Genomic DNA, 57,671 nt, shown 5'->3' with positions numbered 1-57,671 from the left:
ATGCTCCGGACCGGCCAGGTCCAGTTCGCCGTGACCATACCCGGCGACTTCACGCGCCGCGTGGCGCGCGGGGACAAGGCCCAGATCCTGGTGGAGGCCGACGCCACCGATCCCTCGGCCACCGGCGGCGCCGTGGCCGCCCTGGCCGCCCTGCCCACCCAGGCGCTGGCCCGTGACCTGACAGGGGCGCTGGCCGCGCGTGGGGCGGCGCCCCAACCGTTCGAGGTGGTGGTCCACCGCCGCTACAATCCCGAAGCCGTGACCGCCTACAACATCGTGCCGGGGCTCCTGGGCATCATCCTGTCGCTGACCCTGGTGATGATGACCGCGCTCAGCGTGACCCGCGAGACCGAGCGCGGGACGATGGAGACCCTGCTGGCCACGCCCCTGGAGCCCCTCGAGGTGATGATCGGCAAGCTCGCGCCCTACGTCCTGATGGGTCTGGTGCAGACGGCGATCATCCTGGCGCTGGCCGCCGTGCTGTTCGACGTGCCGATGGCGTCGGGGTGGATCGGCCTGTCCGTGGGCGTGGCGCTGTTCATCTCGGGCTCGCTGGCCCTGGGCTTCCTCATCTCGACGGTCGCCCGTTCGCAGCTCCAGGCCATGCAGATGAGCTTCTTCTACATCCTGCCGTCGATCCTGCTCTCGGGCTTCATGTTCCCGTTCCGCGGCATGCCCGCGTGGGCGCAGTGGATCGGCGAGGCCATCCCGGTGACCCATTTCCTGCGGGTGGTGCGCGGTTCGCTGCTCAAGGCCCAGCCGCTGGCCGACCAGTGGCGCGAACTGTCGGCGCTGGCCGCCTTCGTGCTGATCGTCACCGCGCTGGCCATGATCCGCTATCGCCGAACCCTGGACTGAACCCGACGCAGGCGCCATCGCGCGCCAATCCCGATCCAGGGGATTCGACAACGCCCGCGGCCCGGCTAGACTTCCGCGTCCCTTCGTCTGCCTGGGGCATCGTCCGCACATGACCGCCGATACCCTGCCGTCCCTCGCGGCCCGGCTGCGCCGGCTCCAGGCGAACAGCCACGCGCCCTATTCGGGATGCCGCGTGTCCGCGGCCGTCGAAGGCGGCAGCGGCGAAATCCACTACGGCGTGAACGTCGAGAACGCCGCCTATCCCCAGGGCGCCTGCGCCGAGACGAGCGCCATCGGCGCGGCGGTGACGCACGGCGAGACGACCATCCGCCGCGTCTGGGTGGCCTCGTCCCTGCCGGGTTTCATCTGGCCCTGCGGCGGCTGCCGCCAGCGCATCTGGGAGTTCGCCGCGCCCGGCTGCGAGGTGATCAGCCTCGCCGCGGACGGGACGGCGCAGAGTCAGGCGATCGAAGCTCTTCTCCCACTGGGCTTCCGGTTGCCGACGCAGGGCGATTGAGGGGCGACGCCGAACCGCTCCGGGGCGCTGGCCCAGGACACGGCGGCCCCCGCCGACCCGGCGCAAAGGGCCGTCGGACCGGCAGGGCGAGGAGGCACATGGCGGAAAGAGCGCCGCCGGGGCCTGCCGGCGCTTGCCCGACTCCCCATGCCGCCCCACGTTGAGGGCATGAGCGATCGCCCGTCGGGCGCAGCGCCGTCGCGTCTGGTGGCGGTCCTGGGGCCCACAAACACCGGCAAGACGCACCTGGCGGTGGAGCGCATGCTGGGTCACGCCTCGGGCATGATCGGCCTGCCGTTGCGGCTGCTGGCGCGCGAGGTCTACGACCGGATCGTCAAGGCCCGCGGGCCGCGCTGCGTGGCGCTGATCACCGGCGAGGAGAAGATCGTCCCGCCCCGGCCGCAGTATTACGTTTGCACCGTCGAGGCGATGCCGCTCAGCGTCGAGGTGGAGTTCCTGGCCGTCGACGAGATCCAGCTCTGCGCCGATCCCGAGCGGGGCCACGTCTTCACCCATCGCCTTCTGCACGCGCGCGGCCGGCACGAGACCATGCTGCTGGGCGCCGGGACGATGGCGCCTCTGGTCCGCCGCCTGCTGCCGCACGCCGAGATTCAGACGCGGGACCGGTTCAGCCAGCTCACCTACGCCGGGCCGAAGAAGCTGACCCGCCTGCCGCGGCGCAGCGCCGTCGTGGCCTTCAGCGCCGACCAGGTCTACGCCATCGCCGAACTGATCCGGCGCCAGCGCGGCGGAGCGGCCGTGGTGATGGGCAGCCTGAGCCCGCGCACCCGCAACGCCCAGGTGGCGCTCTACCAGTCGGGCGAAGTGGACTTCCTGGTGGCCACCGACGCCATCGGCATGGGCCTGAACATGGACGTCGACCACGTGGCCTTCGCCGGGCTGCGCAAGTTCGACGGCAGGCGCACGCGGTTCCTGCATCCGCAGGAGATCGGCCAGATCGCCGGGCGCGCGGGCCGCTACCAGACCAACGGGACCTTCGGCGTCACCGGCGAGGCCGAGGACATGGACCCCGACCTGGTCGAGGCCGTCGAGACCCACAGCTTCGAGCCCGTGGCCGGGGCGGAATGGCGCAACTCGAAGCTGGATTTCGGGTCGCTGCCCGCCCTGTTGAAGAGCCTGGCGCAGCCACCCGCCCGCGAGGGCCTGAAACTTTCGGCCGAGGCGCTGGACGAGACGGCGCTGAAGCGGCTGGCCGAGGACGAGACGGTCCGGACCCGCGCCCGCGACCGCACGAACCTGGCGCGCCTTTGGGACGCCTGCCAGACGCCCGACTTCCGCAAGGCGCCGGCCGACGACCATATCGGCCTGGTGCGGGCGTTCTTCCTCCAGCTCACCGAGCGCCGGCGCCGGATCGGCGACGACTGGATCGCGCGGCAGTACGAACATCTGGACCGCACCGACGGCGAGATCGACGCCCTCGCCGGCCGCCTGGCCAGCGTGCGGACCCTGGCCTATGTGGCCAACCGCCCCGACTGGCTGATCGACCCCGTCGAGTGGCAGGGCCGCACGCGCAGCCTCGAGGACCGCCTCTCCGACACGCTGCACGAGAAGCTGATGGCCCGGTTCGTGGACCGGCGGACCAGCGCCCTCATGCGGGGCCTGCGCGTGCGCGAGGACATGCTGGCCGGCGTCGCCGCCGACGGCGCGGTGACGGTGGAGGGCCACTATGTCGGCCGCCTCTCCGGCGTGAGCTTCGAGGCGGCGCAGGGCGCGACGGTGCTGGAAGCCAAAGCCCTGAGGGCGGCGGCGGCGCATGCGGTGGGCCCTGAGGTGGCGCGCCGGCTGGGCCGGCTGGCGGCGGCGGCCGACGAGGACCTGTCGCTGCAACCGGACGGCGCGCTGCTGTGGGCCGACGCCGTCGTCGGGGCGGTCGCGGGCGGCCAGCCGTTCAACCCTCGCGTCAGGCTGCTGGGCGACCTGGGCGACGAGTCCGCCCGGCAGCGCGCGGCGCGACGGCTCGAGGCCTTCGTCGCCGCCGAAGCCGGTCGGCGGCTGGCGCCCCTGCGCCGGCTCGAGACGGCGGTCGCCGACGGCCGGATCCGGGGCCTGGCCCGCGGGATCGCCTATCGCCTGATCGAGTCCGGAGGAGTCCTCGACCGGGCCGAGGTCCGCGCCGAAACCCGGGCGCTGAGCCAGGTGGAGCGACGGGCGCTTCGCGGCCTGGGTGTCCGGATCGGCGCGCACTCCCTGTTCCTGCCCGGGTTGCTGAAGCCGCAGGCGCGGAGCCTGCTCCAGGCGCTGGCGGGACGCGATGCGCCGGGGTGGCGACCGTCCGCCGATCGCCCGAGCCCCCTGCCCGACCCCGCGCCGCCGCCCCGCGCGCTGGCGGCCTGGGGTTTGCGGGCCGTCCGCCGACTGGCCGTTCCGGTGGAGCAGCTCGAACGCCTCGACGACCTGATGCGCGCCGCACCGCGGGAGAGCGGCGGGATCGTGTTGTCCGACAGCGCGCGCGAAGACCTGGGCTGGAGCGACGTCGAGACGGGCGCCATCCTGCGTGGCCTGGGCTATGCGCCCGCCCGTAAGCCGAGGGACGGCGAACCGCTGGCCTGGCGCCGCCGCAGCGAAACGGCGACCGCCCTGACGCCCACCGCCCGGACCCACTCGCCCTTCGCCGCCCTGGCCGCGCTCCGCGAGCCCGCGCCCGGACCGGCGGAACGGACGAGGTCGCGCCGCCGGCGTCGGAAGGCCGCCTCCAAGTGAACGACGCCGAGTCCTGCCGGGCCGACGTGTGGCTGTGGCGAGCGCGGTTCTTCAAGACCCGTGCGCTGGCGGCCAAGCACCTGGAAGCCGGCCGGATCCGGCTGATCCGCAGCGGCCAGGAGAGCCGGTTGGAAAAGCCCGCCCGCCCCCTGAAGGTGGGCGACCGCCTGGTGTTCGCCCTGGGCGGGCGACTGGTGGCTGTGCAGGTGGACGCCCTGGGCGAACGCCGCGGCCCCGCGGAGGAGGCCCGGACGCTGTACTCGACGCTGGAGAGAAGCTGAACCATAGCCACAGTGGCAGTTGGGGCGCGCACATGACGTCGGTCCTGTCCCTGGCGCTGATCTTCCAGACGATCCGGCGGCTTCACGACCTGGCACGGACCGGTCGGTGGATCGCCCCCGCCATGGTCGTCGAGATGACGCTCGCCCTCCCCGGAACGAGAGACGCCGGCGCGTCCTGGGCCTACGCCACCGCCGCCGTCTTCCCCTGGGCGTGCCTGACGCTGGCCGCCGTCTGGCCTGCAAGCGGCGGCGCGAACCGCTTTGGCCCGCCGGCTACAGCAGGGCCCTGGATTCGGCGCACGCCGACGCCCTGAATCGGCTTCCAGAAATCCTGACCGCCGGTCGCATTGACATCCGGCGCCTGGACCGTGAAAAACCCGCGCCCCGAATAGCCCGCGATCTGGTCGCGGGACGCTCGCCGGAGTTTCAAGTCGCCGCCATGACCTACATCGTGATGGATCCCTGCATCAAATGTAAGTTCATGGACTGCGTGGAGGTGTGCCCGGTCGACTGCTTCTACGAGGGCGAGAACTTCCTGGCGATCAATCCGGACGAGTGTATCGACTGCGGCGTCTGCGAACCCGAATGCCCCGTCGACGCGATCAAGCCCGATACCGAAGACGATGCGGACAGCAAGTGGCTGCGCATCAACACCGAATACTCGAAGGTGTGGCCGAACATCACGGTGAAGGGCGAACCGCCCGCCGACCGGGAAGAGTTTGAGCGCGAGACGGGCAAGTTCGAGAAATACTTCTCCGAGAAGCCGGGACGCGGCTCCTGAGCCGACCTTGACCACGGCCCAGCCGAAGCGGGGCCAACCCTTTCATTCCGCACGTTTTTGTGTTAATGTCGTCCTCGACACGACACGAAGGCTTCGCCCAGGTCGGTCTTCAACAGATGAGCCGGCCGACGGTCTCCCTCTGAAGGGCGGTCGGCACGGGCGAAGGGTGTCTTAAGAGGTCAGCTTCCGTTCCACAGCATTTAGGCCGCCGCGCTCCGTTCCGCGGAAGGGATGGCTTTTTCGTGCTTCCGGAAGCTCTGACGGCAGTTCCGCGGTTCCGCGGACGGTTATGAGAGGTATCTCTATGAGCAAGAGCGGTCATGAATTCCAGGTCGGCGACCACGTGGTCTATCCTGCGCACGGCGTAGGGCAGGTCCAGGGGATCGAGACCCAGGAAGTCGCCGGTCTGAAGCTTGAAGTCTACGTCATCACCTTCGACCACGAGAAGATGACGCTGCGCGTTCCCACCGCCAAGGCCAAGACCGCGGGCCTCCGCTCGCTGGCCGAGACCGGCGTGGTGTCGAAGGCGCTGACCACCCTGAAGGGCCGCGCCCGCGTGAAACGCACCATGTGGTCGCGCCGCGCCCAGGAATATGAAGCCAAGATCAACTCGGGCGACCTGATCTCGATCGCCGAAGTGGTGCGCGATCTGCACCGCGCCGAGAACCAGCCCGAGCAGTCCTATTCCGAGCGCCAGCTCTATGAGAGCGCTCTGGACCGCATGGCCCGCGAGGTCGCCGCCATCGAGCGCATCGACCGGGACGCGGCCATCGCCATGCTGAACAAGTCGCTGGTGAAGACGGTGGTCGCGGCCGCCTGATCCCGACGCGCCAGCCATGGACCATGGAACGCCCGGCCTCGCGCCGGGCGTTTTCGTCTAAGCGTCGGCGCCTGAGGCCGCTCGTCAGGCCGCCGTCAGGCGGTCGCCGTCTCCGGCTCCCACACCACGGAGAGCGGCAGCAGAACCGAGCACTGCGGGCAGACGAACCCCAGTGCGGCGGGAGCCGGCCCTTCCCATCGGCGACTGTCGGGATCGGTGGGGAGGCGCACCGGTCTCACCTTGTAGATCGGCGCTTTGCAGTTGGGGCAGAGGATCGCGTTCACGCGTGTAGTCATCCCTAAGCCGCCGGATTCCGCCCCACGCTCACAGCCCTTGGGGCTGAACGATCCGGACCCGGCCGGCAGACCTGAAAAGTCCCCACCAAGCAACCGCCACCTGCGCCGGAAATTACGGCCGTTCGATGTCGCACAACTCCCGGGCGGCGCTGGCCGCGACGCTCCGAAGGCGTCAGGCCGCCGCCTCCCGCCGACGTCGGTGCGCCAGCAGATACAGCGCGGGCAGAACCAGCAGCGTCAGCGCCGTGGACGACAGCACGCCGCCGATCACGACCGTCGCGAGAGGCCTCTGCACTTCGGCCCCGGGTCCGGTGTTGAAGGCCATCGGCACGAAGCCGAGGCTCGCCACGAGCGCCGTCATCAGCACGGGACGCAGACGCGTGAGCGCCCCCTCGCGGATCGCCTCCCGCAGCGGTCGGCCCTCGGCCAGGAGGCCGCGGATGAAGCTGACCATCACCACGCCGTTCAGCACCGCCACGCCGGAGAGCGCGATGAACCCGACGCCCGCCGAGATCGACAGCGGCAGGCCGCGCAGCAGCAGGGCGGCCACGCCGCCGGTCAACGCCATCGGCACGCCAGAGAAGACGATCGCGGCGTCCCGTCCCGAGCGGAAGAGCATGAACAACAGGCCGAAGATCAGGATCAGGGCGGCCGGAACCACCAGCTGTAGTCGCTGGGCGGCCGAGATGAGCTGCTCGAACGTGCCGCCGTAGCCGATCCAGTAACCGGGCGGCGTCGCCACCTCGGCGTCGACCTTGCGGCGCACCTCGGCGATGAACGAGCCCAGGTCGCGGTCCCGGACGTTGGCGGTCACCACCACCCGGCGCTTGCCGTCCTCGCGGCTGATCTGGTTCGGACCGATCTCGACCTCCACACGGGCCACGTCGGCAAGGGGAACGAAGCGGCGCGGCTCGCTGCCGAGCGCCGGCAGGGGCACGCGCAGGTCTCCGATGCGGTCGACCTGGCCCCGGATATCCTCGGGCAGCCGCACCACCACGTCGAACCGGCGATCACCCTCGAAGACCTGGCCGACGACCGTCCCGCCCAGCGAGGCCGCGACGAGATCCTGAACCTCCCGGACGTTCAGGCCGAGACGGGCCAGAGCCGCCCGATCCGGCGTGATCTGGAGGACCGGAAGCCCCGTCGCCTGTTCGCTGCTGACGTCCTGGGCGCCGTCCACGCCGGCCACCACCCGCTCGATCGCCTGGCCCAGTTCCACCAGCCTGTCCATGTCGTCGCCATAGACCTTGACGGCCACGTCCGCGCGCACGCCCGAAAGCAGTTCGTTGAACCGCATCTCGATAGGCTGGGTGAACTCGTAGTTGTTGCCCGGCGCCGTCTCGACCGCCGCCTGGATCTCGGACACCAGCTGCGCCTTGGGCTTGCGCGGGTTCGGCCACGACTTGCGGTCCTTGAGCATCACCAGGGTGTCGGCGACGTTGGGCGGCATGGGATCGGTCTGGACCTCGGCGGTGCCGATCTTGCTGAACACCCGCTCCACCTCCGGGAAGCTCTTGATGCGCGCCTCGAGGTCGGCCTGCATCTTGACCGCCTGGGTCAGGCTCGTTCCGGGAACGCGCAGGGCGTGCAGGGCGATGTCGCCCTCGTCGAGGGTGGGGATGAACTCCGAGCCCATCCGACTGGCGGCGAAGCCCGACGTCAGCACGAGGACGACGGCTGTGGCCACCACGGGCAGAGGCCGCCTCATGGCCCAGTCCAGCGCCGGCGCATAGCCGCGACGGGCCCCGCGCATGACCCGACTGTCCTTCTCCTCGACCTTGCCGCTCACGAAGAGGGCGACGGCCGCGGGAACGAAGGTGAGCGACAGGACCAGGGCGGCGGTCAACGCCATTACGACGGTGATCGCCATCGGATGGAACATCTTCCCCTCCACGCCGGTGAGGGCGAAGATCGGCACATAGACCAGGGTGATGATCAGCACGCCGAACAGCGAGGGCCGGATCACTTCGCCGGTCGCCTCGGCCGCCAGGCCGAACCGCTCGTCGCGCGTGAGCAGGCGCCCCAGCCTGTGCTGGGTCTCGCCGAACCGGCGCAGACAGTTCTCCACGATGATGACGGCGCCGTCGACGATCAGGCCGAAGTCGAGCGCGCCCAGGCTCATCAGGTTGCCCGACACCTTCGACTGCGCCATGCCGGTGATGGTCAGGAACATCGACAACGGGATGATGGCCGCGGTGATCAGCGCCGCCCGTATGTTCCCGAGCAGCAGGAAGAGCACCACGACCACAAGGAGCGCGCCCTCCAGAAGGTTGGTCTCGACCGTGCGTATGGTGCGGTCGACCAGCTTGGTGCGGTCGTAGACCGGAGTCGCCTCCACGCCCGGCGGCAACGCCCTGGCGGCCTCCTCCAGCTTTTCCGCGGCGGCGCGCGCGACCGTGCGGCTGTTCTCGCCCATCAGCATGAAGGCGGTGCCGAGCACCACCTCGCGCCCGTTCTGGGTGGCGGCCCCGGTGCGCAGCTCCTCGCCAAGGCCCACATCGGCCACGTCGGCCACGCGGATCGGCGCCCCACCCCGGTTGACGATGATGACGGACGCCAGGTCCTGGACGCCGTTCGCCTGGCCGGGCACGCGCACGAGATACTGTTCGCCGTAGCGCTCGACATAGCCCGCGCCCACATTGGCGTTGTTGGCCCTCAGCGCCTCGATCACCTCGGCCATCGTCACGCCGTAGGCCGACAGCCGCTCGGGGCGGGGGGTGACGTGGAACTGGCGCTCGAAGCCCCCGATGGAGTTGACCTCGGTGACGCCGGGCGTGTTGCGGAGCTGCGGCCGTATCACCCAGTCCTGAAGCGTCCGCAGGTCTTCGGGCGTGTAGGCCGACCCGTCGGGCTTGCGCGCGCCGGGCCGGGCCTGGACCGTATAATGGAAGATCTCGCCCAGGCCCGTGGTGATCGGACCCAGCTCGGGCGACAGGCCGTCAGGCAGCTGTTCCCGCGCGGATTGCAGCCGCTCGTTCACCAGTTGGCGCGCGAAGTAGATGTCCGTGCCGTCCCTGAAGACGACCGTCACCTGCGAGAGTCCGTAGCGCGAGATCGAGCGCGTGTAGTCCAGCCTCGGCAGGCCGGCGATCGCCGTCTCCACGGGAAAGGTGACCCGCTGTTCGGCCTCCAGCGGTGAAAAGCCGGGAGCCTCGGTGTTGATCTGCACCTGCACGTTGGTGATGTCGGGCGTGGCGTCGATGGGCAGGCGCTGGAAGCTCCAGACGCCCACGACGGCGCTCAAAAGGGCCAGCGCCAGCACGAGCCAGCGCCAGCGGATGGATGTCGCGATGATCCGCTCCAGCATGGCGCGTCCCTCAGTGGCTGTGCGCCGCGCCGGACTTCTCGATGTCCGCGCGGATCAGGAAGGCGCCGTCGGTGACGTATTCTGCGCCGGGTTTCAGGCCGCCCAAGACCTCGGTCCACTCCGGCGTCCTGCGCCCCAGGTCCAGCAACCGGGCTTCGTAGGTGTCGCCCACCCTGACGAAGACGGCCTCGGCGTCGCGGAAGCGCTGGATCGCCCGGGTCCGCACGGCGAGCGGAACCGCTCGCGACGCCACCTCGAAGGCGCCCTCCACGCCCATTCCGGGCTTGAACGCCTGGGAGGCGCCGGGCGGCAGGTGCACATGGGCGCGCAGCGTCTGGCTGGTGAGGTCGGCCACCGGAACCACGGCCTCCACGGGCGCGCGGACGCGGGTTTCGCCCGAGAGCGTGCGAACCTCGACCTTCTGCCCCTCCCGCACCCGCTCGGCGTCGCGCGGATAGACGAAGAACTCGGCGTGCAGCCGGTCCGGGTCGGCGATGACGTACAGCGGCCGCTCATAGGTGACGTCGCCGACGTTCATGCCCTTCTGGATCACGACGCCGCTGATCGGCGCGGGGATCGAATAGGTCTGGAGGCTGCTGCTCGACTCCACGCGGGCGAGCACCTGGCCCTTGCGGACGGTCTCGCCCAGCTTGGCCGTCATCGACATGACCCGGCCGGGATACCAGGCGCGCACCTCGCCCTGGCCCTCGGGCGTGATCTCCACGCGGCCGGCCATCTCGACGATTTCCGGCATGGTGGTGGGTCCGGCCACCTCGGTCCTGACGCCGCCGGCGGCGGCGGCCTCGGGTGTCAGGGTGGTGCGACCCTCGTACGCCCCGTACGTCCACCGATGTGACCGCCCACCCTCGGACGCCCGCACCTTCACGTCGAAGGAATGCGGCTCCTCGACCGCCCCCAGGCCGCGCAGGAAGTCCCCCTGCGGCGCGAAGGCGACGCGATCGACCTCGCCATCCAGGCGGGTGAGTTCGACCTCGACCTTCACCGCCTCCGGGCTGACCGGCTTACCCTTCCGATAGGCGTAGGCGTGAAACTCGGGCGATGCGCCGGCCTCGTAGATCAGCAGTTCGAGGGCGAAATCACCGCTCCGCAGGAGGCGGCCGCCCTGAGGGCCCTTTTCGGAGTCATGGTCCGCCTCTCCGGCGCCCTCGGCGTGACCATGCGCGTCGGCGCTCGCCTCGCGCGCCCCGTCCCCGCAACCGGCGAGAAGCAGGGCGGCGGCCAGCGCCGCCAGGGTGGGTGTCGTCCTGAGCATCAGCGCCGCTCCTCGAAAGATGTCCTCGCCAGGGCGCGATACCGACCCGTCAGGCGGTCGAGTTCGGCCTGGGCCATGTGGAAGTCACGCAGCACCTCGACGCGGCGCGCGCGGGCGTCGGCCAGCGCACGTTCGGCCTCGGCCACGTCGCGGAATTCGAAGCCGCCCCGATTGAAGCCGGCCGTCACCTGTTCGACCGTCCGGATCGCGTGCGGCACGACCTCGGCGCGGATGCGCTCGGCCTCGATCGCCATCGCCTGCATCCGGGCCACGATCCCGGCGATGCGCCGGCCGCGCAGGATGCGTTCGGCGGCGATCTCCTGTTCGGCGGCGCGTTGCTCGGCGCGCGCGCGGTCGACGCCGGCGCGGGCGCTGGCGCGTACGCCCAGCGGGATCGAACCGCCGATCACCAGCGCCGCCTCGTCGCCTTCGCCGAAATAGCGGACACCCGCGCGCAAGATGGGATCGGCGATCTCGCGGGTCCGCGCCACGCGCAGCCCGGCGGCGGCGACATCGCGTTCGGCTTCCAGAAGCGCCTCGTCCGGCGCCTCTCCGGCCAGGACGCCGCCGGACGGCGGGAGCTGGGGCGGCGTCACGTTGAAGAAGTCGTCCAGCTTCAGGGTGAAGTCCGGCGAACCGTCCCATGTCGCGGAGAGCTGCGCCCTGGCCGTTCGGGCGGCCTCCCGCGCACGGTCGCGTTCGATCTCGGCCTGAGCGGTGAGCGCCTCGGCGCGCGAGGCGGCGAACAGGGGATCTCGGGCGCTCTTCACCCGGCGGACGACGTCGCGCTGGGACGCCTGGACGGCGACCAGTCGGGCGTCGGCGATCAGCAGCTCGGCCTCGGCGGCCAGCGCCTCGGCATAGGCCGTCTGCACGTCGCGCAGGAAATCCAGGCGCAGCACCTCGGCGCGCAGCCGTACGGCGGCGGCCTCGGCGCGCGCCTGGGCGGTGCGAGCTTCGCGCTTGCCCCCGCGCTCCAGGGGGCGTTCGTAGCTCAGCGTCGTCTCGCTGCGACCGACGACCGAATAAGGGCCGCTGCCGGCGAAGTTCTCGACCTGGAGGTCGAGCGATGCATTGGGACGGACGACGGCCTGCCGGACGCCCGCTTCGGCGGCGGCCAGGCGGGCCTCGGCGGCCGCCGCTGAAGGATCGGCTGCGCTCGCACGGGCCAGCGCTTCGGCAAGCCCGAGGGATGTCTGGTTAGGCCCTGCGGGCGTCTGGGCGGCCGCCGGCGCCACGAAGGCGACGGAAGCCAGGAGGCCCGCGATCCGGGCCCCCAGCGATAGGGAAGGCATGGAGAATCCTCTGCATTGACGACGGGGCGCGACAGGCGCGCAGCGGTCGTCAGGCGCGGGGAGGACGCTTCAGGCGGTCGGTCAGGTGGGAGAGCGGCGCGGTGGCGCCGAAGTGTCCACGCCGCTCGGCATGGGCGAAACGCAGGGCCTCGGCCGCAGAGCCGGCCGGCGCGCCGATCGCCGTATGATGCGACTGACAATGTCCGCAGGCGACGCATCCGTCGGGACAGACATCGCCGGCCGGCGCAGCGGACGCCTGGACCGCCGCATCGTCCACGCCAGAGCCGGCCTCGACGGCCGTACGCCCGACGGCTTCCACTCCGGACAGCGTCGTCTGGTGAGCCTGCGCCTTCCCGGCCTCGAACTGGACCAGCGAGACAGGGTCGTCGGGACAGGCGGGCGCCGCGGCCGCCGGAGCCAGGCCCAGCGGCGCAAGCAGGAGCGCGGCCATCAGGCCCGCCATCCACCGCCATCCTGTCCACGACCGCATCATCGCCGCCCCTATAGCGAGGCCGTGGGATTGCGGGAATGCGTTACAAAATTACGCGCCGGGTCCCGGGCCGCCCGAAGCTCGCCGCGAGCCTGGACCACGATCTGCCAGGCCGAGCGCAGGAAGACCGCCGCCAGAAGCACGCCCACGATCAGGTCCGGCCAGCGCGATCCGGTCAGCCAGACCGCCACGCCCGTCAGGGCCACGGCCACGCACTGGACCAGGTCGTTGCGCGTGCAGAGCCACACCGAGCGAACGTTGGCGTCGCCGTCGCGGTAGCGCATCAGCAGCAGCGCCGCCACGAGGTTGGCCGCCGCGCCGAAGAGGCCCAGGCCCGAGATCGCCACCGCTTCCGGCGGGGCGCCGGTGAACGCCCGCCAGACGGCGAAGCCCAGGATGCCCACCGCCATCGCCGCCAGGCTCGCGCCCTTGGCCAGCGCCGCGCCGCTGCGCACCTCCACCGAGCGGCCGATGGCCCAGAAGCTGGTGCCGTAGGTCGCGGCGTCGGCGGCGAAGTCCAGGGTGTTGGCGGCCAGCGACGCGGAGCCGGCGAGCCAGCTCCCGATCGCCACGACGACGAAGGCGACCGCGTTGATCCAGATCACCGCCGTCAGGGCGCGCCGATAGCCGGGCGAAGCGCCGTCGAAGACCGCGTCGTGGCCGCAGCCGCCGGACCCCGCGTGGCTTTCCGAAGAAGAACAGCTCGACATGCCGGCACCCTGCATCCTCTAGCCGCTAGAGGATCAAGCGCCTATTTTTCGGCGGCGCCGCGAAAGGATTCTCATGACGTCGCTCAGCATCGGTCGGCTGGCCCGCGCCACGGACGTGAAGGTCCCCACCATCCGCTTCTACGAACAGATCGGCCTGCTGCCCGAACCCGAGCGCACGCAAAGCGACCGGCGGCTCTACGGCGAGGCCGACGTCCGGCGGCTGGCCTTCATCAAGCACGCCCGTCAGCTCGGGTTCGCGGTCGAGGCCATCCGGTCCCTGCTGGCCCTGGCCGACGACCCCGACCGGCCCTGCGCCGAGGCCAACGCCCTTGCGGCCGAGCAACTCGCGGTCGTCGAGACGAAGATCGAGCGCCTTCAGGCGCTGCGACACGAACTGCGACGGATGGCCCGCGCCGACTGCGACGGTCGCGCCGGCGACTGCCGGGTGATCGAGGCCCTGGGCGACCACAGCCTCTGCGCGGACGACCACGACCGGCCGGCGACTCCGGGAGCCCTGGGCGCCCTGTAGCGCCGGCGCCGCATGTCGCCTCCGGCGCTGGAGGTTCGCGAGGTCTTCGGCTAAGCAGCCCCTCTCGCAAGCGCGGCCCGGTAGCTCAGCCGGATAGAGCAGGGCTTTCCTAAAGCCAAGGTCGGGGGTTCGAGTCCCTCCCGGGCCGCCAGCGCAGTCGCCACCGGCCCTAAGCCAGGCCGGCCAGCCCCTTGAGTCCGGCGGCCAGCGCCGAGACGGCCAGGACCGCCAGCGCCGAGCGGCGGTAAAGCGTCGGCGGGCCGCGCCGGAACAGCCAGGCGCCCAGGGCGGCGCCGGCCAGCAGCGCTGGAAGGCCTGTCGCGGCCAGCGCGGCGTCGGGCCAACCAAGAACGCCCAGGGCGGCGCCGGAGATCGTGGCCAGGACCGCCGTCGCGGCGAAGAAGACGATAAGCGCGGCGCGCGCCGCAGCCTCGCCGACCGGGGCGTTCAGCACATGCGCCACCACCGGCGGCCCGGGCATGGCGGCCAGTCCGTTCAGCAGGCCCGACGCCAGGCCGACACAGCCCGGATGGGCGCGTGGGAGATCCGACCGCGCAGGGCCGCGCCAGACGGCCGCGAGCGCCAGCGCCGCCGCCGACGCGGCGATCAGGCGCGCCGGATCGGCCGGCAGGAGACGCAGGGCGGCCATCCCCGCCGGCGTGCCGACGACCGCGCCGGCGATCAGCCAGGGGAGTGGGGCGCGCCAGGCCTCGCCCCAGGCCTTCGGCGCGTCGATCAGGCCGATGGCGAGCTGGAGCAACACCACCGTCGCGACGGCGGCCCGAGGTTCCAGGACCAGCGAGAGGAGCGGCACGGCGGCGATGGCGAAGCCGAAGCCGGTGAGGCCTCGCAGCACGCCCGACAGGAAGATCGCCGCCAGGATCAGGCCGAGCTGGAACGGCTCCAGCCCGTTCATCCCGCCGACGCCGCCCGCCGTATCACGCCCGCGCGGCCGGGCTGGCGCGCCCCGTGCTCTCGCGCCCCAGCCAGGTGGGCCAGGTCGGCAGCACCTGCTCGCCCGCGCAGCGGAGCAGGGGTTCGGACTCGAGCGCCGCACGCCAGGACTCCAGCGCCATCACCGCCAGGCCGAACAGACCCTGGATCGCCACCACCCGGCCGACCTCCCGCGCGCCGCCCATCATGGGTTCGCCCAGCATCGCTGGGACACCCGGCCCCGAGGGCTCGACCCGGAAAGGCAGCAAGCGGCGGACCGCGGCCGACGGGCCGGCCTCCAGCGTGGGCAGGCCCAGCGACTCGAGCCGCGCGGGATGCAGCGCGCTCAGCCCGTGCAGGCCGGCCTCGAACACGTCCAGCCGCGCGCGCCCGAACGCCTCGCTCCCGGGGACGCCCAGGCGATAGGCGTGCGCCCGCCACTTGCCTTCGTGCCGCCAGGACAGGCTCTCGCGCGCCTCGACCGGCCGCAGCACGCGGCTGCCCAGTTCGTGACGGCGCGGGTCGGCGTAGCGGATGTAGGGCGTGCCGTCGTCGAACACCGACTGGTTGTTCAGCAGCCCGAAGACGCGCCATCGACCGCTCTCGTCGACCACGTCCACACCGTCGCCGCCCCGGGCGCGGAGAAGGTCGATCCAGACCGCCGCCTGACCGCGGTCGCAGTCGATCAGGAGGTCGCCGTCGTCGGGAACCACCAGCATGTCGCCGGCCACCCGACCTTCGGCGTCCACCACCGCCCCGTAGGTCGCCGCCCGGACACCCTCGGGGATCTCGTTGGTGAGAAGACTCTGCAACGCCTCGCGTCCCTTGCGGCCGCGGACCCGCAGGACCCCGCGCGACATCAGGTGGTAGGCGTCGTCCTCCACCAGCAGTTCCGCGAAGCGGTTCGACCCCTCGCTCAAGGAGCGTCCACCTGGTCGTAGTCCGCGACCGGCTGAGCCGGGAAATGGACCTTGGCGACGAGCGGGCCGTCGCCGATCTCGGAGTGATGGGTGGAGTAGCTGCAGACCTTCTGGCAGAGCCCGCAGTTGTCGACCATGTCGCGGTACATCTTGCAGCGCATGCCATCGACCTCGTAGCGCCGGCCCGGGCCGGGCGAGGAGATGGCGCCCACCGGGCAGATCTTCACGCAGTCCAGGCAATGGGTGCAGTCGTCCACCGGATCGATGCGGACGGTGGTCTGCAGCGGCGCCTCGGTGAGCACGCAGGTGAGGCGGACGCGGGTCCCGAACTCGGGCGTGATCAGGAAGCTGTGGGTGCCCACGGTGCCCATGCCGGCCGCCTCGGCGATGTGGCAGTACGACAGCGTGGCCTTCAACTGGCCGGGGCGGAACGGCAGGCCCCGGCTGGGCAGCGCCAGGGTGCGGAACCCCTCCTGCTTCAGCATCCGCGCCAAAGCGGAGCTGGCGTGGTCGAGTTCGGACGTCACCTGGACCACGTGCGGCGAGAGCAGCGCGCCGGTCTTCACCTTGCCCGCGTACTTGGCCGGCGGCTTCACGAGGTTGACCGTCTCCGAGGCCATCTCGTTGGCCAGGAGCACCGCCGCCTTCGCGGTCGGCAGGAAGGCCTGGACGCCGTAGATGAAGTCGGGATGCGACTCGGGCGTGACGGCGAGCACGCCCATCAGGTCGGCTCCGATCTCGCGCCGCACCCGGTCGACCCAGGCGCGGCCGTAGGGCTGGTGCGGCCGGTTCAGGGTGTCGATGACGTTCATGGCCTTCCTCCCCTGCTTCAGGCCGCGCGCTTCGCGGAGAACGAGACGCCCAGCGACTCCAGCTTGCGCTCGTCCACCTCGATGCCGCAGCCAGGGCCCTCGGGCAGGAGCGCGTGCCCGTCCTCGATGGTCATGGGCGACTTCAGGATGTCGTCGGTCAGCTTGTCCGAGCCGATGAACTCGGCGGCCGGCTTCACCGCGGCGTGCGAGCAGGCGAAGTGCAGTTCGGCCAGCGCCTGGAGGCTGGTGCCGATTCCCTGGCCGATCAGCACATCCACGCCCGCCGAGGCGCAGATGGCGGCGATCTGCTGGCTGCGGCGATAGCCGCCGGTCTTGGCGATCTTGATCTTCACCGCGTCGGCCGCGCCGGCCTTCACCACCCGCATGGCGTCCTGGACGCTGTGGACCGACTCGTCGGCCATCAGGGGGGCCCCGATCTTCGAGCGGATCTCGGCCATACCGTCCACGTTCCAGCCCGGCACCGGCTGTTCCACGTGCTCCAGGTCGTAGGGCTCCAGCTTGCGGATCAGACGGATGGCCTCGGGCACGGTGAAGACGCCGTTGCCGTCCAGCCGCAGCTTGATGTCGGGCCCGATCTCCTCCCGCACGGTGCGCACGCGGACGACGTCGAACTCGGGGTCGGTCTTGGCGCCGATCTTCAGCTTGATCGTCCTGAACCCCCGATCGACCAGCTTTTTGGCCGTGGCCGCCATACGGTCGGGCGTGTCGTGCCCCACGCCGCCCGAGAGCGCGAAGCGGTCGCGCACCCGCCCCCCCATCAGGTCGCAGACCGAGCGGCCGATGCTGCGGGCGGCCGCGTCGTGCACGGCCATCTCGACGGCCGACTTGGCGAACAGGTTGCCCAGCTCCCAGGCCTTGTCCATCACCGCCACGACCCGCTCGGTGTCCATGACGCACACGCCCTTGAGCGCAGGCGCGAACGTGCGCTCGACGATCCCGATCATCCCCATCGGCGTGTCGGGGGCGTACCAGCCGGGGGTCAGGAACACCTCGCCGTATCCCTTGACGCCCTGGTCGGTCGTCACGGTGACGATGAGGCCGTAGTACTCGTCCCCGCCGTCCTCCATGGGCCCCATGCGGTAGGGGATCTTGGCGGCGATGCGGACGATGCTGGCGGTGATGTCGGCGATGTTCATTCGGGCGCTCCCTGGGACGCGAAGGTTTTGCGGGTTCGGATCGGGTTCACTGGCTGCGGAGCGCCGCATCCACGATGGCGCGGAACACGGCGTTCTCCTCGGCGTCGGTCGGCGGCTTGTCGCCGTTGGCGGCGAGCTGGGCGACGACCACCCCCCGCTTGCGGTCGACCCACAGGATCTGACCAAAGGCGCCCAGCGCCATCGACTCGTCCTGGTGGCCCTGGGGAACCCAGAACTGCATGGCGTAGCCGCGCGCCTTCTCGCCCGGTTCCTGGAACGGCGCCGAGGGCCGGGTGACGAGGTCGGCCCACCCCTTTGGCGTCAGGGGCTTCCCGCCCACGACGAGGTCGTCGAGGTAGAGCTGGCCCAGATGCGCGAAGTCCTGGAGCGTCGCCTGGAGGCAGCAGTGACCGAAGTTCACGCCCTCGGGTCCGCGCGCGTGCTTCGACCAGGACGCCCCGCTCGAGAAGCCGGCGGGCGTCCACAGCTTCTCCTGGACGATGTCGGCGTAACGCTTCCCGTAAGCGCCGCGCAGAACCGCCGACAGAACGTGGGTGTCGGTCGCAAGGTAGTTGAAGTCGGTCCCCGGCGGAACGCGCGGCCCGCGCTCGGCGGCGAAATCATCCAGGTTCTTGCCGCCCAGCAGGGCGAGGTACATGTCGTTGCGGTTGGGGCGGCCCTGGTCGTGGAAGAACTGGATGCCTGACGACATCATCGCCACGTGCCGGATCGACACGGGACCATAGGTCGTCCCCTTGAACTGCGGCGCGTACGTCTCGACGGGGTCGTCGATGCTCTTGATCTTGCCCTCGCGCACCGCCACGCCGAGCACGGTGATCGTGTAGCTCTTGGACGCCGACCAGAGGGAGTGCTGCGTCGTGGGTCCCACGCCGTTGCGATAGGCCTCGAAGACGACCTTGCCGCCCTTCAGCGCCATCAGGCCGTTGACGTTGGCGCGGGCCATGTAGTCGCCCACCGTCGATTCCCGCCCCTCGAACACATAGGGCGTCGCCTCCAGGGGCTTCACGTCGCGGGCGTAGGCGCGAGGCCGGGGCGAGGGCGTCAGGCGATCCACCGGGAAAATCCGGTCGTAGTGGGTGAACACGTCCACCCGGTCGTCCGGCCGGGCGATCCGGAACCACTGGCTGGGATCGTTCTTGGGCTCCTCTTCCGCCTGCGCGGACCCGGCCGCCACGAACGCCAGAACGATCGCCGCCGTCCGGCCCGCCCCAAAACCTCGCCCCATGGCGCTCCCTCTCAACACGTCCGCACGCTATCGTGCATTTCGACAACTGTCTTCTGTTGACAGTTTTATGCGACAAGGCAATGGTTCGCGCAATAGGAATAAGAGTCCCGGTTCACATTCTCGCGAAGCCGGGCCATGATGGGGGAGGAAAGAACGTGACCCACAGATCGCGGCTGTTTGCTTCGTCGGTCGGCCTGGCGGCCTCAGGGCTGCTCGGCGCCGCCGGGGCGGCCCAAGCTCAACCCGAGTCACGCTCCACCGTGGAGGAAGTGGTGGTGACAGGCTCGTACATCCGGGGAGGCGTGCAGACGAACGCCCTGCCTGTCGATGTGCTCACCGCCGAAGACCTCCAGCGCCGCGGCTCGCCGACGGTCGTCGACCTGCTCAAGAACCTGCCGGCCAGCAGCGGCGTGCTGGGCGACAGCAACCAGTTCGACAACCGGGCCCTGGCCTCTGAAGGCACGGGCAGCGTCAATCTGCGGGGCATCGGCCCCCAACGGACCCTGGTGCTGTTGAACGGCCGCCGGATGCCGATCAATCCGGCCGGACAGGGCGGCACGGGTGTCGTCGACACCAACATGATCCCGGTGGCGGCGATCGGCCGCCTGGAGGTCCTGAAGGACGGCGCGGCCGCCACCTACGGCTCGGACGCCATCGCCGGCGTGGTCAACTTCATCACCCGGCGCGACTTCAAGGGCCTGGAAGTCAACGCGGACTATTCGGCGATCGAGGGCTCCCGCGGGAACTGGGGCCTGTCGGCGACCTACGGCTGGGTGGGCGAACGGGCCAACGTGCTGATCAGCGCGGGCTGGCAGCACCGTTCCGAGTTGTCGGTCCGCGACCGCGACTGGGCGGTGAAGTCCTATGCCGACAACCCGGAAGGGGGCTGGAATCCCATCTCCAGCCCGCACAGCTTCCTGCCGCTGGCGGCCAACGGGCTGAACCCGGCCGGCACGCCTCAACGCGACGTGGCCTGTGCGCTCCTGGGCGGCTTCGCGGGCTTCGCCAACGCCACGACGCCGGCCTGCCTGGCCCAGGCGACGCCCTTCGACAATCTGGTCGAGAAGGAAGAGCACTATCAGGTCTACGCCGAGGTCAATTTCGACTTGCCCGGCGACGTCCTGCTGCACGTCGAGGGGCTCTGGGGGCGCACCGAGGTGCCCCGCTGGGCGACGGCTCCATCCTACCCTGCGCTGGGCGTGCCCACGGCCGAGGCCCAGGCCATCCCGGCCCAGGCGGGCGCCTACTATGTCCCCGCCAGCCACCCGGGCCTCATCGCCTACCCGCCGGCGGCGTGCGCCTGCTGCTGAATCGGCCCTTCGGCCTGGGCGGCAACCCGATCTTCGACGACGGGGGCGCCAAGGGCGTGCGCGAGTACGAGCTGTTCCGGATCTCGGCCGATCTGCGCGGCCGGGCGTTCGGCGACAGGCTGGGCTGGAACCTGGCGGTCACCTACGGCGAGGACGACGCCTACAACACCGCCTACGACACGCTCATCAACCGCTACCAGCTGGCCCTGCGCGGCCTGGGCGGGCCCAACTGCAACCGTGCGCTCAACACGCCCGGCCAGAACGGCTGCCTCTATTACAACCCCTTCTCCAACGCGATCGCCGGCAACCCCAACACCGGCGTCGCCAATCCCGGCTACAACCCGGCCGTCGCGAACAGCGAGGAGGTGACGGCCTGGTTCTTCCAGGAAGGGTCGGCCAGCCTGCTCGCCACCACGCTCGTGCTCGACGCGGTGTTCGACGGCGAGACGGGGATCGACCTGCCGGGCGGCCCCGTGAGCTGGGCGGCCGGCGCGCAGTTCCGCCGCAACACGCATGAGACGGCCTTCAGCGCGTTCCGGGACAACCTGGTTTCGCCTTGCGTGAATACGCCGGACTTCGGAGTCACGACCTGCACCGGCAACGCCCGCGTCGGACCGTTCGCCTTCACCCCCACCGGCCGGCCGCAGGACATCTCCAGCGAGGTGAAGGCGGTGTTCGCCGAGCTGCAGCTGCCGGTCTCCGACCGGCTCCAGGCCCAGCTCGCCGCCCGGTTCGAGGACTACGGCGGCCAGGCGGGGACCACCTTCGACCCGAAGTTCGCCCTCCGCTTCCGCGCCACCGACTGGCTGGCCTTCCGCGGGTCGGCCTCGACCACCTTCCGCGCGCCGCCGCTCACCCAGCGCAACTCCGACATCGCCAGTTCGCTGCAGAGCATCCTGGGGTCGTTCCGGACCATCGACATCCAGGGCGATCCTGCACTGAAGCCCGAGACCGCGACCACCTATTCGGTCGGCGTGATCCTGACCCCCGGCGCCCTGCGGGCCACCGTCGACTTCTGGCGGTTCGACTTCGAGAACCCGATCGCCACCGAACCCGTGGCGGGCCTGGTCTCGGCCGTGTTCCCGAACGGCGCCGCCGGGACCAACAACTGCGCCAATCCCGCCTTTGCGGAACTGGTCGGCCGCTTCACCTTCAACGGCGCGTGCGGCGCGGCCAACATCGGCCGGCTGCTGGTCCGCAACGCCAACGGCGCCGACCAGACGCTGGCCGGCGTGGACGTGGGCGCAGAGTACCGCTGGCGCGACATCTGGGGCGGGGACGTCGCGCTGGGCGCCAGCCTGACCCACGTCTCGAAGTTCAAGGTCGGCAGCACGCGCATCGCCGGCATCGAGGTGGCCCCCGCCTTCGACGGCGCTGGCGCGCTGAACGCCCAGACCAGCATCTATCCGATGCCCGATCTCAAGGGTTCGGCCTTCGCGGAATGGAGCAACGACCGGCTGAGCGTGCGCTGGACGCTCAACTACATCGGCAAGATGGAGGACCGGCGCTCGGGCGTCTTCGATCCTCTGATCTACCGCGACGAGCGCAATCAGCTCTTCACCGTCACGGCCGGCCAGACCGTGAAGGCCTTCGTCACTCACGACATCGCCGTCCGCGCGGAACTGCCCTGGCGGACCCGGGCGTCGCTGTCGGTCAGCAACGTCTTCGACGAGGCGCCGCCGTTCGCGCGCCTCAGCCTCAACTACGACCCCTTCACCGCCTCGGCCGTCGGCCGGGTGGTCAAGTTCGCAATCAGCAAACGCTACTGACGAGGAAAGAGCACCCCATGATGAGCTACGGAACGCCCAATACGGATTACATCCGGGGCTGGCGGCAGCGGACGGATGACACCCGTCCCATGTGGGCGCTCAACCTCATGCGCTACCATCCCGTGGCGCAATATCCCGATGGCCGGCAGACGACGCTGTCCGGCTGGGAGGCCGACGACCTCTATTCGCCTCAGGAAGAACTCGGCCGGGTGGGCGCGTTGGGCGCGCTGCGTGCGCCGGTGGTCCATCAGCTCGTCGGCGACGGCGCCCGCTGGGATCGCGTGGCGATCGCCAAGTATCCGACCCGGGTATCGCAGCTCGACATGCAGCGCCTGCCCGAGTTCCAGGAACGCCACATCCACAAGATCGCCGGCATGGACTTCACCATCGTGCTGGCGACCTTCCGGCCCGACGGCGCCCCGCCCGCCCCGCCCCGGCTCGGCGAAGCCCCGATGCTGCTGGTCCAGGTGGTGGCCGACCGCAACGCGCCCGACTACGCCGAAGGGCTCGACGCCACCCCGGTGGCCGTCTTCGACGTCGAGGACACCATCATCGGCGACTCCCGGAAGTACGCCCAGTCGCGCATCCACATGCTGTCGGCCACGGTCGGCGACCAGCTCAAGAGCCGCCGTCGCGTGGACAGCGCCGACTCCTACGTCCTGCTGGTCGAGATCGAGCGCAACCTGCTGGTCGAGGCGCTGGGGTCATGAGGGCGCGCAAGACCCTGATCACCCTGGGCGCGGTCCTGCTGGTCGTGGTGGCCCTGGGCGCGGTCGCGGCCGCCAACTTCCGTTCGATCATCCTGTTCGTGGTGGGGTCGCGCGGGAAGGAAAATCCGGTCGCCAACATCGAGGTGGCCTGGAACCGCGGTCCGGACGCGCCCGTGGCCGGAGACCGGCCGCCCAATATCGTCTTCATCCTGGCCGACGACCTGGGGATCAACGACCTCTCGACGTTCGGCGGCGGTGTCGCGGGCGGTACGGTCCCCACGCCCAACATCGACGCCCTGGCCGCCAGCGGCGCGATCATGTCCCAGGCCTATTCGGGCACCGCGGCGTGCGCGCCGTCCCGGGCCATGCTGCTGACCGGCCGTTATCCCACCCGGCACGGGTTCGAATTCACGCCCACGCCCGGCGGCATGCAGCGCATCATGACGATGTTCTACAACGACGGCTCGCGGCCCCACGACATGCTCCGCGACGCCAAGGCGGAAGCCGCGCAGCCGCCCATGGCCGAGCAAGGGCTTCCGGGCTCCGAGATCACGGTCGCCGAGGTGCTGAAGGCCCGCGGCTATCACACGGCCCATATCGGCAAATGGCATCTGGGCGGCGGTAAGGAGTTCGGCGCCAACGCCCAGGGCTTCGACGAGAGCCTACTGATGGCGAGCGGGCTGTACCTGCCCGAGGACGACCCTCAGGTGGTGAACGCCAAGCTGCCGTTCGATCCGATCGACAAGTTCATCTGGGCTCGGATGACCCACGCGGCCTCGTTCAACGACGGGCCGGTGTTCTCGCCGCGCGGCTACCTCACCGACTACTACACCGACGAAGCGGTGAAGGTGATCAAGGCCAACAGGAACCGGCCGTTCTTCCTCTACCTGGCCCATTGGGGCGTCCACAGCCCGCTACAGGCGTCCAAGGCCGATTATGACGCCCTGTCGCACATCCAGGATCACCGTCTGAGGGTGTACGCTTCCATGGTGCGCGCCCTGGACCGCAGCGTCGGCCGCGTGATGCAGACGCTCCGCGAGGAGGGCCTGGCGGACAACACCATCGTGGTCTTCACCAGCGACAACGGCGGCGCCGGCTATATCGGCCTGCCCGACGTCAACAAGCCCTACCGCGGCTGGAAGCTGACCTTCTTCGAAGGCGGCATCCGGGTGCCCTACTTCATCTCGTGGCCGGGCAGGATCCAGCCGGGCACGCGGCTGGAGGACCCCGTCAGCCACATCGACTTCCTGCCCACCGTGGCCGCAGCCGCCGGGACCACGCCGCCCACCGACCGACCGATCGACGGCAAGAACCTGCTCCCCTGGCTGATGGGCCCGCGGCCGGCCGCGCCGCCTCACCAGGCCATCTTCTGGCAGGACGGCTTCTACCTCGCGGTGCTCAAGGACGGCTGGAAACTCCAGACCTCGGACAATCCGAAGAAGGACTGGCTGTTCCATGTCGCCGTGGACCCGACCGAGCAGACCAATCTGGCGGCCTCCAACCCCGCCAAGGTCGCCGAACTCAAGGCGGCCATAGCCGAGCACCGCCGCGGCGGACGCTCGGCCCTGTTCCCCGCCACCGGCGCCATGCCGGTGACGATCGACAAGACGCTCGAAGAGAAGGCGACGACAGCCGATGAATATATCTACTGGCCTGGCTGAGGCGCACGCGCCGGCGGATCGGCTCGAAGTGCACGAGACCTACGCCGGCGTCCCCTTCGTCCGCGCGCCCGAGCCCGCGTTCGAGGGGCTGCCCGATTATCCGTGGGCGCCCCGCTACGTCGAGATCGACGGCCTGCGCATGCACTATGTGGAGGCCGGTCCGTCGGACGGCCCGGTCGCCCTGCTGATGCACGGCATGCCGACCTGGAGCTACCTGAACCGCCACCTCGTCGCCGCACTGGCGGCGGCGGGGTACCGGTGCGTGGCGCCCGACCACATCGGCTTCGGCCGGTCGGACAAGGTGATCCTGGACAGCTGGTACTCGATCGCGCGCCACGTGCGCGCCATGGCCCAGCTCGTCGCCGAACTGGACCTGCGCGACATCACTCTCTTCTGCCAGGATTGGGGCGGCCCGATCGGGCTGGCCCAGGCCGCCGAGTTCCCGGAGCGCTTCGCCCGCCTGGTGGTCATGAACACCTGGCTGCACCACGACGCCTTCGACTACACGCCGGCGGTCCGGCGCTGGAACGCCGGCTGGCATCCCGGAGGCTTCTACGCCGGCAATGTGCCCGAGCGCCTGACCATCGGCTGGCTGATGATGGCCGCCACCGGGCGCACGACCCGCGAGGCGCTCGCGGCGATGGCGGGGGGCCAGCCGGCCCCGGCGCTCTCGCCCTCCGACGACGCCGTCCGCCGGGCCTATGACGCCCCCTTCGAGGGCCTGGGCCACGCCGGGCACGCCGGCGCCCGCCGGTTCCCCCTCTCGATTCCGTTCGACAACCCGGAGGGCGGCGCGGCGGCCGATCAGGCCCGCCACTTCGAAACCCTGCTCGGCTGGACCCGGCCGATCCACTTCATCTGGGGCGCCGAGGACGAGGTGTTTCCCGAGGCCTGGGGCCGCGCCTGGGCCGGACGCTACCCGCACGCCACCTTCGACCTGCTGCCCGACGCCGGCCACTTCCTCCAGGACACCCACGGCGCCCGCATCGCCGAACTCGTCCTGAAGCACGCCCGCGCCTAGCTCGCCCCGCCCACACTCCCCGCAAGAAGACGGATCCCATGGACATCGTACGCACGCCCGACAGCCGGTTCGAGAACCTGCCGGACTTCCCCTACGCCGCGCACTACACCGAGATCGACGCCGGCGACGGGACACCCCTGCGCATCGCCTGTGTGGACGAAGGGCCACGCGACGCCGCGCCCGTCCTGCTGATGCACGGCAACCCCTCCTGGAGCTTTCTCTATCGCAAGATGATCCCCGGCCTTGTGGCCGCCGGCCACCGGGTGATCGCGGTGGATCTGGTGGGCTGCGGGCGTTCGGACAAGCCGGCGCACAAGGCGGACTACACCCTGGCCCGCCACTATCAGTGGATGGCCGACTGGCTGATGGCGATGGACCTGAAGGACATCACCCTCTTCTGCCAGGACTGGGGCGGCACCATCGGCCTCTACCTGGTCTCCCAGCACCCCGAGCGATTCGCCCGCGTGATCGCCGCCAACACCGGCCTTCCGCGGGGCGAGGGCGAGAGCGAGTTCATGAAGATGTGGGTGGGCGTCATGCGCAACGCCACCGCCTTCCCATGGGACCGGTTCGGCCCCGCCAAGGCGCACGCCATGTCCGACGCCGAGGCCGCCGCCTACCAGGCCCCGTTCCCCGACCCGAGCTACGAGGCGGGCGTCACCCAGTTCCCGGTGCTGATCGCGGTCCAGCCCGACAACCCCGGCGCGCCTCTGAACCAGGCGGCGTGGCCGAAGCTTTGCGCCTACGACCGCCCCTTTCTGACCCTCTGGGGCGGCATGGATCCCGTCGCCCGCGGGGGGAACGTGAAGCTGCAGAACAGCATCGCCGGCGCCAAGGGCCAGCCGCACCACGTGTTCCCCACCGCCGGCCATTTCCTGCAGGAGGACGTGCCCAACGAACTGGTCGAGCACATCAACGCCTTCATCGCGAGGACGGCATGAATCCCCTCCTGCCGCGGCTGGAAGGCGAAGGCTACGACGGCCGGGCGGCCCGGATCTTCCTGGGACTCATGGCGCTGCTCACCATCGTGCCGGGCCTGATCCACAGCTACCTGCCGGACGGGGGCGCGGGCGTGATCGCGGGCCTGGAAATGGGCGCCCGCCGGGAGTCTGTGGTGGGCCTCTTCGCCTGGAAAGGCGCCACCCAGATCCCCTTCGGCATCGTCCTGCTGGTCGTGGCCCTGCGCTATCCGGCGCTGACGCCGCTGTTCCTGCTGATGCTCCTGATGGAGCGCGGGATGCTGATCGCCCGGTGGTGGGTCTATGCGCCCCCGTCGTCCGGACACCACCCGCCCGAGCACTACACCAGCCTGGTCGTCTTCCCGCTGACCGCGCTGTTCCTCGCCCTCTCGCTGCGCCGGAAGGCCTGACCATGCCCGACCCGACCCTTAAGCAGATCGAGGTCGTCCGCGACGACTTCGCCCGCAGCCGGATCACCGAACACGCCTTGCCCGACCTGGCGCCGGGCCAGGTGCTGGCGCGGATCGACACGTTCGCCCTGACCGCCAACAACGTCAGCTACGCCGTCTCGGGCGACATGTTGGGCTACTGGCGGTTCTTCCCCTGCCCCGAGCCGTGGGGTGTGCTGCCGGTCTGGGGGTTCGCCACCGTGGTCCGCTCCCGTTGCGAGGCCCTGGCCGAGGGCGAGCGCATCTGGGGCTTCCTGCCCATGGCCTCGCACGCGGTGCTCGAACCCGGCGAGGTGAGCGAGCGGGGCTTCGCCGACGTCGCCGCGCACCGCCAGGGACTGGCCGACGTCTACAATCGCTATCAGCGCACCCGCGCCGACCCGCCGGAACTGGCCGGCCTGGAGGCCGAGCGCTCGGCCCTGGTCCCCCTGTTCACCACCAGCTTCATGATCGACGACTTCCTGGCCGACAACGACTGGTTCGGGGCGCGTCAGCTCCTGGTGCTCAGCGCTTCGTCCAAGACGGGCTTCGGCCTGGCCGACCTCGCCGGCCGGCGCGACGGCAAGCCCGTGCGCGTGGTCGGCGCGACCTCGGCTGGCAACCGGGACTTCGTGGGATCTCTGGACGTCTGCGACCAGGTGGTGAGCTACGACGAGATCGAGACGCTGGACCCGCAGGTTCCCACCGTCGTGGTCGATATGGCCGGGTCGGCCGAGGTCCGGGCCCGGGTCCACGGCCACTTCCGCGACCGGCTGACCCACAGCTGCGTCGTGGGCGTCACGCACTGGGACAAGCGGGGCCAGAGAGCCGATCTGCCGGGCCCCAAGCCGACGTTCTTCTTCGGTCCCGGTCAGGCCGCCAAGCGCGATGCGGAATGGGGTCCCGGCGTGATGCGTCAGCGGGCTCAGGTCGAGGCCCTGCGCATCGCGCGCGCCACCGCCCACCTCCGGACCGTCGAGGCGGTCGGAGGCGCCGAAGCGTGCCGGCGGGCGTGGACAGACTTGTTGGCGGGGCGCGTCGGGCCCGAGCGCGTGCTGATGCTCAACTTACACGACGACAACGGCTGACCGCGCGAACGCGCGGCGGCAGGGGAGGAATCATCATGACGGAATCCGTGGCCGCAGACGCGGCGCCTGTCACCATGCCTGAAACCCAGCGTCCTGCGCCCACCCACGACCCCGGCTTCCTGCGCCAGCGGCGCACGGCGCTGGTCCTGCTGTTCCTGGCCTTCACCTTCAGCATCATGGATCGCCAGATCGTCTCGATCCTGGCCGAGCCCATCAAGCTGGAGTTCGGCCTTTCGGACACCCAGCTCGGCTTCCTGGGCGGATTGGCCTTCGCCGCCTTCTACGTCACCCTCGGCCTGCCGCTGGCCATGATGGCCGACCGCGGCGGCCGCAAGACCATCATCACCTTCTCGCTGGCGACGTTCTCGGCCATGACCGCGATCTGCGGCCTGGCCCAGAACTTCTGGCACCTGCTGCTGGCGCGCTTCGGCGTCGGCATCGGCGAGGCGGGCGTGAATCCCTCCAGCCACTCGATCCTGGCCGACTACTACCCGCCCGAGAAACGTTCGGGCGTGATGTCGATCATCGCGCTGGGCGCCAACGTCGGGATGCTGCTGGGTCTCGTCCTGGGCGGGTTCGTCGCGCACCAGTACGGATGGCGCGCCGCGTTCTTCGTGGTGGGCCTGCCCGGCGTTCTGCTGGCCCTGGCGGTGCATTTTTTCCTGAAGGAGGCGCCGCGCGGCTTCTCCGAGGGCCGCGCCTCGGCCGCGGTCGAGCCGCCGCCCCTGCGCGAATCGGTCGCCTACTTCTGGTCCAACCGGGCCATGCGCCACCTGATCGCCGCCTCGATGGTGGCCGCCACCATCTCGTACGGCATGGGCCAGTGGCAGCCGGCCTTCTTCATGCGCTCGTTCGGGCTGACGCCGGCCCAGGTCGGCGTGATGCTGGCCGGCGTCTTCGGGGTCATGGGCGGCCTCGGCGCCGTCACCGGCGGGTGGCTGACCGACAGGCTCCAGCAGCGGCGCGTGCCGTGGGGCGTCTGGATGATCGCGGTGAGCCAGCTCGTCATGATCCCGTTCCAGATCGCGGCCTTCCTCTCGTCCTCGCCCTATGTGGCCCTGGCGCTGTTCGCCCTGCCGGCGTTTCTGAGCGGCTTCTACCTCGGCCCATCCCTCGCCCTGGTCCAGAGCCTGGCCCGGCTGCGGATGCGCTCGGTCGCGGCAGCGGTCAAGATGCTCTGCGTGAACCTCTTCGGTCTCGGGATCGGTCCCATGCTGATCGGCGTCTTCAGCGACATGCTACGGCCATCGCTGGGCCAGGAATCCCTGCGCTACTCCCTCATCATTTTTGCGGGAGCGCACCTCTGGGCGGCGGTCCATTTCTATCTGTGCGGCCGCAACCTCGAGGCCGGCCTGGCCGAGGCCCGGCGCGACTAGGATGCTTGCCCTCAGGATGGCGAGCGATGGGTCCCGCTCGGGTCCACGTGACGCGACCCGGCGAGTCGAGATAGCTTCAGGTCTCGAAACGCCGGGCCGTCCGGTCCGCAGAGCGCCGCTCAGGGTCGAATTTTGAGCCAGGATCGCTTTTGAGCCAGGATCTCCTCAGCGACGAATCCCTGCCCGAACAGATCGCGCGGCGGCTCACCCATGCGATCCTGGGCGGCGACTACCAGCCCGGCGCGCGTCTGCCCGAGCCCGAGATCGCGGCGCGTTTCGGCGTCAGCCGGGGGCCCGTGCGCGAGGCGTTTCACCTGCTGGCCCGCGAGGGGCTGGTGCAGTTCCGCCCCCGGCGCGGTGTGATCGTCACCGACCTCTCGGTCGACGAGACGCAAGAGATCTACGAGTTGCGAGGCCTTCTCTTCGGCCATGCCTGCCGCCTGGCCGCGACGCGCGCGACCGCCGACGAACTGTCCATTGTCCGAACCGCCTTCGACGCCCTGTCGGCCGCAGTCGCCCGCGACGCCGAGCAGCCCGACTTCATGGAGGCGCGGAACACCCTCGTCGCCAGCGTCTACATGGCGGCGCGCAACCGCACCCTGATCGCCGAGACCGAGCGCCTGAATCGCCGCGCCCTGCTCCACTTCGCCGTTTTCAACCGACCCGAACGCCGCCGCGAGTCGGTCGGCCTGTGGAAAGCCGTCGTCGGCGCGATCGAGACGCGCGACGGCGAGGGGGCGGCCGCCGCGGCCGTCACCATGGTCCGGGCCGCCGAGCGCGAGGTGATCCGCCTGATGGCCGAGCGCGAAGCCGCCCAGGCGGCGACTCAGCCCACATCGGGGATCGTAGTCCCCCGCTGAAAGTCCGCAGACGCCTCCGCCCCTGCGGAATCCTCGCCCCGCGTTTCTCCACCTCTCCAGCTCTTGCGGTTTTCGTCTCCAGCCGCGCCAAGGAATTCTCGGGAAGCCCCGCATTTCCGCCTTGACCGAAATAGGAATTTCGGTTCGCATAAGGAGAGGGAGAAACGCCGAATGGCCACCGAACTTTATGCGGATTTCGTGCGCGAGCAGGCGCGCATCCGCCCCGACGCCATCGCCTGCCGCTTCGAGGGCGCAGACCTTTCCTATGGCGCGCTGGACCGCCGGGCGAACCAGGTGGCGCTGGGCCTGATCGGCGCCGGCTGCCGGCCGGGATCCCGCGTGGCGGTGATGTCGAAGAACTCCGCCGCCTATGTCGAAATCCTCGGCGGGACTTTGAAGTCGTCCACCGTCCTGCTGGCCGTCAACTGGCGCCTGGCCCCGCCCGAGATCGCCTACATCCTCGAACACGGCGATGCGGAGATGCTCTTCGTAGAGGCCGAGTTCGCGCACGTCGCCGCCCAGGTCCGCGACAAGCTGCGCGGCCCGGCGCAGGTCATCGTGATCGACGGCGAGTCCCAGCAATCCTACGCGGCGTGGCGCGATGCGCAGATCGCCGACGACCCCCTTCTCCCCGCTCATCGGGACGATGTCTTCGTCCAGATGTACACCAGCGGGACCACGGGCCTCCCCAAGGGCGTGCAACTGACGCACGCGAACTACGCGGCCAGCTTCGGCGCCCTCGAGCGTCTGGCCTGGAACGCGGTGGGGCCGGACGACATCGTGTTCGCGCCGGCCCCGTTCTTTCATGTCAACGGTCTGAACGCCGTCCTCAGGTCGCTCATGGCGGGCAGCATGATGCTCACCTGCGACCAGTTCCGGCCGCCCCAAATCGTGGAGATGTTCGAGCGCGAACGCGTGACCCGCGCCGCGCTGGCGCCCGCCATGATCCAGATGTGCCTCGAAGTCCCTGGCGTCGAAGAGCGCGACTTCTCTGCGCTCACGCTCATCACCTATGGCGGCTCGCCGATCAGCGAGACGGTGCTCCGGCGCGCCCGCGATGTGTTCCGTTGCGATTTCGCCCAGGGCTACGGCATGACCGAAGCCTCGAGCGCCGTGGCGATGCTCTCGCCCGAGGACCATCGCGACGACAGCCGCCTGCTCGCCTGCGGCAAGCCCTTGCCCGGCATCGACGTGAAGGTGGTGCGGCCCGACGGAACCGAATGCGCGCCCCGTGAGGTCGGCGAGGTGCTGACCCGCTCGGCGGCCCTGACGCCGGGTTACTGGAAAGACCCCGAGGCCACCGCGCGCACCATCGTGAACGGCTGGCTCCACACGGGCGACGCCGGCTATTTCGACGAGGATGGCTATCTCTACATCCACGACCGGGTGAAGGAGATGATCGTCTCGGGGGGCGAGAACATCTATCCGGCCGAGGTCGAGAACGCGCTGGCCAAGAATCCCGACATCGCCGACGCAGCCGTGATCGGCGTGCCCGACCCGAGGTGGGGCGAAGCGGTGAAGGCCATCGTCGTAATCCGCCCCGGCGCCGCCCGGGACGAAGCGGCCGTTATCGCGGGGGTGCGGCAGCACCTCGCCGGTTACAAGGCCCCCAAGAGCGTGGACTTCGTCGAAACCATTCCCCGCAACCCGGCCGGGAAGATCCTTCGCCGTGACCTTCGGAAACCCTACTGGGCCGGCCAGGCCCGGGCCGTGAGCTGAAACGAGGCCCATGATGACCGACACCACCACCGACCTCGTGACCCTGAACGGGGTCCCGGGCTCGCCCTACACCCGCAAGATGCTGGCGCTGCTGCGCTATCGCCGCATCCCCTATCGGCTGATCCTCGCTTCGCACGGAGCGGCCGCCGGGCTCCCCACCACCAAGGTGAGCCTGCTGCCGACCTTCTACTTCAAGGACCAGACCGGCGCCCTCCAGCCCGCGACCGATTCCACGCCGATCCTCAGACGCCTGGAAGGCGAGCACGCCGGCCGTGAGGCGCGACCGTCGAACCCGGCGCTGGCCTTCCTCGACGCCCTCATCGAGGACTACGGCGACGAGTGGCTAACCAAGGCCATGTTCCATTTCCGCTGGGCCTACGCCCCCGACATCGCCCGCGCCTCGGCGATCCTGCCGGCCTGGACCCGCGGTCGCACGTCGGACGACAAGCTCAAGGTCATGGGCGACGAGATCGCCGGCCGGCAGATCCCGCGCCTGCGCTATGTGGGCTCGAACGAGGTGACCGGCCCGATCATCGAAGCCAGCTACGCCCGCTTCCTCGACGCCTTCGAAGCCCACCTGCGCAGTCATTCCTTCATGCTGGGCGCGCGGCCGGGCGCCGGCGATTTCGGCTGCTACGGCCAGCTCACCCAGCTCGCCCTTTTCGATCCCACCTCGATGGCCGTGACCGAGGCGCGGGCGCCGCGCGTCTTCGCCTGGACCGGCGCGGTGGAGGATCTCTCCGGCCTGGAGCCCACCGAGGCCGACTGGTTCGCGCCCGACGCCCTGCCCGAGACGACGAAGGCGATCCTGACCGAGATCGGCCGGGTCTACGCGCCCCTGCTGCTGGCCAACGCCAAGGCGCTGCGCGACGGCGCTCAGCAGGTCGAGACGGTGATCGACGGCGGCCGCTGGGTGCAGCAGCCCTTCACCTACCAGGGCAAGTGCCTGCAATGGCTGCGCGAGGAGTACGCCGCGCTGGCGCCTGCCGACCGTAAGGCCGCCGACGCCGCCCTCGCCGGCACCGGCTGCGAGGTGCTGTTCCAGGGTCTCTGAGACGCGCCGGACCCCGGGGTCCGGCCGGAAATGCAAAGGACGGAGCGGCGCGGGCCGCTCCGTCCTTTCGCGTTCCGGACCTCGCGCCTGCCTATCCGGCGAGCCAGCGGCGGCAGTCGGCCGCCTCGAGGATGGCGTCCAGCGTAGGCGTCCGGGCGCCGGCGTAGCGGGCCTTGAGCGCCGCCAGCGACTTCGCATGGTACTTCTGCGGCGGCTGAACGTAGGCGCGTCCGGCCAGGTCGACCGAGAACTCCGCCTGCCCCGACGCCAGGGCGTCGGAATTGGCCTGCGACCAAGGCAGGAAGTAACGGCCCACATAAGCCAGGACAGGCGCCAACGTCGGCGCCAGCGATTCCCAGCTCTCGAACGGGCCGTCGTCGCGCGGCTCCATCATCCGGTGGCACCAGGCCAGCACGCGAGGGCCGCGCGCCAGGATGCCGGCGCCGCAGGTGGGATCGACCGAAGCCTCGTAGATCTGGGCCGACAGGCCGAAGTCGCCGAACGACGGCCGCCCGCCGAACAGGTACTTCCGGTCGGCGAAATGCGGCTCCAGCAGGTCCAGCAGTTCGAACCAGTAGTCGCTGATCAGGTGCGCCGTCGCCTCGGAGGAGCCGACGAAATGGCCGCGGCCGGTCATCCGCTCCTGGATCATCTTCTGCCGCATCGCCACCTCGGCCGCTTCGGCCCGGGGCGCCGAGAGGCGGGCCAGGGTCAGCGCTGAGGCCTCCTGATCCACCTTGTCCCACCAGCGATGGTGGAACATCAGCTTGTTTCCCCACTCGTCCCCGAACTCCTCGAACAGCGCCGAGAGGAACGCCAGGTCGGGGTCCGAAGGGTGGATGGACGGCTCGGGATGCAGGGCGTCAACCTGCTCGATGATCGGCGTGGAATCCTGCAACCCCTCGCCCGACGGCGTGGCCACCGTGGGCACGATCGGGATCCGCGCGATGGCCTTGTACTCGGCCTCGTTGTCGCCGTTGCGTGCGATCCAGAGATGGGGAACGCCCTTGTAGCGGAAGTAGGACCGCACCTTCACAGAGTAGGGCGACATCTCCGACCCATAGATGCGGTAAACGCCTTCGCTCACGGACTTCCTCCTGATTTGCGCTCCGGTGGTCTTCGCGCTTTAACGTGAACCGGAGTTCCGATTATCATGGCGGGCGCTTCGACCCGCTGCAAGCCGCTTCGGGACCGTGGCGTAAAAACAATCCCGGCGACGGGAAATGGGAGGCGAGGACGATGGACAGGCGGCAGGTGATGGCGGCGATCGCCGCGACCATGGTCAGCCCCGTGACGGCGCACGCCCAAGGTCCGAATCCGGACCCCGGCCAAGGACGGGCGCAGGCTCCAGGCCGGGGAGGTCCCGACGGACTCCGAGTGGTGATGGTCGGCACTTCGGGGCCTCTGCCCGTCCGCGACCGCGCCAAGCCCTGCATCGCCATCCTGGCCGGCGAAGGCCTCTACCTGGTCGACATCGGCTCCGAGGCGACCGAGAACATGATGATGTGGCGGCTCCCGCTCAGTTCGGCCCGGGCTGTGTTCCTCACCCACATGCACTCGGACCACATCGGCGACCTGGGCGAGTTCAACATGCAGAGCTGGGTCCAGGGCCGGGCTCAACCGCTACCGCTGGTCGGGCCACGAGGGGTCGACAAGGTCGCCCGCGGCTTCAACCTGGCCTACGAGGACGACCACGCCTTCCGCCGCGCCCACCATGAGCGAGGCGAGTTCAGATTTCCGCTGGCCGCGGGGAAGCTGACGCCCAAGACGATCGCCATTCCGGCGAAGGCGACGACGGCCCAGGCGTGGCGAGACGGCGAGCTGACCGTCACCGCCATCCGCGTGGCCCACGAGCCGGCCGAGCCGGCGCTGGGCTACCGGTTCGACTACAGGGGCCGCTCGGTCTCGATCAGCGGCGACACCCGCAAGTGGCCGCCGTTCGCCGAAGCGTCGAGAGGCGTGGACGTCATGCTTCACGAGGCTCAGCACGACGGCATGACCCGACAGGTCTCCCAGGTCCTGAACAACACGGGCGCCGCTCGGACCAGCGCCCTGATGGCCGATACGCTCACCTATCACGCGACGCCGGTCGAGGCGGCCGAGATCGCCCGCGCGGCCGGGGCGAAACGGCTGGTGCTGTACCATCTCACCCAAGCCGGCCTGCCGATGTTCAATCCCGAGACGTTCGGACGAGGCATGGACGCCGGCGGGCCGCTCGACTGGCGGTTGGCTCGCGACGGCATGACCATCGACCTGCCCGCGGGCAGCGATGAGATCCGGTTCGGCCAGCTCTGAGCGCGGTCAGCGGGCCTCGTTCTCGAGGCCGAGGTAGCGGAGAAGAAGCAGGCCCAGTTCGTCGGCAAGGCGCGGATCGCTGATCTCGAAAGGTCCCGGTCCGTGCAGGAGTTGCGTGATGATCTGGCCGTGCATCATCCGGATCGCGAGTTGGGCCCGTTCGTCGAAGCCGGGCTCGGCCTGAATGCCCCGGCGCTCCAGGAGGCTGAGGAGCTGTTCGGCCTCGAAGATCTCGAGCCGGCGCATGGACGGCCAGACGCCCTTGCCGCGCAGGCTGAGTTCGAACAGCGCCCGGAAGTAGCCTTCGATGCGGCCCATCGAACGCGCAGAGTTCGCCACCAGCCGGCGGAACATGACGTCGAGCGGATCGGTCTCGCACGCCGGATCTCGGAAGAAGGTGGCGATGTTCTCCTCGGACCTCTCCGCCATGTAGTTCTGCAGGGCGAAGAAGAACGCCTCCTTGTCCTGAAAGCGGCGGTAGAAGCTTCCGACGGAACAGCCCGCCCGGCGCGCGATGTCGGCCACGTGGGCCTGCCAGAACCCATGCTCCGCGAAGACACGTTCCCCCGCCTTGAGCAGCCTGTCGCGCTGCTCCCGGCTGCGGGTCTGGTAGGCGGGCAGCGCCCAGGCCGGATCGGCGGATGGCGTGTCTTCTGGATTGTCTTTGGCCATCAGGGACGGGGTCTTCTCGATTCGAAACTCTGTTATCCTCTACCGCCTGCGCGTGCAGATTGCACAGGCTGAGGCGACGTCGCCTCAGTGGGCGGCCGGCGCTGCGGAATTCCTCGGCAGACGGCGCGCCGCCATCAGGAAGAAGATCACGGAGACCACTTCGCCGATCGCCGCCAGCGCAATGGCGTAGCCCAGGCTTCGGTTCCCGAACGTCGGGGCCAGGGCGTCGCTGGCGACACCGATCACCAGCGGCCCCAGGCCGAAGCCCACGAGCGCGATGATGAAGAGGGTCCAGGCCGAGGCGAACGCCCTGACCCGGGCCGGCGCGATGGTCTGGATCGTGCCGAAAACGGGTCCGGTGAAGCTGTTGCCGAGGAAGCCCGGGAGGATCAGCAGCACGATGGCCAGCGCCGGCGTCGGCGCCATGTAGGCGCTGATGAACAGAGGCGCGCGGACACCGATCATCAGGGCCGGCAGCCACGCGTACCAGCGATTGTCCCTTCGCCCCAGGAGATCGGCGAACCAACCACCGGCCAGGGTGCCGATGACGCCCGTGACGCCCGAGATCAGGCCCAGGGCGAGGCCGGCCTCGGCCGTCGAGAGGCCGTGGAAGCGGATCATGAAGGCGGGGTTCCACTGCAACGCGCCGTAGGACGTGAACGCGTGAAGCGCCGCGCCCGCCACCAGGTAGTTGAAGGCCGGGATGCGCATGAGCGTCCGCAGCGTTTCGGACGTCGATAGCGGGGCTTCGGTCGCGGCTACCCCCGAGCGCGGCGGCTCCTTCAATGTCAAGGCCACCACCACCGCCACGAGCACGCCAGGCAGACCGACGATGACGAAGGCCGTCCGCCAGTTGAACATCTCGTTCAGCCAGCCGCCCGCCAGCAGGCCGACGAGGATGCCGATCGGCACGCCGCAGGAGAAGATCGCCAGCGCCGTGGCCCGCTTCCCATGCGGGAAGATGTCGGCCAGCATCGAGTGTCCGGCCGGCCCCGCGCCCGCCTCGCCGATCGCCACCGCCGCTCGCGCCACCAGCAACTGTGGGAAGTTCATCGCCAGTCCACAGACGGCCGTGGCCCCGCTCCATAGCGCCAGGCAGCCCGCGATGATGCCCTTTCGGGACGTACGGTCGGCCAGGCGCGCGATCGGCAGACCCGCCGCCGCGTAGAACAGCGCGAAGCCGAGACCGGAAAGAAGACCGATCTGAGTGTCGGTAAGGCCAAGTTCCTCGCGGATCGGTTCGATCAGGATCGAAAGAACCTGCCGGTCGACGTAGTTGATCACGTACACGAGGAGCAGGAGGCCGAGCGCGTATCGCGCATAGCCGCGCGAGACACCGGTCGCGGCCGGTGGGGTCGTAGCCGTCATTGCTTCCTCCATTCTCGCCCAAAACGGAACAAGAATTCCTGTTCAATTTAGCCGAGCCCCGGGGGGTGTCAATTCGGGGTTAGACGACGGCCAGTCGCCCTTCGGCGCGCATAAGCCGCCGCGTCAGCCGGATATTCATGACGTCGCCCGCGCCCAGGGCGTCGGCGAACGCCAGCGCGGCGTTGCGCGCCGCACCGTCCAGGCCGGCCACATGGTCCAGCGCCCGCTGAAGCAGCCAGAGTGAATGGCCCAGCGCCTGCTGCTGGACGGTCACGCCGTGGTAGTCGAACGTGATCGGGCCTAGCGTCGGCTGATCCGCCCCCTCGTGCGAGACGAAGCCCCCCGCAGGGATATCCGGCAGGGTCGCCAGCAGCGCGTTGAACCGCTCGGCGCTCAGCACCAGTTCGTCGGCGTATCCGCGGAGCAGGTGGCGCATGAAGGCGACAAGTGTCGGCGGTATCCGGTCTTCGTCGGGCAGGGCGCGCGGACGACCCGGAAACTCGGGGGTCTCGGCCTCGGCTCCGTTGATGCGCTCGGTCCACCGATAGACCAGGGGGGCGGTGCGCTGCATCATGTGCAGCGGCTTCGGATCCCGGCCCAGATGTCCGTAGAGGGGCCCCATCAGGGCGTAGTCGCCGCGACTGGGTGCGTCCCCCAGGAGATAGGGGTGCAGGGAAAAATGGTCGTTCAGAAGCGCCAGCGTTTCCCCATAGACCCGCTCGATGACGGGGACCGTCCGGGGCTCGATCCCCAGCATCGGCAGATAGCCCGACATCTTGGACGCCACCCGCAGGCCCAGGCGCTCGACATCCTCCGCCGGGGCCGGAAACCGAAGCGAGCGGCCGAACTCGCCGACCAGGAAGGCCTGGTTCTCCTCCAGGAAGTTCCAGCGGAAGTGCATGGCGGGCTTGGCGAGGCCGCGGTCCGCGATCACCTCCAGAAGATGGGTCGCCAGCGCCTGACGCGGCCCCATCCCCAGGGTGATGGGGTCGGGGTAGCGACGCTCGAGTTCGTCGAGGATGGCTGCGGAGTCCTGGATAATCAGCCCGTCGGCGAACTCGACCGCAGGAATCCGGTGGGACCGCACGGTCGGCTTGACCACCTCGCGATAGCGCGGATGCGACGGAAACCGCTCGACATGCGAAACACCTCGCACGCGCAAGAACGCCCGAACCTTGGCCGTGTAGAGCGAGGCCGGCGCGCCGTAGAGGAAGACCTCGGGCGCAGGCGAGGTCATGGCAGGGCCCGACGCTTCAGGCCCTTCTGCTCCATCCGCCATTTCAGTTGATCGAACCGATCCTGGCCGAAGAAGGGCTCGCCGTCGAAGACCATCATCGGCACCCCGTAATGCCCCCCGGCCCGCTGGGCGGCTTGGCTTTCTTCGACGATGGCGCGGTAACGCCCCGGGTCGGCTTCCACCGCGGACATGAGTTCGCCGTAGTCGAGCCCCGCCCTCTCGGTCGCCAGGCGGAGATGATCGCCCTCGTGCCAGTCGGTGGTCTCACCGCTCCAGATCAGGCGGCTCACCTCGTCCAGGAACGGCAGGCCCCGCCCCCGTTCCGCCGCGGCCACGCCCAGATAGGTGAGGCGATGAATGTGGGGCTGTTCCTTGGGATAGCTTCCGTCCGGCGCCCGATAGACAGGGTCGGGACGCGGCCATTGCAGGGGGAGGCCCAGGAACTCGGCCTCACGCCGGATGTCGGCCATGAAGTAGCTGAACCACAGCGGATCGCGGCTCTCGAAGAACTCGGGGGTCCGCACGGCGATCGGGAAGATCGGCCGCACGTTGCACTGCAACTCGAACGTTTCCTCTAGCGCGCGCAACCGGCCCGCGATGAAGTAGGAGTACGGCGACCGGAAGGACCAGTAGAGATCGTACGTCAGCATCACGGCCTCGCGCTACCTGCTCGTCTCATCGAACTGGAGGTCGCGGGCCGGGGGCGCCACACGCTCATCCCCGGCCCGCCGCCCCGCGGCTCCTTAGAACCTGACCGTGGCCTCGACGCCGTAGGTGCGCGGCGGAGCGTACCAGCCGACGAAGCCCTGGGCCTGCGCCGAACCGCCCGCCGAGATGAAGGCGTTGAGCGGTTGCAGCGTGCTCTGGACGAAGTAGCTGCGGTCGAAGAGGTTCCTGGCGTAGGCCGAGATCCGCCACTTGCCGTTCTCCGGCGCGATCCCCGCCCGCAGACCGACGAGCGTCACCGAGTCCTGGAAGCCACGCGGATCGAGCAGCGGCTCCAGCATCTTCCCGCTCGTGTAGCTGATGTCCCCGTTGAGGAAGACCTCCAGGCCGGTGCCGGCGAGGGGCGCCTGGTACTGGGCCGCCAGGCTCCACGTCCACTTGGGGCTGTGCGACGGCGTCAGGCCGTTGAAGTTGCAGGTGCCGGGCTGGGTCCCGTTCGCCGCGCGGCCCGGATAGCATTGGCCCGCCGTGTAGTCGGTGAACTCGGCGTCCATGTAGCCGAGCGAACCCTTGATGGTCAGTTCGCGGATCGGCCGGAATTCCGCGTCGGCCTCGAAGCCCTGCACCTTCCGGTCGCCGGCGTTGGCCACGATGAAGCCCGAGCCCGTCAGCGGATTCAGGATCGAATCCTGGAAGTCCGTGAGCTTCATCCGGTAGACGTCGGCGTTCAGGACCAGACGATTGCCCAGCAGCATCGACTTGATCCCGAGTTCGATGGTCTCCGAGTTCTCGGCGTCGAACTCCACCGGGACGCCCACCGCCGCCGTCCGGGCGTTGAAGCCGCCGGTCTTGTAGCCCGTCGCGGCGAGCGCGTAGACCATGACGCCCGGCGCCACGTCGTACTGGGCCGTGGCCGACCAGGTGATCTTGTCCTCGCTCCGACGCACCTTGCCCAGGTGGTTGACGGAGAACACCGCCCGGGCCGCCAGCGAAGCCGTCGGGTTCAGGTCGGCGTCGATGTAGCCGTTCTTCTTGTCGTACGAGTAGCGCAGGCCCCCGACGAGGCGGAAGCTGTCGGTGACATTGAAGGTGGCCTGGCCGAACAGCGCCCAGCTCTTGGTGTCCTGGGTGTAGTAGAAGGTGCTCGTGTCGCCCGGCGTGAAGGCGCGGCCGTTCGGCAGCACCCGGTTGGCGTGCACGCCCAGACGCGTCTGCGAGGTGTAGGTCACCGTTTCTGAGAACAGGTAGGCGCCCGCGAGATACGACAGGCGCTGATCGACCGGCGACGCGATCCGCAGCTCCTCGGAGTAGCCTTCGCGCCGAAGCCGCTGCGAGCCCGTGGCGGTGTTCTGCGGCAGGCCGTCGGCGGCCAGCGACTTGATCTTGTCCTCGTAGCCGTTGAACGCGGTGATCGACGTCAGGGTATGGCCGCCCGGCAGCTCGATATCGAAGGTGGCCGAAACGCCGTAGACGTCGGTCACGTTGTCACCCACGACATCGTCGTCGACCACGTGGTCGCGGTCGTCGAAGTTGCGGAACGGCCGCCCCACGGCGTTCGCGGCCGCCAGGAAGCCCGGCGTGGCGATGCCCGTCGCCGTGCTGGGCGCCAGGGTTTCGGGCGTGCAGCACTGCGAATCGATGTTCGCGTAGTAGCCGATGAAGTTACCGGTGACGTTGTCGGTGGGCGTCCACTTCAGGCGGCCACGGAAGCCGTACTGCTTGGAGCCGTTGACGTCCTTGCCCGTGAACAGGTTGTGCTCGTAGCCGTCGCGGTCCGTCGCCCAGAACGAGAGGCGGCCGGCCAGGGTTTCCGAGATGCCGCCGCCCACGAAGCCGCTGAGCGCGCGGTCCTCATAGTTGCCGACCCGCGCCGTGAGCATGCCTTCGGCTTTCTGCGAGGGCTCGCGCGACGTGATGTTGATGGCGCCCACCGGCGTGTTGCGGCCATACAGCGTGCCCTGGGGGCCACGCAGCATTTCCACCGTCGAAATGTCCTGAAGGTTCCCTTGGATGGGGCCGGCGGCGAGGATGTAGACGCCGTCGATGAAGATGCCGACGCTCGCCTCGATGCCGGGGTTGGTGCCCGACGTGCCGATGCCGCGAACGAAGACGGTGGTGTTGCGGTTGTTGTTCGACTGCGAGATCGAGACCGACGGGATGAAGCGCGACAGCTCCGTCACGTTGCTGATGCCGGTCTTCTCGAGGAAGTCGCCGCTGACGGCGGTCACCGACATCGGGACGTCCTGAATGTTCTCGGCCCGCTTGTTCGCGGTGACGATGAGTGTCTCGATCTCAGCCACGTCGCCTTGAGCCATCACCGGCGTGGCGGTGGCGGCCACCGCGAGCGCGGTGGAGGCGAGCAGAGTCCGAGCAAGATTGCGCCCTGGCATGGTCGTTAACTCCCCTGGATGCGTGCGTTGTTCTTGTTGTGCGTAAGTGAATGTGAATTCCGGTTCAACCTACGCCGCGGCCCGAAATTGTCAATCCGCCCCCACCCAATTCGGGTCAGCCCGGAGGGTTCGCACCCCTCAGTTCGCGCTGGCGTTGAGCAAAGTCGTCCTTGCCGATGTTGGCGCCCTTCAGGACCGCCTCCCGGGCTCCCACGCGCTTGAACCAGGCCTGGAGGTTGGGGAAGTCCCCGAGATCGATGCCCAGCGCCTTGTAGCCCCGAGTCCACGGCCACGTGGCCATGTCGGCGATGGAATAGTCGCCTCCCAGATAGTCCGCCTCGCCCAGCCGCCGATCCATGACGCCGTAGAGCCGTTTCGCCTCATTGGTGTAGCGCTGGATCGCGTAGGGAATCTTCTCCTTCTGATAGTTGAAGTGCGCCGCCTGGCCGACCATCGGCCCCAGCCCGGCGCACTGCCAGAACAGCCACTGCTCGACCGTCGACCGCGCCCGCCGTTCGGCCGGATAGAAGCGTCCCGCCTTGTCCCCAAGGTACTGGAGGATCGCACCCGTCTCGAAGATGGCGATCGGCTCTCCGCCCGGTCCGTCGGGATCGTGGATGGCCGGCATCCGGCCGTTCGGAGACAACGCCAGAAAGGCGGGCTCGAGCTGGGCCCCGGCGCTTATATCGACGGGGACCAGCCGGTAGGGGAGGCCTGTCTCCTCCAGCATGATGGTGATCTTCCAGCCGTTCGGCGTCGGCCAGAAATGCAGGTCGATCATTCACCGCTCCTCGTCTCAGGGTTCTTTTATGAATCGGAACTACTGTTCCGTAAAGGGCGACGCGGAGAGATCCCGTCAATCGGGCGGCGTCACGCCGACACCGGCGGCCAGCATGCGCGTCAACATGTCGACGACCAGCGGCGGCGCCACCGTATCGCCGGTGATCTGGCGGCGCAGGACGCGATTGATGAGGACAGCGTCCACCGTCCGGAGCGCCAGGATGCAGGTTTCGTCCAGGTCCTCGCCGACCCCCTCGCCGCGTTCTCGCAGGAACGCCGCCAGAAGCCGGCCCGATTCGTTGTCGGCCACACGCAGCGCCAGGATGTAGGACGAGCCCGCACCCGCCAGGGTCCGCTGGAACAGCGCCCGGAAGAAGCCGTGATGCCGCTCGATCACCCGCGCGGAGTTCCCGATCAGCGTGCGGAGGATCTCGTAGGTCGGCTTGTCGGACCATTCCGGCATGGCCAGGAACCGGGCCATGTTCCGGCCGATCCGCAGGATGAACTGCATATGGAGGGCGCGGAACAACGCCTCCTTGTCCCGGAAACGCCGATAGAAACTGCCGACCGAGCAGTTGGCGGCCGCGGCGATGTCGCTGACGTGGGCCTCGTCGTAACCCTTCTCGGCGAACACCCGCTCACCGGCGGCCAGCAGGCGGGCCTGGGCCTCACGACTACGGGCCTGGTTGGCGGGGAAGACGCCATCGAGTTCGGTCAGGATCGAGTTATCTACCGCCAAACGTCCAGCTCCCGCGCCCGCCGGCCGACGAATCGGCCGGCGCTTCCCCAGCTTCAGAGCCGATGCGCCGCGGAGCGGCAGCCGGACTCAGTTGCCCCAGTACACGTACTCTTCGCCCTCCTCCTGCGGGAGGATCAGCGAATGATCCAGCATCACCGGCGATTGGCCAAGCTCGGGCCACAGAGGCTTCACCTGCTGGGCGTCGTGCGTGGCCAGCAGGCGCTTCAGCTCAGCCACCTTCTCGGGCATGGCCTCGGCCAGGTTCACGCGTTCCGTGGGGTCGGCCGACAGATCGTACAGCCAGTCCTTCTGCGGCCGCTCGGTCACCTGGAGCTTCCAGTCGCCGGCCCGCACGACGCGATAGGGACCGGTGCGCCAGAAGAGGACCTCGTGAGGCCGTCCCAGCTTCTTGCCGGTCACGTAGGGCATCAGGTCCACGCCATCCATGGCGCGATCCCTGGGCATCGCGCCGCGCGCGGCCGCCACGCTGGTGGCGAAGATGTCGAAGTGCGAAACCGGCGCGTGATAGACACTGCCCGGACGGATCGCCGCCGGCCACTTCATCATCAGCGGAACGCGAATCCCACCCTCGAAGAACGTCTGCTTCCAGCCGCGGAACGGCCGGTTGATGTCCTCGAGGCCCAGGTAGTAGGCGCCGCCGTTGTCGCTGGTGAAGATCACCAGCGTGTCGTCCTCCAGGCCGCGCTCCTGCAGCGCCTGGGTCAACCGTCCGACGTTGCGGTCGAGTTGACGGATCATCGCGGCGTACACGCGCAGCTTGTGATCCTGGATATACGAGAGCGACTCATAGTCCTCGCGCGTCGCCTGCAGCGGCGTGTGCGGGGCGTTGTAGGCCAGGTACATGAAGAACGGCCGGTTCTTGTTCGCCTCGACCGCGGCGATCGCCTCGTCGGTCAGGTAGTCGGTCATGTGCCGCTTGGGCTCGAACGGCTCGCCGCCATCCTTGCGAACATAGAACTGGAGCGTCGACCAGAGCTGCATGTCGATGGGATCGAAGCCCTGGATCGAATTGACGACCCGCGGATCCTCCTTCTTCAGGAACATCGAGCCGCCGCCCGTGAAGCCCAGCGTCTCGGAGAAGCCGCGGACCTGGGGCTGGAACTTGGGCGCCTCGCCCAGGTGCCATTTGCCGAGCTGGATCGTGTGGTAGCCCGCATTCTGCAGAACCTGCCCCAGCATGATCTGGTCGGTGGGCACGCCCATCTCGACCATCGGGATCACGTCCTTCTCGCGGTCGGCGAAATAGACCGGGTTCAGCTTGCCGTAGTGGTGGGCCCGGACCTGGCGGGCGAAGCGAAGCGGCGTCGGCGTGAACTCGAAGCCGAAGCGCGTGGGGTAGCGTCCGGTCAGAAGCGCCGCGCGCGAGGGGGCGCAGGTGCCGTGACCGGAATAGGCCTGCTCGAACTGCACGCCCTGACGGCCAATGGCGTCGATGTTGGGAGTCGGCACAGCCCCCCCGGCCACGCCGCCGCCGTTGAAGCTGAGGTCGTTGTAGCCGAGATCGTCCACCAGGATGACGATGACGTTGGGCGCGCGTCGGCCGGACGGGGGCCGCACCGGGCCAGGCTGCCAGGTGACGTCGCGCGGCGGGCCGGCGTTGATCACCGGACGGTCCACGGGGACATGGGCCGGAGCCTGGGCCACAGCCTGGGGCGCCAGGCCGGCCAGCATGGCCGTCGCCGTGAGAAGAGCCAGTTTCGAACGCATACGCCGCCTCCCGTTGCGCGGGCCGCCGCCGTGCGGACGCCCGTCGTTCTTACCTGCGGTCACATCGCCGCTCGACCTTGATACCGGAACCGGTATTCTCATTCAATATTTGTCACGACCCCACGGTCTGTGACAGGGCTAGAGGAACACGAACGGGAGGAAGGGCGCCATGGCCCAGTTGGTGAAGGTCGTCGACGACGGCCACGTGCGGACGATCACGCTGAACCGCCCCGAGCGGAAGAACGCGCTCAGCGACGAGCTGGCCTGGGGCGTCATCGAGGCCGTCGAGGCGGCGGCGCGCGACGACAATGTCTGGGTTGTCGCCATCACCGGAAGCGGCGACTCCTTCTGCGCCGGCCTGGATCTCACGGGCCCCGAGCGGTACTCGCCGCTGACGCCGCAGTCGGCGCAACTGGACGACGTCCACTGGGTCGGCCGCTTCCTGCTGTCGATCCGCAAGGTCTGCGACAAGCCGGTGGTGGGCGGGATCAACGGCGTCGCCGTCGGCGCCGGCCTGGGCCTCGCCATGGCCACCGACGTACGCCTCGTGACGCGCAGCGCGCGGCTGATGGCCGGCTACACCCGTATCGGCGGTTCGCCCGACGCGGGACTGACCATCACCCTGCCCCAGGCCATGGGCTACGAGCAGGCCATGCGCTTCATGATGGAGAACCGCACCGCCACCGGCGACGAGGCCGTGGCGCTCGGCATGGCCGGCGAGGTGGTGGACGACAGCGAATTCGCCGCCCGCCTGTCGGCCTACTGCCAGCAGCTCTGCGCGTGGTCGCCGATCACCCTACGGCTGCTGAAGCGGGGCATGGTGCGAGCCCTGGAGACCAGCGACCTCGAGCAGCAGCTTCGCTACGAGGTCTCCAATATCCGCATCGCCTTCTCCAGCGAAGACGCCAAGGAGGCCCGTCAGGCCTTCTTCGAGAAGCGCGCGCCGGTGTTCAACGGCCGCTGACCATCGGCGGCCCCGAAAAGATACAGCCACGACCAGAGATCCAACAGGAAACGTCAGACATGAAGACCCGCATCACCGAACTCTTCGGCATCGAACATCCCATCATCCAGGGCGGCATGCACATGGTGGGCTACGCCGAGATGGCGGCCGCCGTCTCCAACGCCGGCGGTCTCGGCATCATCACCGGCCTGACCCAGGGCACGCCCGAGAAGCTGGCCAACGAGATCGCGCGCTGCCGCGAGATGACCGACAAGCCGTTCGGCGTGAACCTCACGTTCCTGCCCGCCGTGACGCCCCCCGACTATCCGGGCCTCGTGAAGACCATCATCGACAGCGGCGTGAAGGCGGTCGAGACCGCCGGCAACAATCCGCAGAAGTGGCTGCCTGCGCTGAAGGAAGCCGGGATCAAGGTGATCCACAAATGCACCTCGGTCCGCCACTCGCTGAAGGCCGAGGCCATCGGCTGCGACGCGGTCAGCGTCGACGGCTTCGAGTGCGGCGGCCATCCGGGCGAGGACGACGTGCCGAACTTCATCCTGCTGCCGCGGGCGGCCGAGGAACTGAAGATCCCGTTCGTCGCGTCGGGCGGCATGGCCGACGGCCGCAGCCTCGTGGCCGCCCTGGCGCTCGGCGCCGAAGGCATGAACATGGGCACCCGCTTCATGGCCACGAAGGAAGCGCCGGTCCACCAGAACGTGAAGGACGCCCTGATCGCGGCCAGCGAGCTGGACACGCGACTGATCATGCGCCCGCTGCGCAACACCGAACGCGTGCTGGTCAACGCCGGCGTCGAGCGCCTGCTGGAGAAGGAGCGCACGCTGGGGGACAAGCTGACCTTCGCCGACATCGCGCCCGAGGTGGCGGGCGTCTATCCCGCGATCATGAAGGACGGGAAGATGGACGCCGGCGGCTGGAGCTGCGGCATGGTCGCGGGCCTGATCCACGACGTGCCCACGGTCAAGGAACTGGTCGACCGGATCATGTCCGAGGCCGAGGGCATCATCAAAGACCGCCTGGCCAAGCTGGTCTGATCGCCTAACCGGCGCCGGCCGCGGGAGCGGCTGGCGCCGACCGGCCGTTCCGGGCCATGCTGGCGCTCCCGGGCTTGGGAGGGCCCCCGCATGATCCGTCGCCATCACCTGGCCGCCGCGCTGTTCGCGGTCGCGCTGAGCTGTCCTGCGCCCGCCGCCTGGAGCCAGCCGAAGCCCACGGTCGCCGACGCCGCTTCGCCGACCTGGGCGCCGGTGCAGTCGGCCCTGCATCCCTTCGTCGACCAGGGCCAGCTTCCGGGCATGATCACCCTGGCGTTCAAGGACGGCCGGATGGTCCATGCCGAGGCCTATGGCGTCCGCGACCTGGCGACGGGCGCGCCGATGGAGATGGACACCATCGTCCGCGCCTTCTCCATGACCAAGCCGGTGACGGCCGTCGCCATGATGATCCTGCGCGACGAGGGCCGCTGGAAACCCGACGACCCGATCTCGAAGCACCTGCCCGAACTGGCCGACCTCAAGGTCTGGAAGGGCAAGGACGCCGACGGACGGCCGATCCTCGAGGCGCCGGCCACGCCGCCGACCGTCGGCCAGCTCATGACCCACACGGCCGGCTTCCTCTACGGTTTCGAGGCGAGCGATGTCGATGCGATCTATCGCAGCGACAACGGGCCGATGCGCGCCACGTCCACCGAAGATTTCCTGCGGCGGGTGGCCGACCTTCCGCTCGCCTACGAGCCGGGGACGAAGTGGAAGTACTCCATCGCCATGGACATCCAGGGCGTGATCGTGGAGCGCCTGAGCGGCCGGTCGCTGGCGCAGTTCATGGACGCCCGCATCTTCCGCCCGCTGAAGATGACCGACACCGGATTCCATGTGCCCGCGGAGAAGCGCGGCCGCTTCGCCGCCCTCTACGAGTGGCGTGACGGCAAGCTCCAGGCGCCCGCGGCCGGCAGCCCCTTCCTGTCGGACTACGCCAATGCTCCCGGCTTTGCATCGGGCGGCGGCGGGCTGGTCACCACGGCTCACGACTACGCCCGCTTCGCGCGGATGCTGCTGGGCGGCGGGACCCTGGACGGCCGCCGCATCATCAGCCGCAAGGCCGCGGCCGAGATGATGAGCAACCACCTGTCGCCTGAACTGCTCGGCGGGAGGTACGGCATCGGCATGCAGCAGATCCGGCCGGGATATGAGTTCGGCTACAACGGCGTCGTCGTCACCGATCCGGCCAAGGCGGGCGTGGCGATGGGCAAGGGCAGCTACCTCTGGGATGGCGCGGCCGGCACCTGGTTCTGGGTCGATCCCGAGAACCGGCTGGTGTTCGTGGGCCTGGTCCAGCGGCTGATGGGACCGGGCTTCCCGCCCCTTCAGCCGACCAGCCAGAAGGCGGTGCGAGCGGCGCTGGACGGGACGCGCTGAGCATCGCCACCGCCCAGTAAGCGGGCGCCGAGGTCGGCTGAATCCACCCGCAGACTTTCGGGCGCCGCACGAACCCGACGACTGCGGTAGCCATTGGCGGCCGCCCGGAACGAAAGGCGGTGACGACGGCGGGCAGCAGATGACGCAGGCGGCGGGGTCCCGTTTCGTGAGCGGGTTCGGGCTTCAGGTGCTGGCCGCGATGGTGGTCGGGGTGCTCCTGGGGCTAGCGGCGCGGCGATTGGGCGTGGCCGAGGGCGAGGCAGGGTTCGCCCTGGCCGAGACGCTGAGGATCCTGGGCTCCAGCTTCGTCCAGCTCCTCCGCGCCCTGGTGCCGCCGCTGGTGTTCACCGCGGTGGTGGCCAGCATCGCCAATCTGGCCGAACTCCAGAACGCCGCGCGGCTCGTCTGGCGCACGCTGCTTTGGTTTGCGGTCACGGCCCTGATCGCGGTGGCCATCGGCATCGCCCTGGGGGTCGTCCTCCAACCCGGTCTCCACACCGCGGTGACCGCCGAGACGGCCAAGGCGCCGTCCACCACCGGCTCATGGCTCGACTTCCTGACCGGCCTGATCCCGGGGAACTTCCTGGGGCTGACGGCGTCCACGCGGCTCGCGGACGGCGCGGCCACGACGAGCGTCTCGTTCAACGTCCTCCAGATCCTCGTCATCGCCCTCGTGGCCGGCGTCGCCGCCCTGAAGGCGGGCGAGGCGGGCCGTACGTTCCTCGCCTTCAACGCCTCGGCCCTGGCGGTCGTGCGCAAGATCCTGTGGTGGGTGATCCGGCTGACCCCGCTCGGCACCGTGGGCCTCCTGGGCTCGGCGGTCGCGCGGTACGGCTGGGACGCGCTGGGCCAGCTCGGCCAGTTCGCCTTCGCGGTCTATCTCGGCCTGGCCCTGGTGCTGTTCGTGGTCTACCCGGCGCTGCTGGGCGCCCACGGCCTCAACCCGATCCGGTTCTTCCGCGCCGCATGGCCCGCGATCCAGCTCGGCTTCGTCACCCGATCGTCCATCGGCACGCTGCCGGTGACGGAGGCCGTGACCGAGACCGGACTGGGCGTGCCCCGCGCCTACGCCGCCTTCGCCGTGCCCCTGGGCGCGACCACCAAGATGGACGGATGCGCGGCCATCTATCCGGCGATCTCGGCGATCTTCGTGGCCCAGTTCTACGGCCTCACCCTCGCGCCGACGGACTATCTGCTGATCGTCTTCGTCTCGGTCATCGGATCGGCGGCGACCGCGGGCCTGACGGGCGCCGTCGTCATGCTCACCCTGACCCTGTCGACACTGGGCCTGCCGCTGGAAGGCGTAGGCCTGCTTCTGGCCATCGACCCGATCCTGGACATGGGCCGCACCGCCGTGAACGTCGCCGGCCAGGCCCTCGTGCCGACCCTGGTCTCCAGGGAACTCGGCGTCCTCGATCAGGCGGTCTACGACGGTCGCATCACGCCGGCCGACGACACCGGTCCCGCCGCCCGGGCCGGATGACGCGGATATCAGCTTTCCCCTCGCCGCCGCCGCGTCACCCGCGCTAGAGAGAAAGGGAAGGACCGGACGACAAGACGCCGGAGGGGATGGAACGATGCATTATGCCGAACTGAACGAAGCCTGGGCCGAGCTGACGGCCCCGGGCGCGCCTTTCGAGATCGCCGTGCAGGAGGTGCGCGGCGCGCCCATCCGCACCTTCAGGAACGCACCGCCGAACGTGCGGGCGCTCTGGCTGTCCACGGCGCAGTTCGCCGACCGCGACTATCTCGTCTACGGCGACGAGCGCATCACCTACGCCCAGGCGCACGCGCAGGTGGCCTCGGTGGCCAACTGGCTCCTGAGCCAGGGGGTCAAGCCTGGCGACCGGGTGGCCATCGCGATGCGGAACTATCCCGAGTGGATGCTGCTGTACTGGACCTGCGCGGCGCTCGGCGTGGCGGCGGTGGGCATGAACGCGTGGTGGACGGCCACCGAGATGGCCTACGGCCTGAAGGACGCCCAGCCCAAGGTCCTCTTCGCCGACGCCGAGCGCATCGCCCGCATCGCCGAACAGCCCGACATGCTGGGCGAGACGCTGCTGGTCGCCGTCCGCGCGGACCCGCCGACGGGGGCCAAACCCTGGTCCGAGGCGCTCGCACACGGGGGCGCACTGCCGGATGTAGCCATCGATCCCGACGACGACCTCTGCATCTTCTACACGTCGGGCACCACGGGCTTCCCGAAGGGCGCCCAGCTCACGCACCGAAGCTGCGTCAGCAACCTGATGAACATGATGTTCGCCGGTCAGGTCAGCGGCCTGGCGACCCAGCGCGCGACCGGCGTCACGCCCCCGGCCACGCCGCCGATCCCGGTTTCGCTCATCACCACGCCGCTCTTCCACGTCACGGCCAACAACTGCGGCGCCTACGCCACCACCGCGGCGGGCGGGAAGATGGTGCTGATGTACCGCTGGGACGCCGGCGAGGCGTTGAAGCTGATCGAACGCGAGCGCTGCACCTCGGCCAGCGGCGTGCCGGTGATGGCGCGCGAGATCATCACCCACCCCGACTTCGACAAGTACGACACCTCCAGCCTGCTCACCCTGGGCGGCGGCGGGGCCCAGCTCCAGCCCGACCTCGTGGCCAAGATCGACAAGGCGGTGGCCACCGCACGCCCCAACACCGGCTACGGCATGACCGAGACCTCCGGGATCATCACCTCGATCGCCGGCGACTTCTTCGTGGACAAGCCCGCGAGCTGCGGCCGGGCCATGCCGACCTTCGAGGTGAAGGTGGTGGGCGACGACGGGCAACCGCTGCCCCCCGGCCAGCCCGGCGAGCTGTGGGTGCGCGGATCGTCGGTCATCAAGGGCTACATCAACCGTCCCGAGGCCACGGCCGAGTCCATCACCGACGGCTGGCTCCACACCGGGGACGTGGCCTATCTCGACGAGGACCAGTTCATCTATCTGGTGGACCGCAAGAAGGACATGGTCCTGCGAGGCGGCGAGAACATCTACTGCGCCGAAGTCGAATCAACGATCCATCAGCATCCCGGCGTCGCCGAGTGCTCGGTGTTCGGCGTGCCCGATCCCCGGCTGGGCGAGGAAGTCGCCGCGGCCGTGGTGCTCCGGCCGGGCCAGGCGGTGGATGCGGAGGCGCTGCGGGCGCACTGCGCCACCCTGATCGCGAAGCACAAGATTCCTCGATACATCTGGCTCCTGGATCAGTCCCTGCCGCGCAACGCCAACGGCAAGTTCCTGAAGCGCGAACTCCGCGAGACGCTGAAGCTGGAAGACGCGGCCTGACGCCTGGCGTGACGCCCGCCACCCCAACGGTGGCGGGACGCCAGGTCCGGGATCAACGCGGCAGGCGCGTGGACCCCATCAGGTGCTCGTCGACGGCGCGGGCGCACTGACGGCCTTCACGGATCGCCCAAACCACCAGGGACTGCCCCCGGCGGGCGTCGCCGCACGCGAAGATCTTGGGGTCCGACGTCTGATAGCTCAGGGTGTCGGCCCGAACGTTGCCGCGCGGATCGAGGTCGACGCCGCTCTGCTCCACCACGCCGGCCTTGACCGGCCCGACGAACCCCATGGCCAGGAACACGAGGTCTGCCTTCAGCTCGAAGACCGAGCCCTCGACCTCCTGCATCTGCATCCGGCCGTCGTCGCCGACCACCCATTCGACGCGGGCGCACTCCAGGCCGGTGACCTTGCCGTCCTTGCCCAGGAAGCGCCGGGTCACCACCGCGAAGTCGCGCTCGACGCCTTCCTGGTGCGACGACGACGTCCGCAGCTTCAGCGGCCATTCGGGCCAGGTCAGCGCCTTGTTCTCGCGCTCGGGCGGCATCGGCATGATTTCGAGCTGGGTCACCGACGCGGCGCCCTGACGGTTGGACGTGCCGATGCAGTCGCTGCCGGTGTCGCCGCCGCCGATCACCACCACGTGCTTGCCCTTGGCGTTGATCGTGCCGGTCGGGGCGGCGCGAACCTCGTCGTCGCCGGCGTTGCGCTTGTTCTGCTGGGTCAGGAACTCCATGGCGAAGTGGACCCCCGACAGTTCCCGGCCGGGGACGGGCAGGTCGCGCGGATCCTCGGCGCCGTTGGCCAGCACGAGGACGTCGTAGTCGTCCAGAAGCCGCGGGACCGACACGATGCCCCCGCCCACCTCGAAGCCGGTGCGGAAGATGACGCCCTCGCCCTCCATCTGCCGGACACGCCGGTCGATGAGGTGCTTCTCCATCTTGAAGTCGGGAATGCCGTAGCGCAGCAGGCCGCCGATCCTGTCGTTCTTCTCGAAAACGGTCACGGCATGGCCCGCGCGGGCGAGCTGCTGGGCGCAGGCCAGGCCCGCAGGCCCCGACCCCACGACGCCCACCCGCTTGCCGGTGCCGCGCGGCGACGGCTGCGGCGCGATCCAGCCCTCGGACCAGCCACGGTCGATGATCTGGCATTCGATCGACTTGATGGTGACGGGCGTGTCCGGGATGTTGAGGGTGCACGACGCCTCGCACGGGGCGGGGCAGATGCGGCCCGTGAACTCCGGGAAATTGTTCGTGGACTGGAGGTTGTCCAGCGCCTCGCGCCAGTGGTCGCGGTACACGAGGTCGTTGAAGTCCGGGATCTGGTTGTTCACCGGGCAGCCCTGGTGACAGAACGGAATCCCGCAGCTCATGCAGCGTGACGCCTGGGCCTGGAGTTCAGGCTTCGGCAACGGCAGAACGAATTCGTTCCAGTGCTTCAGGCGTTCGGCGACCGGCGCATAGCCGCGGTCGTGACGCTCGACTTCCAGAAAGCCGGTCGGCTTACCCATGACGCAATCCCCTGGCGATCTGGACTATTCGGCGGCGACGGCGGCCGCAGCGCGGCGCTCGTCGGCCATGTCGGTCAACGCACGACGGTAGTCGCGCGGCATCACCTTCACGAACGACGGCAGGGCCTGATCCCAGTTCTCCAGGATCTCGGCCGCCCGCCGGCTGCCCGTGTGCAGGTGGTGGCGCTCGATCAGGATGCGCAGCCGCTCGGCGTCGTGGCCCAGGATATCGCCCATGCCGTTGTTCTCGACCGAGATCGAGCGCTGGCTAGGCTTCAGGGCGTCGTCGCCGCTTCCGTCGGCCGTGACCGGTTCGAGATCGACCATCGCCTTGTTGCAGAGGTCTGCGAACCGCGCGGCGGGGTCGTAGACATAGGCGACGCCGCCGCTCATGCCGGCCGCAAAGTTCCGCCCCGTGTCGCCCAGGACGACCACCACGCCGCCGGTCATGTATTCGCAGCCGTGGTCGCCCACGCCTTCGACCACCGCGACGGCGCCCGAGTTGCGCACGGCGAATCGCTCGCCGGCCACGCCCTCGAAATAGGCTTCGCCCGCGATGGCCCCATAGAGCACGGTGTTGCCGACGATGATGTTTCGGGTCGGGTCGCGCCGCGAACCGTTCGGCTGGCGCACCACAACGCGGCCGCCGGAGAGCCCCTTGCCCACATAGTCGTTGCCGTCGCCGACGAGGGTCAGGCTGACGCCACGGGCCAGGAACGCCCCGAAGCTCTGGCCGGCCGTGCCCTTCAGGGTGAGCGCGATGGTGTCTTCCGGCAGTCCGGCGTGGCCGTGACGCTTGGCCACCTCGCCCGACAGCATGGCGCCGACGGTGCGGTTGATGTTGCGGATCGCATACTCGCCGCGCACCGGCTCGCCCTTTTCCAGCGCGACCTTCGCGTCGGCGATGAGCTGGTGATCCAGGGCCTTCTCCAGGCCGTGGTCCTGCCGGTCACGGTTCCACAGGCAATCCTGGCCCTTGGCCGCATCGGCGTAGAGCAGGCGGGACAGGTCCACGCCCTGAGCCTTCCAGTGCTCCACCGCCGGCTGCATGTCGAGCCGATCGACCCGGCCGATCATCTCGTTCAGGGTGCGGAAGCCCATCTCGGCCATGATCTCGCGCAGCTCTTCGGCCACGAAGAAGAAGTAGTTGATCACATGCTCGGGCTGGCCGGTGAAGCGCGCGCGCAGCACCGGGTCCTGGGTGGCCACCCCCACCGGGCAGGTGTTGAGGTGGCACTTGCGCATCATGATGCAGCCGGCCGCGATCAGCGGCGCCGTGGCGAAGCCGAACTCGTCCGCGCCGAGGAGCGCGCCGATGGCCACGTCGCGTCCCGTGCGCAGGCCGCCGTCCACCTGGACCGCGATCCGCGTACGCAGGCCGTTCAGCAGCAGGGTCTGCTGGGTCTCGGCCAGGCCGATCTCCCACGGCGACCCCGCATGGGTCAGCGACGTGAGCGGCGAAGCCCCCGTGCCGCCCTCGAAGCCGGAGATGGTCACATGGTCGGCGCGCGCCTTGGCGACGCCCGCAGCCACGGTGCCCACCCCCACTTCCGACACCAGCTTCACCGAGATCCGGGCCCCGGAGTTGGCGTTCTTCAGGTCGTGGATGAGCTGCGCCAGGTCCTCGATCGAATAGATGTCGTGGTGCGGCGGCGGACTGATCAGGCCCAGCGATGTTCTTGTCCACCTTGTGGCCGGGAAGCTGGCCGCCCTCGCCGGGCTTGGCGCCCTGGGCCATCTTGATCTGGATGTCGTCGGCGTTGACCAGGTACTCGGCCGTCACGCCGAACCGCCCCGAGGCCACCTGCTTGATGGCCGAGCGCATGGAGTCGCCGTTCGGCAGCGGCTTGAAGCGATCGGGCTCCTCGCCGCCCTCGCCCGTGTTCGAGCGGCCGCCGATGCGGTTCATGGCGATGGCCAGCGTGGTGTGGGCCTCGCGGCTGATCGAGCCGAACGACATGGCGCCGGTGGCGAAGCGCTTCACGATCTCCGCGGCGGACTCCACCTCCTCGAGCGGAACGGGGGTCTCGGCCGGCTTCAGCCGCATCAGGCCGCGCAGGGTGAGCAGACGCTCGCTCTGTTCGTTGATGGCTCGGGCGAAGCGCTTGTACTCGTCCGGCAGGTTCCCGCGGACGGCGTGCTGCAGGCCTGAGATGGACTCGGGCGTCCAGGCGTGCGCTTCGCCACGCAGGCGCCAGGCGTACTGACCGCCGACGTCCAGCATGGTCCGGTAGATGGGATTGTCGCCATAGGCGTCGCGGTGGCGGCGCACCGCCTCCTCGGCGATCTCGGCCAGCCCCACGCCTTCGATGGTGGTGGCTGTGCCCGTGAAATAGGTGTCCACCAGCTCGGACGACAGGCCCACGGCGTCGAAGATCTGCGCGCCGCAGTATGACTGGTAGGTCGAGATGCCCATCTTGGACATCACCTTCATGATGCCCTTGCCCACGGCCTTGATGTAGTTCTTCCGCACCTCGTAGGCCGAGAGCGAGAGGCCGCTCTTCACCCGGATCTGCTCCAGGGTCTGGAACGCCACGTAGGGGTTCACGGCCTCGGCGCCATAGCCGGCCAGGACGCAGAAGTGGTGCACCTCCCGCGCTTCGCCGGTCTCCACGACCAGGCCGGTCTGCATACGCAGGCCCTGGCGGATCAGGTGATGGTGCACCGCCGCCGTGGCCAGCGCCGCCGGGATCGGCACACGCTCGGCCGAGACCCCGCGGTCCGACAGGATGAGGATGTTGTTGTCGGCCAGCACGCTGTCCGTGGCTTCGCGGCACACCCGGTCCAGCGCCGCCGCCAGGCCGCCCGCGCCCTCGGCGGCCGACCAGGTGATGTCGATGGTCGCCGTGCGGAACGCGCCGTCCAGAAGTTCGTGCACCGCGCGGATCTTGGCCAGATCCTCGTCGGTGAGGATGGGCTGAGCCACCTCCAGGCGCTTGTGCGTCCCCGCCTCGCGGCCCAGCAGGTTCGGCCGCGGGCCGATCATCGACACCAGGCTCATCACAAGCTCCTCGCGGATCGGGTCGATCGGCGGGTTCGTGACCTGGGCGAAGTTCTGCTTGAAGTACTCGTAGATCAGCTTCGGACGGGCCGAGAGCACGGCGATGGGCGTATCGTGGCCCATCGAGCCGATGGGATCGTCCCCATCCCGGCCCATCGGCTCCAGGAAGGCCTGGACGTCCTCCTGCGTGTAGCCGAAGGCCTGCTGGCGATCGAGCAGGGTCTCGGGGTCGTTCGGCTGGGGCTCGGCCGTCACGTCGTCCAGCGACAGCTCCTCGAGCTTGAACTGCGTGTCCGCCAGCCACTCTTCGTAGGGCGCCGCCTCGGCGAGGGTGCGCTTGATCTCCTCGTCCTCGATGATGCGGCCCTGCTCCATGTCGATGAGCAGCATCCGGCCCGGCTGGAGCCGCCACTTGCGGACGATCCGCTCCTCGGGGATGTCGAGCACGCCGACCTCGGAGGCCATGATCACATGGTCTTCGTCGGTGATCACGAAGCGCGCGGGGCGCAGGCCGTTGCGGTCGAGCGTGGCGCCGATCTGGCGCCCGTCGGTGAATGCCACCGCCGCCGGGCCGTCCCACGGCTCCATCAGCGCCGCATGGTACTCGTAGAAGGCCTTGCGCTTGGCGTCCATCAGCGGGTTGCCGGCCCAGGCCTCGGGGATGAGCATCATCATCGCCTGGACCAGCGGGATGCCGCCGGCGACCAGGAGTTCCAACGCGTTGTCCAGGCACGCGGTGTCCGACTGCCCGTGGGGGATCAGCGGCCACATCTTGTTCAGGTCGGGCCCGAGCAGGTCGCTTTCCAGCGAACGCCGGCGGGCGTTCATCCAGTTCACGTTGCCGCGGACCGTGTTGATCTCGCCGTTGTGGGCGATGAACCGGTAGGGGTGCGCCAGTCTCCAGGACGGGAAGGTGTTGGTCGAGAAGCGCTGGTGGACCAGGGCCAGGGCGGACTCGCAGCGCTCGTCCTTCAGGTCCTCGTAGAAGGTCCCCACCTGACCGGCCAGCAGCAGGCCCTTGTAGACCACCGTCCGCGTCGACAGCGACGGCAGGTACACGTCGGACAGCGCCGGCATGTTCCGCTTCACCGCCAGTTCGGCCAGCGGGTTCTGGAACTGCTTGCGAACGGCCAGCAGCTTCCGCTCGTGGCCGTCCTGGTCCTTCACGTTGGGCCCGCGGCCGATGAAGGCCTGGCGGATCACCGGCATCGAGGCCAGCACGGCCTCGCCGAGGCCCGCCGTGTCGACCGGCACGTCGCGCCAGCCCAGCAGCGGCTGCTTCTCGACCTTGAGATAGTGCTCGAACTGCTCCAGCGCCGCCGCGCGGGCCAGCGCGTCCTGCGGCAGGAAGCACATGGCCACCGCGTAGTGCCCCGGCGGCGGCAGGTCGACGCCCTCGGCGGCGGCCCATTCGCGATAGAGCCCGTCCGGGATCTGGATCAGGATTCCGGCGCCGTCGCCCACGAGGGGGTCCGCGCCCACCGCGCCGCGATGGTCGATGTTCAGCAGGATCTGCAGGCCCGCCTGGATCACTTCGTGCGATTTGCGGCCTTTGATATTCGCCACAAAGCCCACGCCGCACGCATCGTGCTCGTTCCGGGGATCGTACAGTCCTTGCCGTTCAGGCGGTCGCATCGTCGTCGTCATCATTTCTCACGCGAGCACGCTGAAACACGGCCCCAAGCCAGTGTCGTGGGGTCGCGCGTGCATTTCGCGGGCATTTACCCGGCATGATCATGCCTT

At 69.5% G+C, this 57,671-nt stretch carries 48 protein-coding genes, 1 tRNA gene and 1 pseudogene (1 of these 50 running past the window's edge); 27 read left to right on the top strand and 23 right to left on the bottom strand.

Annotated features, from left to right (window positions below; all coding sequences use genetic code 11):
• From ABS78_RS04490 to ABS78_RS04460, 7 genes are all read left to right on the top strand, one after another.
• Nucleotides 1-858 carry the 3' portion of an ABC transporter permease gene (locus tag ABS78_RS04490; RefSeq protein ID WP_293375429.1) on the top strand. Its footprint begins 294 nt before the window's first position, so 858 of the gene's 1,152 nt are visible here — the last part of the coding sequence; its start codon lies beyond the left edge, outside the window; its stop codon occupies nt 856-858.
• A 109-nt stretch (nt 859-967) separates the two neighbouring features.
• The gene (gene cdd / locus ABS78_RS04485) at nt 968-1,375 is read left to right on the top strand and encodes a cytidine deaminase (RefSeq protein WP_293375427.1); all 408 of its coding nucleotides are present in this window, start codon (nt 968-970) and stop codon (nt 1,373-1,375) included.
• Between the two features lie 168 nt (nt 1,376-1,543).
• On the top strand, nt 1,544-4,096 hold the full coding sequence (locus ABS78_RS04480) for a helicase-related protein (protein WP_293375425.1): 2,553 nt from the start codon (nt 1,544-1,546) through the stop codon (nt 4,094-4,096).
• Nucleotides 4,093-4,377: an RNA-binding S4 domain-containing protein gene (locus tag ABS78_RS04475; RefSeq protein ID WP_293375423.1), complete on the top strand. Its 285-nt coding sequence runs from the start codon at nt 4,093-4,095 to the stop codon at nt 4,375-4,377. Before ABS78_RS04480 ends, ABS78_RS04475 begins: the two co-directional genes overlap by 4 nt.
• A gap of 32 nt (nt 4,378-4,409) precedes the next feature.
• Nucleotides 4,410-4,691 (top strand): DUF805 domain-containing protein, encoded by a 282-nt coding sequence (locus ABS78_RS04470; RefSeq protein ID WP_293375421.1) that lies wholly within the window; start codon nt 4,410-4,412, stop codon nt 4,689-4,691.
• Nucleotides 4,692-4,816: 125 nt separating this feature from the next.
• Complete coding sequence (gene fdxA / locus ABS78_RS04465) at nt 4,817-5,158, top strand: ferredoxin FdxA (protein WP_293375419.1); 342 nt, start codon at nt 4,817-4,819, stop codon at nt 5,156-5,158.
• 304 nt (nt 5,159-5,462) lie between these two features.
• Nucleotides 5,463-5,978, top strand: coding sequence for a CarD family transcriptional regulator (locus ABS78_RS04460; protein WP_293375417.1), 516 nt, complete (start codon nt 5,463-5,465; stop codon nt 5,976-5,978).
• 95 nt (nt 5,979-6,073) lie between these two features.
• Here ABS78_RS04460 and ABS78_RS04455 read toward each other — a convergent pair whose 3' ends face one another.
• The 6 genes from ABS78_RS04455 to ABS78_RS04430 all read right to left on the bottom strand — a co-directional run bounded on the left by ABS78_RS04455 (nt 6,074) and on the right by ABS78_RS04430 (nt 13,349).
• Nucleotides 6,074-6,262 carry a hypothetical protein gene (locus ABS78_RS04455; protein WP_293375415.1) on the bottom strand — a complete coding sequence of 63 codons (189 nt, stop codon included), beginning with the start codon at nt 6,260-6,262 and terminating at the stop codon, nt 6,074-6,076.
• Nucleotides 6,263-6,446: 184 nt separating this feature from the next.
• On the bottom strand, nt 6,447-9,581 hold the full coding sequence (locus ABS78_RS04450; protein ID WP_293375413.1) for a CusA/CzcA family heavy metal efflux RND transporter: 3,135 nt from the start codon (nt 9,579-9,581) through the stop codon (nt 6,447-6,449).
• A 10-nt stretch (nt 9,582-9,591) separates the two neighbouring features.
• Nucleotides 9,592-10,854, bottom strand: coding sequence for an HlyD family efflux transporter periplasmic adaptor subunit (locus tag ABS78_RS04445; RefSeq protein ID WP_293375411.1), 1,263 nt, complete (start codon nt 10,852-10,854; stop codon nt 9,592-9,594).
• Nucleotides 10,854-12,149 (bottom strand): TolC family protein, encoded by a 1,296-nt coding sequence (locus ABS78_RS04440; RefSeq protein WP_293375409.1) that lies wholly within the window; start codon nt 12,147-12,149, stop codon nt 10,854-10,856. Before ABS78_RS04440 ends, ABS78_RS04445 begins: the two co-directional genes overlap by 1 nt.
• A 49-nt stretch (nt 12,150-12,198) precedes the next feature.
• Nucleotides 12,199-12,612: a hypothetical protein gene (locus ABS78_RS04435; RefSeq protein ID WP_293375407.1), complete on the bottom strand. Its 414-nt coding sequence runs from the start codon at nt 12,610-12,612 to the stop codon at nt 12,199-12,201.
• A gap of 38 nt (nt 12,613-12,650) precedes the next feature.
• On the bottom strand, nt 12,651-13,349 hold the full coding sequence (locus ABS78_RS04430) for a cation transporter (RefSeq protein ID WP_293375405.1): 699 nt from the start codon (nt 13,347-13,349) through the stop codon (nt 12,651-12,653).
• Nucleotides 13,350-13,422: 73 nt separating this feature from the next.
• Between ABS78_RS04430 and ABS78_RS04425 the strand changes: the two genes are divergently transcribed.
• Complete coding sequence (locus ABS78_RS04425; RefSeq protein WP_293375403.1) at nt 13,423-13,878, top strand: helix-turn-helix domain-containing protein; 456 nt, start codon at nt 13,423-13,425, stop codon at nt 13,876-13,878.
• Between the two features lie 74 nt (nt 13,879-13,952).
• A tRNA-Arg gene (locus tag ABS78_RS04420) sits at nt 13,953-14,029 on the top strand.
• Between the two features lie 18 nt (nt 14,030-14,047).
• Here the strand turns inward: ABS78_RS04420 and ABS78_RS04415 are convergent.
• The 5 genes from ABS78_RS04415 to ABS78_RS04395 are packed head-to-tail and all read right to left on the bottom strand — an operon-like array spanning nt 14,048 to nt 18,946.
• Complete coding sequence (locus ABS78_RS04415) at nt 14,048-14,794, bottom strand: sulfite exporter TauE/SafE family protein (protein WP_293375401.1); 747 nt, start codon at nt 14,792-14,794, stop codon at nt 14,048-14,050.
• A 22-nt stretch (nt 14,795-14,816) separates the two neighbouring features.
• Nucleotides 14,817-15,731, bottom strand: coding sequence for a hypothetical protein (locus tag ABS78_RS04410; RefSeq protein ID WP_293375399.1), 915 nt, complete (start codon nt 15,729-15,731; stop codon nt 14,817-14,819).
• Nucleotides 15,728-16,543: a 4Fe-4S dicluster domain-containing protein gene (locus ABS78_RS04405; protein WP_293375397.1), complete on the bottom strand. Its 816-nt coding sequence runs from the start codon at nt 16,541-16,543 to the stop codon at nt 15,728-15,730. Before ABS78_RS04405 ends, ABS78_RS04410 begins: the two co-directional genes overlap by 4 nt.
• Nucleotides 16,544-16,560: 17 nt before the next feature.
• A complete protein-coding gene (locus tag ABS78_RS04400; RefSeq protein WP_293375395.1) occupies nt 16,561-17,700 on the bottom strand; it encodes an enolase C-terminal domain-like protein in 1,140 nt (379 codons plus the stop codon).
• A 46-nt stretch (nt 17,701-17,746) separates the two neighbouring features.
• Nucleotides 17,747-18,946, bottom strand: coding sequence for a serine hydrolase (locus tag ABS78_RS04395; protein WP_293375393.1), 1,200 nt, complete (start codon nt 18,944-18,946; stop codon nt 17,747-17,749).
• Between the two features lie 155 nt (nt 18,947-19,101).
• Here ABS78_RS04395 and ABS78_RS04390 point away from each other — a divergent pair, with 155 nt between their 5' ends.
• The 12 genes from ABS78_RS04390 to ABS78_RS04335 all read left to right on the top strand — a co-directional run bounded on the left by ABS78_RS04390 (nt 19,102) and on the right by ABS78_RS04335 (nt 32,901).
• Nucleotides 19,102-20,256 (top strand): TonB-dependent receptor plug domain-containing protein, encoded by a 1,155-nt coding sequence (locus ABS78_RS04390; RefSeq protein ID WP_293375391.1) that lies wholly within the window; start codon nt 19,102-19,104, stop codon nt 20,254-20,256.
• Nucleotides 20,241-22,025: a TonB-dependent receptor gene (locus ABS78_RS04385; RefSeq protein ID WP_293375389.1), complete on the top strand. Its 1,785-nt coding sequence runs from the start codon at nt 20,241-20,243 to the stop codon at nt 22,023-22,025. Before ABS78_RS04390 ends, ABS78_RS04385 begins: the two co-directional genes overlap by 16 nt.
• A 17-nt stretch (nt 22,026-22,042) precedes the next feature.
• Nucleotides 22,043-22,735 (top strand): hypothetical protein, encoded by a 693-nt coding sequence (locus ABS78_RS04380; protein WP_293375387.1) that lies wholly within the window; start codon nt 22,043-22,045, stop codon nt 22,733-22,735.
• Complete coding sequence (locus ABS78_RS04375) at nt 22,732-24,396, top strand: sulfatase-like hydrolase/transferase (protein ID WP_293375385.1); 1,665 nt, start codon at nt 22,732-22,734, stop codon at nt 24,394-24,396. The genes ABS78_RS04380 and ABS78_RS04375 overlap by 4 nt, the downstream gene beginning before the upstream one ends.
• Nucleotides 24,371-25,417 (top strand): alpha/beta fold hydrolase, encoded by a 1,047-nt coding sequence (locus ABS78_RS04370; protein WP_293375383.1) that lies wholly within the window; start codon nt 24,371-24,373, stop codon nt 25,415-25,417. Before ABS78_RS04375 ends, ABS78_RS04370 begins: the two co-directional genes overlap by 26 nt.
• A gap of 38 nt (nt 25,418-25,455) precedes the next feature.
• The gene (locus tag ABS78_RS04365) at nt 25,456-26,358 is read left to right on the top strand and encodes a haloalkane dehalogenase (RefSeq protein WP_293375381.1); all 903 of its coding nucleotides are present in this window, start codon (nt 25,456-25,458) and stop codon (nt 26,356-26,358) included.
• Nucleotides 26,355-26,786 (top strand): hypothetical protein, encoded by a 432-nt coding sequence (locus ABS78_RS04360; protein WP_293375379.1) that lies wholly within the window; start codon nt 26,355-26,357, stop codon nt 26,784-26,786. The genes ABS78_RS04365 and ABS78_RS04360 overlap by 4 nt, the downstream gene beginning before the upstream one ends.
• Before the next feature lie 2 nt (nt 26,787-26,788).
• Nucleotides 26,789-27,892, top strand: coding sequence for a DUF2855 family protein (locus ABS78_RS04355; protein WP_293375377.1), 1,104 nt, complete (start codon nt 26,789-26,791; stop codon nt 27,890-27,892).
• 35 nt (nt 27,893-27,927) lie between these two features.
• On the top strand, nt 27,928-29,268 hold the full coding sequence (locus tag ABS78_RS04350) for an MFS transporter (protein WP_293375375.1): 1,341 nt from the start codon (nt 27,928-27,930) through the stop codon (nt 29,266-29,268).
• 149 nt (nt 29,269-29,417) lie between these two features.
• Nucleotides 29,418-30,128 (top strand): GntR family transcriptional regulator, encoded by a 711-nt coding sequence (locus tag ABS78_RS04345; protein WP_293375373.1) that lies wholly within the window; start codon nt 29,418-29,420, stop codon nt 30,126-30,128.
• Nucleotides 30,129-30,299: 171 nt separating this feature from the next.
• Entirely contained in the window at nt 30,300-31,847 is a 1,548-nt protein-coding gene (locus tag ABS78_RS04340) for a long-chain-fatty-acid--CoA ligase (RefSeq protein ID WP_293375371.1), read from the top strand.
• Between the two features lie 13 nt (nt 31,848-31,860).
• On the top strand, nt 31,861-32,901 hold the full coding sequence (locus ABS78_RS04335; protein WP_293375369.1) for a glutathione S-transferase N-terminal domain-containing protein: 1,041 nt from the start codon (nt 31,861-31,863) through the stop codon (nt 32,899-32,901).
• A gap of 91 nt (nt 32,902-32,992) precedes the next feature.
• On the opposite strand, the gene ABS78_RS04330 is transcribed toward ABS78_RS04335, so the two are convergent.
• Nucleotides 32,993-33,988: a glutathione S-transferase family protein gene (locus ABS78_RS04330; protein WP_293375367.1), complete on the bottom strand. Its 996-nt coding sequence runs from the start codon at nt 33,986-33,988 to the stop codon at nt 32,993-32,995.
• A 152-nt stretch (nt 33,989-34,140) separates the two neighbouring features.
• On the opposite strand from ABS78_RS04330, the gene ABS78_RS04325 reads away from it, so the two are divergent.
• Nucleotides 34,141-35,196, top strand: coding sequence for an MBL fold metallo-hydrolase (locus ABS78_RS04325; RefSeq protein ID WP_293375365.1), 1,056 nt, complete (start codon nt 34,141-34,143; stop codon nt 35,194-35,196).
• Between the two features lie 6 nt (nt 35,197-35,202).
• On the opposite strand, the gene ABS78_RS04320 is transcribed toward ABS78_RS04325, so the two are convergent.
• The 8 genes from ABS78_RS04320 to ABS78_RS04285 all read right to left on the bottom strand — a co-directional run bounded on the left by ABS78_RS04320 (nt 35,203) and on the right by ABS78_RS04285 (nt 44,776).
• The gene (locus tag ABS78_RS04320) at nt 35,203-35,868 is read right to left on the bottom strand and encodes a TetR/AcrR family transcriptional regulator (RefSeq protein ID WP_293375363.1); all 666 of its coding nucleotides are present in this window, start codon (nt 35,866-35,868) and stop codon (nt 35,203-35,205) included.
• 84 nt (nt 35,869-35,952) lie between these two features.
• Nucleotides 35,953-37,236 carry an MFS transporter gene (locus tag ABS78_RS04315; protein ID WP_293375361.1) on the bottom strand — a complete coding sequence of 428 codons (1,284 nt, stop codon included), beginning with the start codon at nt 37,234-37,236 and terminating at the stop codon, nt 35,953-35,955.
• A 79-nt stretch (nt 37,237-37,315) separates the two neighbouring features.
• Entirely contained in the window at nt 37,316-38,473 is a 1,158-nt protein-coding gene (locus ABS78_RS04310) for a glutathione S-transferase family protein (RefSeq protein WP_293375359.1), read from the bottom strand.
• A complete protein-coding gene (locus ABS78_RS04305; RefSeq protein ID WP_293375357.1) occupies nt 38,470-39,123 on the bottom strand; it encodes a DsbA family protein in 654 nt (217 codons plus the stop codon). The genes ABS78_RS04310 and ABS78_RS04305 overlap by 4 nt, the downstream gene beginning before the upstream one ends.
• 93 nt (nt 39,124-39,216) lie before the next feature.
• Nucleotides 39,217-41,529 carry a TonB-dependent receptor gene (locus ABS78_RS04300; RefSeq protein ID WP_293375355.1) on the bottom strand — a complete coding sequence of 771 codons (2,313 nt, stop codon included), beginning with the start codon at nt 41,527-41,529 and terminating at the stop codon, nt 39,217-39,219.
• Nucleotides 41,530-41,644: 115 nt separating this feature from the next.
• On the bottom strand, nt 41,645-42,310 hold the full coding sequence (locus ABS78_RS04295; protein WP_293375353.1) for a glutathione S-transferase N-terminal domain-containing protein: 666 nt from the start codon (nt 42,308-42,310) through the stop codon (nt 41,645-41,647).
• A 75-nt stretch (nt 42,311-42,385) separates the two neighbouring features.
• Entirely contained in the window at nt 42,386-43,048 is a 663-nt protein-coding gene (locus ABS78_RS04290; protein ID WP_293375351.1) for a TetR/AcrR family transcriptional regulator, read from the bottom strand.
• An 87-nt stretch (nt 43,049-43,135) separates the two neighbouring features.
• Entirely contained in the window at nt 43,136-44,776 is a 1,641-nt protein-coding gene (locus ABS78_RS04285; RefSeq protein WP_293375349.1) for a sulfatase-like hydrolase/transferase, read from the bottom strand.
• Between the two features lie 169 nt (nt 44,777-44,945).
• Between ABS78_RS04285 and ABS78_RS04280 the strand changes: the two genes are divergently transcribed.
• The 5 genes from ABS78_RS04280 (at nt 44,946) to ABS78_RS04260 (ending at nt 51,420) form a co-directional block, all read left to right on the top strand.
• Nucleotides 44,946-45,740 (top strand): enoyl-CoA hydratase/isomerase family protein, encoded by a 795-nt coding sequence (locus ABS78_RS04280; RefSeq protein ID WP_293375347.1) that lies wholly within the window; start codon nt 44,946-44,948, stop codon nt 45,738-45,740.
• 59 nt (nt 45,741-45,799) lie between these two features.
• Complete coding sequence (locus ABS78_RS04275) at nt 45,800-46,771, top strand: nitronate monooxygenase family protein (RefSeq protein WP_293375345.1); 972 nt, start codon at nt 45,800-45,802, stop codon at nt 46,769-46,771.
• A gap of 90 nt (nt 46,772-46,861) precedes the next feature.
• Nucleotides 46,862-48,151: a serine hydrolase domain-containing protein gene (locus ABS78_RS04270; protein WP_293375343.1), complete on the top strand. Its 1,290-nt coding sequence runs from the start codon at nt 46,862-46,864 to the stop codon at nt 48,149-48,151.
• A gap of 139 nt (nt 48,152-48,290) precedes the next feature.
• On the top strand, nt 48,291-49,634 hold the full coding sequence (locus ABS78_RS04265) for a dicarboxylate/amino acid:cation symporter (RefSeq protein WP_293375341.1): 1,344 nt from the start codon (nt 48,291-48,293) through the stop codon (nt 49,632-49,634).
• Nucleotides 49,635-49,728: 94 nt separating this feature from the next.
• Nucleotides 49,729-51,420 (top strand): class I adenylate-forming enzyme family protein, encoded by a 1,692-nt coding sequence (locus ABS78_RS04260; RefSeq protein WP_293375339.1) that lies wholly within the window; start codon nt 49,729-49,731, stop codon nt 51,418-51,420.
• A gap of 52 nt (nt 51,421-51,472) precedes the next feature.
• On the opposite strand, the gene ABS78_RS04255 is transcribed toward ABS78_RS04260, so the two are convergent.
• The 3 genes and pseudogenes from ABS78_RS04255 to gltB form a co-directional block, all read right to left on the bottom strand.
• Nucleotides 51,473-52,927 (bottom strand): glutamate synthase subunit beta, encoded by a 1,455-nt coding sequence (locus ABS78_RS04255; protein WP_293375337.1) that lies wholly within the window; start codon nt 52,925-52,927, stop codon nt 51,473-51,475.
• A gap of 24 nt (nt 52,928-52,951) precedes the next feature.
• On the bottom strand, nt 52,952-53,746 hold the full coding sequence (locus tag ABS78_RS04250; protein WP_363082660.1) for a hypothetical protein: 795 nt from the start codon (nt 53,744-53,746) through the stop codon (nt 52,952-52,954).
• A 330-nt stretch (nt 53,747-54,076) separates the two neighbouring features.
• Nucleotides 54,077-57,563: pseudogene (gltB, locus tag ABS78_RS04245) on the bottom strand (glutamate synthase large subunit); the annotation flags it as partial.
• Nucleotides 57,564-57,671: the final 108 nt, after the last annotated feature.

It is taken from the genome of Phenylobacterium sp. SCN 70-31 (assembly GCF_001724605.1).
In the GTDB taxonomy this organism is placed as follows: Bacteria; Pseudomonadota; Alphaproteobacteria; order Caulobacterales; family Caulobacteraceae; genus Phenylobacterium.
Note: the sequence above shows the minus strand (reverse complement) of the source record. Positions and strands in the feature narration are given on the sequence as shown.

Bases quoted from the DNA above. Each gene is read 5' to 3' on its own strand.
- cdd (WP_293375427.1), top strand. From the start codon at position 968: ATGACCGCCGATACCCTGCCGTCCCTCGCGGCCCGGCTGCGCCGGCTC.
- ABS78_RS04480 (WP_293375425.1), top strand. From the start codon at position 1,544: ATGAGCGATCGCCCGTCGGGCGCAGCGCCGTCGCGTCTGGTGGCGGTC.
- ABS78_RS04470 (WP_293375421.1), top strand. From the start codon at position 4,410: ATGACGTCGGTCCTGTCCCTGGCGCTGATCTTCCAGACGATCCGGCGG.
- fdxA (WP_293375419.1), top strand. From the start codon at position 4,817: ATGACCTACATCGTGATGGATCCCTGCATCAAATGTAAGTTCATGGAC.
- ABS78_RS04460 (WP_293375417.1), top strand. From the start codon at position 5,463: ATGAGCAAGAGCGGTCATGAATTCCAGGTCGGCGACCACGTGGTCTAT.
- ABS78_RS04450 (WP_293375413.1), bottom strand. From the start codon at position 9,581: ATGCTGGAGCGGATCATCGCGACATCCATCCGCTGGCGCTGGCTCGTG.
- ABS78_RS04445 (WP_293375411.1), bottom strand. From the start codon at position 10,854: ATGCTCAGGACGACACCCACCCTGGCGGCGCTGGCCGCCGCCCTGCTT.
- ABS78_RS04440 (WP_293375409.1), bottom strand. From the start codon at position 12,149: ATGCCTTCCCTATCGCTGGGGGCCCGGATCGCGGGCCTCCTGGCTTCC.
- ABS78_RS04435 (WP_293375407.1), bottom strand. From the start codon at position 12,612: ATGGCGGGCCTGATGGCCGCGCTCCTGCTTGCGCCGCTGGGCCTGGCT.
- ABS78_RS04430 (WP_293375405.1), bottom strand. From the start codon at position 13,349: ATGTCGAGCTGTTCTTCTTCGGAAAGCCACGCGGGGTCCGGCGGCTGC.
- ABS78_RS04425 (WP_293375403.1), top strand. From the start codon at position 13,423: ATGACGTCGCTCAGCATCGGTCGGCTGGCCCGCGCCACGGACGTGAAG.
- ABS78_RS04415 (WP_293375401.1), bottom strand. From the start codon at position 14,794: ATGAACGGGCTGGAGCCGTTCCAGCTCGGCCTGATCCTGGCGGCGATC.
- ABS78_RS04405 (WP_293375397.1), bottom strand. From the start codon at position 16,543: ATGAACGTCATCGACACCCTGAACCGGCCGCACCAGCCCTACGGCCGC.
- ABS78_RS04400 (WP_293375395.1), bottom strand. From the start codon at position 17,700: ATGAACATCGCCGACATCACCGCCAGCATCGTCCGCATCGCCGCCAAG.
- ABS78_RS04395 (WP_293375393.1), bottom strand. From the start codon at position 18,946: ATGGGGCGAGGTTTTGGGGCGGGCCGGACGGCGGCGATCGTTCTGGCG.
- ABS78_RS04380 (WP_293375387.1), top strand. From the start codon at position 22,043: ATGATGAGCTACGGAACGCCCAATACGGATTACATCCGGGGCTGGCGG.
- ABS78_RS04375 (WP_293375385.1), top strand. From the start codon at position 22,732: ATGAGGGCGCGCAAGACCCTGATCACCCTGGGCGCGGTCCTGCTGGTC.
- ABS78_RS04370 (WP_293375383.1), top strand. From the start codon at position 24,371: ATGAATATATCTACTGGCCTGGCTGAGGCGCACGCGCCGGCGGATCGG.
- ABS78_RS04365 (WP_293375381.1), top strand. From the start codon at position 25,456: ATGGACATCGTACGCACGCCCGACAGCCGGTTCGAGAACCTGCCGGAC.
- ABS78_RS04360 (WP_293375379.1), top strand. From the start codon at position 26,355: ATGAATCCCCTCCTGCCGCGGCTGGAAGGCGAAGGCTACGACGGCCGG.
- ABS78_RS04355 (WP_293375377.1), top strand. From the start codon at position 26,789: ATGCCCGACCCGACCCTTAAGCAGATCGAGGTCGTCCGCGACGACTTC.
- ABS78_RS04350 (WP_293375375.1), top strand. From the start codon at position 27,928: ATGACGGAATCCGTGGCCGCAGACGCGGCGCCTGTCACCATGCCTGAA.
- ABS78_RS04340 (WP_293375371.1), top strand. From the start codon at position 30,300: ATGGCCACCGAACTTTATGCGGATTTCGTGCGCGAGCAGGCGCGCATC.
- ABS78_RS04335 (WP_293375369.1), top strand. From the start codon at position 31,861: ATGACCGACACCACCACCGACCTCGTGACCCTGAACGGGGTCCCGGGC.
- ABS78_RS04325 (WP_293375365.1), top strand. From the start codon at position 34,141: ATGGACAGGCGGCAGGTGATGGCGGCGATCGCCGCGACCATGGTCAGC.
- ABS78_RS04320 (WP_293375363.1), bottom strand. From the start codon at position 35,868: ATGGCCAAAGACAATCCAGAAGACACGCCATCCGCCGATCCGGCCTGG.
- ABS78_RS04315 (WP_293375361.1), bottom strand. From the start codon at position 37,236: ATGACGGCTACGACCCCACCGGCCGCGACCGGTGTCTCGCGCGGCTAT.
- ABS78_RS04310 (WP_293375359.1), bottom strand. From the start codon at position 38,473: ATGACCTCGCCTGCGCCCGAGGTCTTCCTCTACGGCGCGCCGGCCTCG.
- ABS78_RS04305 (WP_293375357.1), bottom strand. From the start codon at position 39,123: ATGCTGACGTACGATCTCTACTGGTCCTTCCGGTCGCCGTACTCCTAC.
- ABS78_RS04300 (WP_293375355.1), bottom strand. From the start codon at position 41,529: ATGCCAGGGCGCAATCTTGCTCGGACTCTGCTCGCCTCCACCGCGCTC.
- ABS78_RS04295 (WP_293375353.1), bottom strand. From the start codon at position 42,310: ATGATCGACCTGCATTTCTGGCCGACGCCGAACGGCTGGAAGATCACC.
- ABS78_RS04285 (WP_293375349.1), bottom strand. From the start codon at position 44,776: ATGCGTTCGAAACTGGCTCTTCTCACGGCGACGGCCATGCTGGCCGGC.
- ABS78_RS04280 (WP_293375347.1), top strand. From the start codon at position 44,946: ATGGCCCAGTTGGTGAAGGTCGTCGACGACGGCCACGTGCGGACGATC.
- ABS78_RS04275 (WP_293375345.1), top strand. From the start codon at position 45,800: ATGAAGACCCGCATCACCGAACTCTTCGGCATCGAACATCCCATCATC.
- ABS78_RS04270 (WP_293375343.1), top strand. From the start codon at position 46,862: ATGATCCGTCGCCATCACCTGGCCGCCGCGCTGTTCGCGGTCGCGCTG.
- ABS78_RS04265 (WP_293375341.1), top strand. From the start codon at position 48,291: ATGACGCAGGCGGCGGGGTCCCGTTTCGTGAGCGGGTTCGGGCTTCAG.
- ABS78_RS04260 (WP_293375339.1), top strand. From the start codon at position 49,729: ATGCATTATGCCGAACTGAACGAAGCCTGGGCCGAGCTGACGGCCCCG.
- ABS78_RS04255 (WP_293375337.1), bottom strand. From the start codon at position 52,927: ATGGGTAAGCCGACCGGCTTTCTGGAAGTCGAGCGTCACGACCGCGGC.
- ABS78_RS04250 (WP_363082660.1), bottom strand. From the start codon at position 53,746: ATGCTGTCGGGCGAGGTGGCCAAGCGTCACGGCCACGCCGGACTGCCG.